Here is a 57,671-nt window from a genome sequence, read left to right as displayed (position 1 = left end):
TAGGGATAATATTTTATCTTCATGATTTTTCCATACTTTTATGGCACTCCACAAGTCGCTATCGTCTAAATTTAGATAATGTGCTAAGCATTCTGGTCGTGAATAAAAGTAGTTTGCATCAACATCATTTTCGAGAAAATAAGCCAATGGTTCTGAAGCAAATAGCTTTTGTCCCTGCTTTATGAGTGCTTTTGCTCGTTTTAGCAGATTAATCAGTAGCTTTTCGTATCCAACGGTTGCTTTGTGCAAATATACTTGCCAATACATTAAACGGCGAGAAGTTAGAAAATTCTCTATGGAATAAATTCCTTTAGCATCAACGACTAATTCATCATCAACGACATTCAGCATTTTTATGATGCGTGCAGACCCTATATTTCCTTCCGTTACTCCTGTAAAGAAGCTATCTCGTCGCAGATAATCCAACCTATCCATATCTAACTGACTACTAATAAGTTGGTGAAGAAATTGCTTGGAATATTCGCCTTTAAAGATTTTAATGGCAAGATTAAGTTCGCCATTCATTTCTTTATTCATGGCATTCATCACCATTAAGGAGATTTCTTCATGGGAAATGCCTTTAAATAAAGTGTTTTCTAAAACATGCGAGAAAGGACCATGCCCAATATCGTGCATCAAAATGGCAGCTTGTACAGCCTCAGCTTCACTATCAAAGATAAAGACTCCTTTCTGTTGTAGGGACAATGTTGCCTCACTCATTAAGTGGAATGCACCTAATGAGTGTTGAAACCTTGTATGTTGTGCGCCTGGATAAACAACTGTTGTTAGCCCTAACTGCTTGATTCGGGTAAGACGTTGCATATAGGGATGGCGAATAATGTTCATTAGAAGTCCTGATGGGATTCTAATAAATCCAAAAACTGGGTCGCTAATAATCTTGCTTTCGCTCATTATCCGTTCCTATAATTTTAGTTTTAAAGTTTTGCTAATTCAATAGCCATTTCTTCTTGCAAGGCTTTGGCTTTTTGAGCGGCAACTTCTGTATAATTTTCTTCACTACTTGCATAAAGAATACCGCGTGAAGAATTGACTAATAAACCGCAATCCTTAGTAATACCGTATTTACATACTTCTTGTAAGCTACCACCTTGTGCACCAACACCTGGTACTAATAGGAAACTCTCTGGCGCTAATTTGCGAATATCAGCAAATAAACTTCCTTGGGTTGCACCTACAACATACATCAAGTTGTTTGGATTGCCCCATTCTTGTGATTTTGTAAGTACACGTTCAAAAAGTCTTAATCCATTTTTATCTTCAAATAATTGGAAATCTTGACTTCCTTTATTGCTGGTCAATGCCAATAAAATAGTCCATTTGCCTTTATATTCTAAAAATGGTTTTACTGAATCTTCGCCCATGTAGGGTGCAATCGTCAATGAATCAACATTGTATTCTTCAAAGAAAGTCTGCGCATACATTTTTGAAGTATTGCCAATATCGCCTCGTTTTGCATCTGCAACAATGAAATGGTTTGGATAGTTCTTCTTTAAATAATCAATAGTTTTCACAAATGCTTGCATACCTTTTAAGCCATAGCACTCATAGAAAGCCAAATTAGGTTTGTAAGCTACGCAGTAAGGAGCAGTTGCATCAATTATAGCTTTATTGAAAGCGTAAATAGGGTCTTCTTCCTTCAATAAAAAATGTGGAACTTTATTTAAGTCGGTATCAAGACCAACGCAAAGAAAAGTTTTCTTTGTAAAGATTTGTTCTACTAATTGTTTTCTATCCATTTCAGTATCAGTATTATTTTGTTTTGCAAGTTTCTAAGTTATATCCTAAATTTTACTTCTCAAGCTTAAACTTAAAGGGATTTTTAAGCTAATTATACCTTCTTGAAAGTCAATGTATTATAAGTAAACCTCTTAAAGCATCTGTTTTAAGCTTCAAAAGTACCTGTTTTGAAGTCCAAAACAGGCTCTTTTAAAAATTTCTACTTAACCTTAATTGATTATTTTCAAGTAGCAATCGTTTTTTTCTTAGTCTATAAACTTTTGAAATTTGAATTATTTTATATTTTTAGACTTACAATTCGTTTTCTTTCAACTTTTCTGCATTTTCTGCAACAGTAAGTGCATCTATCATATCTTGAATATCACCATTCATAAATCCTGGTAAATCGTGTGTGGTAAAACCTATTCTATGGTCTGTTACACGTCCTTGTGGATAATTGTAGGTACGAATTTTTGCCGAACGGTCGCCTGTTGAAACAAGACTTTTACGTCTGCTTGCAATGTCGTTTACATATTTTTGATGTTCACGGTCATATATAAATGTGCGCAAACGTGACAAGGCACGCTCCTTATTCTTAGGTTGGTCGCGAGTTTCTGTACATTCAATGAGAATCTCTTCAACCTCTCCAGTGTTTGGGTTTTTCCACGGATAACGCAAGCGAACGCCTGATTCTACTTTATTTACGTTCTGACCACCAGCACCACTTGAACGGAATGTATCCCATTTGATGTCGCCTTCATTGATATTTACTTCAAACTTATCGGCTTCAGGGAGTACAGCTACGGTGGCTGCTGAGGTTTGCATACGTCCTTGCGTGTCGGTTGAAGGTACACGTTGCACACGGTGAACGCCTGATTCATATTTTAAAATTCCATAAACACCAGTACCAGCAACTGCAAAATCGATTTCTTTGAAACCGCCAACAGTACCTTCTGAAACTGATGTAATAGAAAGGTTCCAACCTTTTTTATCACAATAGCGCTTATACATATTAAAGATGTCGCCTGCAAATAAGGCAGCTTCATCGCCACCTGCACCTGCACGAATTTCCATTTGCACATTCTTATCATCTTCAGGGTCTTTCGGAACAAGCAAAAGTTTTATTTCTTCTTCAAGATTTGGCAACAATTCTTCGTTTTCACTCAACTCCAATCGAGCCATTTCCTTCATTTCTTGGTCGGTTTCATTGGTGAGAATATCTTTTGCTTCGCTGATTGTTGTCAAACACTTAATGTATCGCTTACGCGCATCCATAATGTCGCCAAGGTCTTTATACTCCTTGGTTAGTTTGACGTATCGTTGTTGGTCGCTGATAACATCAGGGTCTGTTATTAATGTCGAAACTTCTAAAAAGCGTGCTTCTAATCCGTCAAGCTTTTCTAATATACTATTTTTTTCGGGCATATATTTTTATTTGATTATAGATGCTGTATTTTTCAACGGACTTATGCCGTTATTTTTGTTTGATTAATAATTAAATACTCCAAATTCGCTCTTGATAGTCAGGCTCTTTTCACCTTCTTCTATATGTCCAATCACTTGAGCATCAATATTAAATTCTTTGCTGATAGCAATAATTGAGTCGGCAACCTCTGGACGAACGTAAATTTCAATTCTGTGTCCCATGTTGAACACTTGATACATTTCTTTCCAATCTGTACCACTACAATCTTTGATAGCCTTAAAGAGTGGTGGAATAGGGAACATATTGTCTTTCACGACTTTACAGTTGTCATTTATAAAGTGCAAAACTTTAGTTTGAGCTCCCCCCGTGCAATGTACCATTCCATGAATTTCAGAGCGTTTTTCGTCCAAAATACGCTTTATGACAGGGGCATAGGTGCGAGTAGGGGAGAGAACCAATTCGCCAGCCTTGATAGGACTATCTTCAATGGCATCGGTCAGTTTATATTTACCGCTATAAATTAATTCTTCAGGCACAGCATGGTCGAAACTTTCAGGATATTTCTTTGCCAAATACTTTTCAAAAACATCATGACGAGCACTGGTTAATCCGTTGCTACCCATTCCGCCATTGTATTTCTTTTCGTAGGTTGCTTGTCCTGTAGAACTTAATCCCACGATAGCATCGCCTGGACGAATGTTTGCATTGTCAATAATATCAGAACGTTTCATACGACAAGTGACAGTCGAGTCAACAATAATCGTGCGAACCAAATCGCCAACATCAGCTGTTTCGCCACCTGTCGGATAAATACCGATACCCATTTCGCGCATTTCAGCCAGCAATTCGTCAGTTCCATTGATGATTGCTGAAATAACTTCACCTGGAATAAGCATCTTGTTGCGACCAATAGTTGATGAAACTAAGATATTATCAACCGCTCCAACACAAAGCAAATCATCGGTATTCATAACGATAGCATCTTGTGCAATGCCTTTCCAAACGCCCAAATCGCCTGTTTCTTTCCAGTACATATAGGCAAGCGAAGACTTTGTGCCAGCACCATCAGCGTGCATAATGTTACAATACTCGCCATCTCCACCTAAAATATCAGGAATAATTTTACAAAAAGCCTGTGGAAAAATTCCTTTATCTATATTTTTAATAGCGTTATGAACGTCTTCTTTTGCTGCGCTAACGCCACGCATTGCATATCTGTTATTCATTTATAGTATCTTTAATTATTTTTTCCCGTTCCAAATATCCCAACTTTCAAATGCTTGAAGCAATAACATTTCCAATCCATTCTTGACTACAGCACCATTTTCGGCACCTTTCGCCATGAATTGTGTAACATCAGGATTATAAAGTAAATCGTAAAGTAGGGTATGACTATCCATTGCCTCGTATGGTAATGGTAAATATTCTTCAACATTTGGATACATTCCTACTGGAGTACAATTGACAATTACATTAAATTCGTTGATAATCTTAGGCGAAATATCATTGTAAGTTAATCCAGCAATGTTCTTACGTCTTGAAACATATTTTGTTTCAATTCCCAAAGAAGCTAAACCATAACTAATAGCTTTTGCTGCGCCACCCGTTCCCAAGATAAGCGCCTTCTTATGATAACGTTCTAAAAGCGGTTCTATGCTCTTTGTAAATCCAATAACATCGCTGTTATAACCTTTTAAATAGACTTTGTTTCCATGATGCTCTACTTTTACAACATTAACAGCGCCAATAGCTTTGGCTTCTGGACTAAGCGCATCAAGATATTTTATGATTTGCTCTTTGTATGGAATGGTTACATTGAACCCTTTTAAGTTTGGAGTCGTATTAATTATCTCCATAAGATCGGCAATATTCGAAATTTCATAATTCAAATATTGTGCATCAATACCTTCATTCTGAAATTTTTCATTAAAGTATTCTTTAGAAAAGGAATGTTCTAAAGGGTATCCAATAAGTCCATATTTATCCATAAGCCATAAATTTTATTTTTCAGCAATATACATGGTACATATACCAAAAGTCAATCGCTTAAAAGAAGTTTTGGCAAAGCCTGCTTCTTTTAATATTTTCATCATCACTTCTCCTTGTGGAAAAGCTGCAATCGTTTTATTCAAGTAATCGTATGCACCGCTGTCTTTCGAAATTAAGCGTCCATAAGTAGGCAAAACTATCTTTGAATAGAGTTTAAACAATTGCTTCATTGGGAATTTCACAGGTGTGGTAAGTTCTATAATGCAGAGGTGTCCGCCTTTTTTAAGCACTCGACACATCTCGGAAAGTCCTTTATCTAAGTCTTGAAAGTTTCTAATTCCAAAAGCCGCAGTAACAGCATCAAAGGTTTCGGAAGGGAAAGTAAGGTTCAAACAATCTTCTTTTTGAAAAGAAATGGTTTGATTAAGTCCTATCTTTGCTACCTTTTGTCGGCCTATTTCCATCATACCTTCGGAAATATCAGCACCTATAAGTGTCTTTGGTTGGAGCATTTGAGAAGCTAAAATGGCAAAATCTCCAGTTCCTGTTGCAATATCAAGCATTTGTTTAGGAGAAAAAGGAGCAAGTTGCATGATAGCTTTGCGTCGCCAACCTTTATCAATATTCCATGACAATCTATGATTTAAAGTATCGTAAGTAGGGGCAATGTTATCAAACATCGCCTCTACTACTTTTCCTTTTTCCTCAGTACTATTATAGGGCTTAATTTTTTCTTGATTATACACGTTCTGTGTTATTTAAGAATTTATTTCCTTCAGTATTTTGAGCATCATTTACTTTCTTGATGCAAGATATTCACTTACATTTTTCTCAATGCGCTTTGCTAAGTCTGTTGTATCTGTTGCTTTTACAAACTTTTCACCTGTAATATGCTCGTAAAGTTCAATGTATCTGTCGCCTACGCTTGTTGCATATTCATCGGTAATCTCTGGCATAATCTGCCCTGGTTCGTTCATAAAGTTATGTTCAATCAGCCATTGACGAACAAATTCTTTTGAAAGTTGCTTCTGTGGTTCACCCTTTTCAAACTTTTCTTCGTAACCATCAGCATAGAAGTATCGACTTGAATCTGGAGTGTGAATTTCGTCAATAAGGTAGCATTTTCCATTACGCTTGCCAAATTCGTATTTTGTATCAACAAGTATCAAGCCTTTTTCAGCTGCCATTTCTTGACCACGTGCAAAAAGTTTGCGTGTCCAATCTTCGATTGTATTGTAGTCTTCTTCAGAAACAATGCCTTGTTTGATAATTTCTTCGCGAGAAATATTAAGGTCATGACCTTCGTCTGCCTTTGTTGTAGGAGTGATAATTGGTTCAGGGAAACGTTCGTTTTCACGCATTCCGTCAGGAAGTTTTACACCACAAATTTCTCTGCAACCTGCTTTATATTCTCTCCATGCTGAACCTGTCAAAATAGAACGAATTATCATTTCTACTTTGAAACCTTCACATTTCAAGCCAACTGTTACCATTGGGTCTGGTGTAGCTAATTTCCAATTTGGGCAAATATCAGAAGTTGAGTCTAAGAATTTAGATGCAATCTGGTTTAAAACCTGACCTTTGAAAGGGATACCTTTAGGTAAAACAACATCGAAAGCAGAGATGCGGTCAGTTGCAACCATGACGATTAAATCATCGTTGATATTATAAACATCACGAACTTTGCCATGATATACTTCATTTTGTCCTTCGAATTTGAATTCGGTCTTAGTTAGTGCATTCATTTTTATATTTTTTTGAATCCGATTTATTTAATCTTGACTTATCGTATGCGTCGTAAGCGTTTACAATTCTTGTAACAAGTTTATGGCGTACGATATCTTTTTGGTCAAGATTTATGATTGATATTCCATTTGTTTCTGTTAAAATGTCAATGGCTTCTTTCAAGCCACTCTTTTGATTATAGGGAAGATCTATCTGTGTTAAATCCCCCGTGATAACCATTTTTGAGTTCATTCCTAAGCGTGTTAAGAACATTCTTATTTGTGCTGTAGTAGTATTCTGCGCTTCATCGAGTATGACAATTGCATCATTAAGCGTGCGTCCACGCATAAAAGCGAGAGGGGCTATCTGAATGATATGCTTATCCATCATTTCTTGTAGTTTTGCAGCTGGAAACATGTCCTCAAGTGCATCGTATAATGGTTGCAAATAAGGGTCTATTTTATCTTTCATATCGCCTGGAAGAAAGCCTAGTTTCTCGCCAGCTTCTACTGCGGGACGTGATAAAATTATTTTCTTTACCTCTTTTCCTTTTAAAGCTTTAACAGCAAGTGCAATGCTTAAATAAGTTTTACCAGTTCCAGCTGGTCCTACGGCAAAAACCATATCGTTTTTATTAAAAGCATCAACTAAATCTTGCTGATTTTTAGAACGACTTTTAATAGGTTTGCCCGAAACAGAATAGACGATAACACCTTTTACAGCGTTTATTTTTGCTTGTTTTCCATTGACAATGTCAAGTATATCTTCTTCGGTAATGACGTTATATTTTACAATATGTTTGCAAATACGTTCAATATCCTCTTCGAATTTTGCCATTTGCTCTTCATCTCCAAGCACTTTTAGTACATTGTCGCGTGCAACAATTCTCACTTTTGGGAAGAGAGACTTTATTATTTGCAAATGTCCATTACCAACTCCGTAAAATAATACAGGGTCAATATCTTCAAGAATAATATGCTTTTCTATCAATTTTTCGTCTATATTAATAATAGGTGCAAAGTTAATATAAATTCGTGAACCTCGCAAATAAATATCAATTCTTATAAAACGAATTATGAAAAAAATTAGTACCTTTGCGGCAATGAAAAATAAACGAAAGATAACAAAGAATAATTTTCTTATAGGTTTTATGATTGCAACAGCTATCCTTGCTCTTATAAGGCTTATTTTCCCTTCAATAGCAGGTAAAACTTATTCTCTTAAAGAAGAAATTCCAACAAAATATATAAACAAAACATTATCAAGTAGTTCTATATTTCAAGAGGAATCTAATTCGATTAAAATTAATAGACAAGCTTATCTACCTCCATTAAGCTACACAAACTTTTATAATCGCGATGGAAAAGAACGCATTTCGCGTATTAATAGTGTGGCTGACTATGATGTAAGTTTCCCAGATTCTCAACATGTACAAGTTGCAGCTGCTTTAAAATATGCTGTTCCTGCTGTTGAAAATAGGATAGATGCTGAAAAAAGAATAAAAGAACTTGTTTATATAGGTAGCAATCCTTTTTATGAAGTGAAGAAATTATCGAATAGTGTGCCATATTTAGTTCCACGAGCTTCTATTTTGCTTCAAGATATTGGACGGAATTTCTTCGATAGCCTACAAGTCAAGAATATTCCTTTAAATAAATTGTTAGTAACAAGTGTTTTACGAACAAAAGAAGATATAAAAAATTTGCAAAAACACAATGGTAATGCAACTGAAAAAAGTTGTCATTTGTACGGAACAACCTTTGATATTGCTTATAACAAATATAGAGCAATTACTCGACCTGTTAGAGATGATACTTTAAAATGGGTTTTGAGCGAAGTACTAAACGATATGCGGAAACAAGGAAGATGCTATATAAAATATGAAAAGCGACAAGGTTGTTTCCATATTACAATTCGATAAAAAATACGCATACCGAAAGAGGAGGTGGGGGTATGCGTATTTTTTATGTTTTTTCTTATTCTATTATGATATGATTATCTTTGATAGGAATTGATACTCCAGCATTAAATAGTCGATTGAAAACTTCTGCATTTCCAGCACGTCGGTAAACAACATAAGCATATTGTTTTTTGTCTTTATCGGAGAATCCCATTTGTATGATAGCACCTAATGTATCGTCATTATAATCTACAATATTTAATTGTACCCCATTGCTAATAGTCAGCGTATTTTGCTTTACATCATATCGGAAATCATTCTCATAAGTTACAGTTTTACCTTTTGCAGATGAAAAGAAGAAGGAGTTGCATTTTCCATCTTTAAAATAGTAACTAATTGGGCTAGAACCTATGCGCATAGCATGATAGTCTTTATCAAACAATGTTCCATCTTCATTAATTATTCGAGTAGACAAACAAAACAAACCACCCGAAGACGTAAGTTCTTTGAATTCTTTTTCAGTAAGTTTTCTTACCTTTTTAGCATAACATTCTCCCTTTTTATTAAAAGCAAAACCAACAATAGGAGCTACACCTGCTAATTGTTCTCCTTGATTTTGTTTTGTAGTTTTACAAGCAGTTGCGGCTATTGTAAGCCCAATGCAACTTAACGCAAATACGAGCTTATGCTTTATCACTTTATTCATATATTTTATGATTTAAATTTTAATCCATATTTTGTTTTCAGACGGCAGGGTAGGAAATACTTTCAAGTAATTACACTACTACATTTTGCAAATATACAGTAAAAAAATGATTCTACAAACAATCTGATAAGATTATCAAAGGATTTATCTTTTTAGGTACAGCGGAAAGTTAAGTTGTATTAAAATAAGCGGCTATTATTGATAATTCCGATATTAGTTGGGTAGAAATCCTTATTTTTGTAGCAAAATAGACAAAAATAAATATGAAAAAACTATCTTCTATAGGAATAAAAAATGGTATAGTAGTATGCCTTATGGGGGCTATAACCGCTTGTAAATCAAATATAACAACTGTTGGTGATGTTGATGCAAATAAGTTTGAAAAAACGATTCAAAGTAATCAAATTCAACTTTTAGATGTGCGTACTGACAAGGAATATTCGGAAGGGCATATTGCAAGTGCAAAGAATATAGATGTACTGCAAGATAATTTTGCGGAGAAGGCGATAGCAACTTTAAATAAGAAAAAAACAATTGCCGTTTATTGCCGTTCTGGTAAACGTTCAGCAAAGGCTTGCGAAATTCTCAAAGCAAAAGGTTTTAAAACGATTAACTTATTAGGTGGTTTCTTGGATTGGCAAGCTAAAGGAAAAGCAGTAGAAAAATAACGCAATCTTTTGGGATTACAATTTGAATGACTTAAATTAGCGTCAGCGATGACCTTATTTAAGTCATCTTTGTAAGAAATAGGGTTTATAATGATAAATTAAAATATTTATTTATCATAATCTATATTAGTTTAAAATGGTATGTTTGTATTAACTATAAAAAATAGAACGTTTTTCAATATAGGCTATTTTGAAACTAAAAAGTGCCTATTTAAGCCTCCTAAATAGGCACTTTTTAGTTTCAAAGAACATTCTTCGTTTTTAAAAGGGAATTTTTGGGGAAACTTAATCTATTTGATTTCCCGAAGATTTCATGAAGAATTTCAATTTATTTTTTGTCCAATGCAGAATAGATGCTATTATTGCTGACATATTCGGGGACTATTTCTTTCATTTTCTTCACAATTTCCATATTGTTATATGTATGGCTAATGCGAATTAATTCTTCTATATCAGCGTTTACAGAATTGTAATCGTATTCACGCACTTGTGCTATGCGAATTTTTTCGTGGAAACTTGGCAATGTATTTTCTGTGGTACTCAACACCTCTTCATAGAGTTTTTCGCCTGCGCGTAATCCTGTATATTCTATATGAACATCGTCTGCGCCAGAAAGTTTTATCATTCTCTGTGCCAAATCAGCAATTTTTACAGGTTTACCCATATCGAATACTAAAATTTCACCACCTTTTCCATGTGTTCCAGCTTCTAAAACTAATTTGCATGCTTCAGGAATAAGCATGAAGAAACGTATAATTTTTGGGTCGGTAACAGTTACTGGACCGCCTGCTTTTATTTGTTTTTTGAATAGAGGAATAACTGAACCATTGGAACCAAGAACGTTTCCAAATCGTGTTGTAACAAATTGAGTTCCAGAAACTATTCCATTTTTATTTAAGCTCATATTTAAGCTTTGACAATAGATTTCACATATACGTTTAGAACACCCCATAACATTGGTAGGATTGACAGCCTTGTCTGTAGAAATCATCACAAATTTTTTCACACCATGCTTAACGCTAAGGTCGGCAATAACTTTTGTTCCCCAAATATTATTTTGAACGCTCTCAGAAGGATTATTCTCCATCATCGGCACATGCTTATAAGCTGCAGCGTGGAACACATATTCTGGTTTATATTTCTTAAAAATGGACTCCATTCGGTCGAAATTAGCAATGTTTGCAACAATGGTTTCAACCTTAATGTTCGCAAAATCAGAGTGCATCATTAAGCGAATATCGTGTTGAGGCGTTTCGGCTTGGTCAATTAAAATAAGTTGTGCTGGTTGATAGATTGCTACTTGACGTACCATTTCCGAACCTATAGAACCAGCCGAACCTGTTATCATGATACGTTTATCTTTCAGCAATCCTCCAATAGCGTCCATATCGACAGTTATTTCATCACGAGGCAATAGGTCTTCAATGCTTATTTCTTTCAATTGAACATGCTCAAAATCTTCTTTCCCACTCCATTCTTTCGACATTTCAGTAATGTAAATTTGCACTTTCGCATTGATTAATAAATCCTGCAAATGTGTGTCATCACGAAAACGTTTAACCTGAAGCGGAGAAACCAAAACCGCTTGAATGTTCATTTCATGAAGATGCTCCTCAAAGAATTTATCTATGATAAAGATTTTTTCGCCCATTAGGGTTTTACCAAAATACTTTTCATCATGTGAAATAAATCCTTTTAATAAGAATTTTGTTTTTTTATCGTTGTGAATATTGGTAGCTAACCCTATTCCGCCTTCATGAACACCATAGATAAGAGTACGCAATTTTTGATTGGGATTCATGGTAACATCGTAAATTGTCTTTACCAAAATACGAAAAGTTATCATTCCGATGGTTGCAACAAGATACATTGCTGCTATTTGCCGACCTTGTAATGGTACAAAATTCATTTTCCACGCAAAAATCATATAATGCATAACTTCTGCTAATGAAAGAGATAATAACATTGCTAAACTTACACGCTGCAAATCAACGAAAGAAGAATAACGTATGATACCCGAATAAGTACGGAAAACCCTAAAGCCTACAAGGTTAAAAACCATGTAAACAAAAATAGTTTTAGTCAATAAATAAATATGTTCAACAGCAATTGCACCATGATAGTAAAGCCAGAATATCAGCAATCCTGAAAAATAGCATATCATACTATCAATCAATAAAATTGTCCAATATGGTAAAGCTTTTCTAGAGAAATACCATCTAAAAAAATTCATATAAATATTCATATTAAAAAAATGCAACTATACGTTAATATCAGTTTGATTTTTTTTTTTGTCATTATTGTGCAAAAGTACAAAAAAATATCAAAACACCAAATGATACATTATAGTATTTCAAAATAAAAGAAATGTACAAATCAGAATTTAAAGCCAATTAACAAACGTTTTTTTCAATATCTCAATAAAAATATCTAACTTTGCATTACAATAAACTATATAAATGACAAATGGAATATAAGAAAACCAATATTGAGGGGGTTTGGATAATGGAACCTAAAGTTTTCAACGATAACCGTGGATACTTCTATGAAGTATGGAAACAATCTGATTTTGACAAAAATATAGGAAAGCATGTAGAATTTGTTCAAGATAACGAATCAAAATCTACCTTTGGAGTGTTGCGAGGTCTTCACTATCAAAAAGGAGAATATTCACAAGCAAAGTTGGTACGAGTACTAAAAGGAAAAGTATTAGATGTTGCTGTTGATTTAAGAAAAGACTCCCCTACCCTTGGGAAATACGTTATGGTAGAATTGTCCGACGAAAATAAACGACAATTTTTTATTCCTCGTGGCTTTGCCCATGGTTTTTTGGTTTTGTCAGACGAAGCAATATTCACCTACAAAGTAGATAATGTGTATGCTCCACAAAGCGAAGCTGGCATTAGATGGAACGATGAAACCATTGGGATTGAATGGCCTATTGACATGAATAAAGTCATCACATCTGAAAAAGACAACCATGCTGCAGCTTGGAAAGATGCTGAATTATTCTAATATAAAAGCATAATAGAATGAAAAAAAATCGAGTCTTAATACTATTTTTTTCAATCTTGCTTTTCGTAAGTTGTACCGATAAAGCAAAGGAAGATAATCCCGAAGAAGATTTGAAAGCAAAAGAAATGTTTCAAGGGCTTTGGGTAACTGAAGAAGACGATGTTCCTGCCCTTATGGCAAAGGGGGATAGTATTTTTTATCCAGACTCTGCAAGTATGTCTGTAAAGTTTTGGATTTATCAAGATTCGTTATTTTTGAAAGGACAAAATAAAAATAGCTATAAGATAACAAAGCAATCAGACAATATTTTTGTCTTTCTAAACAATAATGGAGAAGAAGTAAAATTAGTAAAAAGCAAAAATAAAGACCTGAAAGCCTCATTTGGTTATCAAGTTTATGCGATGAATACATTTTTACATGATGAAGCTGACACAACAGTAAGAACGAGTTTTGGCTATTTTGATAGCAATATCAAGGTCAAAACCACATCTGATAGGGTTATAAAATCAACATTTAATGAAAACGGAATGGAAGTAGATAACACTTATCTTGATAATGTTGCTTCCGTAAATATCACAAATCATGGAACAAAAATCTTTGCACATGATTTCAAAAAGCAAGAATTTGCATCACTAATAGATAGGAAATTCTTGGAAAAAAGTATTTTACGCAGATTTGAATTTAATAGAGCAGACGAAATGGCACTCTATTACGATGCTATTATTGGTATTCCAGATGCATCAACAAGCTATGTGATAGAAATTCGAATAACAAATGATGGAAAAACATCAATGAAAATGAGTTAGGTTTTACTATCAACTAAAAGAAAATAGCCATACCAAAGATATAATTAAAACGATTTTATGAAAGAAAATAAGAAAATTCAGGAAGAACAAATTTTAGTTAGAGTTACAGGACAAGATAGACCAGGTCTCACTGCATCGATAATGAGCATTTTGGCAAAGTATGATGCAAGGGTATTAGATATTGGACAAGCTGATATTCATGCTACACTTTCGCTTGGTATCTTAATCCGTACAAATGAAGATAATTCAGGAAAAGTAATGAAAGACTTACTTTTTAAAGCAACAGAATTAGGAGTCAATATCGGATTCTCTCCCATTTCTGATGAAGAATATGAAGAATGGGTTGACCAACAAGGCAAAAATCGATATATTTTAACTATCATTGGACGCTCACTTTCAGCAGAAAATATTGAAGCAGCTACTAAAGCTATTGCTAATCAAGATATGAATATCGACTCTATTGTACGCCTTACAGGTCGCCAAAGTATTGTACGCAAGAATACGAATGTACGTGCTTGTATCGAGTTATCGCTTAGAGGAACACCAAATGATTATGTTCAAATGCAAGCAGACTTAATGAAAATGAGTCAAGAACAAGAAATTGACTTCTCGTTACAAAAAGATAATATGTATCGTAGAATGCGCCGTTTGATTTGTTTTGATATGGACTCAACATTAATTCAAACTGAATGCATCGATGAATTAGCTAAAAAAGCTGGCGTAGGCGAGCAAGTTCAAAAAATAACAGAACGTGCCATGCGTGGCGAAATAGACTTTAAAGAAAGTTTTAAAGAGCGTGTTGCACTTCTAAAGGGACTTGATGCAAATGTGATGCAAGAGATTGCCGATAATTTTCCTATCACTGAAGGCGTTGATAGATTAATGAGTGTGCTAAAAAATTGTGGATATAAGATTGCTATTCTTAGTGGAGGATTCACTTTCTTTGGCGAATATTTACAACGAAAGTATAATATTGACTACGTTTACGCTAATGAATTGGAAATAGACGAAAACAATAAATTGACTGGAAACTTCGTTGGCGAGATAGTAGATGGTCGTAGAAAAGCTGAACTTTTGAAACTTATTGCGCAAGTAGAGAAAGTAAATTTAGCACAAACCATTGCTGTTGGTGATGGCGCAAACGACCTTCCTATGCTTGCAGAAGCTGGTTTGGGAATTGCTTTCCATGCAAAACCAAGAGTAAGAGAGACCGCAGAACAAAATATTAATGTCATCGGACTTGATGGAGTGCTTTATTTCTTAGGATTCAAAGATAGTTATCTTGGCGAAGCTGGAAGAATGTAAATTACCAACGACCGATATGAAAACCGAAGAAAAAATGTCTTTATACGAAATATTAAACCATCGTAGAGCCATTAGGCATTATGATTCTACCAAAACTCTTGACACAGAAAAGGTAAAAGAGTGCATAAAAATGGCAACATTGGCTCCAACGAGTTCAAATATGCAGCTTTGGGAGGCTTACCATATAACAAATAAAAATATTTTAGAGAAACTTTCTGTTGCTTGTTTAGACCAATTAACGGCAACATCAGCGCAACAAATGGTTGTATTTGTTACACGACAAAGTTATTTTAAACGCCACGCCAATGCTGTAAAGGAGTTTGAACGTGAAAATATCAAGTGTCATAGCCCATTAGAAAAGCAAGCTAAAAGAATAAAGAAATGGGATATTTATTACGGAAAACTGATGCCTTTTTTGTACGCCCGTTGCTTTGGTATATTTGGATTAGGCAGAAAAATCCTTGCGCAATGTATTGGATTGTTCCGCCCTATTGTTCGTCAAGTATCTGAAAATGATGTCCGCGTAGTTGTAAACAAAAGTTGTGCGCTTGCTGTTCAAACCTTTATGCTCGCTATGAGCGAAGCAAATTATGATACATGTCCATTGGAAGGGTTTGATAGTAAGTTAGTTAAAAAGGCTTTGGGTTTACCTTATGATTGCGAAATAAATATGTTGATAACTTGCGGCGTCCGTTTACCTGATGGAGTTTGGGGCGAACGCTTCCGCATTCCGTTCGAAGAAACTTATCATCAAATATAAATTGAAAGGTAATAGATATTTGATTTTCCAATAAAAAGGCAGCATTTTCAATAATTTTGAGAATACTGCCTTTCTTATTTCATGCGATTAAGCGTGTTAGAACGATGAGATGAGGCCTGTATTTGCCAACAAATATGCAGCAATAGCAAGCAAAATAACACCAACAACTGCTTTAAACAAACAGCTTGTAATCTTTTTTATTGCTAAAAATCCTATTATAATAAGGATAATAGTGCCCAAATAATTTCCTATATGTTCCATATTATTTACTTTCAAATAGTCGTTTAAAACCTGCTGGAATATATGTACTAAATTCCATTGGCTGACGAGTTATGGGGTGATAGAAGCACAACATGTAAGCATGCAAACACAATCGTCGCAAAGGATTATCGCCATTTCCATATTTATTATCGCCGCATACAGGGTGATTCATATCAGCTGCGTGAACACGGATTTGATTTTTTCTACCAGTATCTAATTTAAATTCCACCAATGAATGCGAATTGCTGCGCTTTAAAACACTGAAATGAGTAACGGCATATTTTCCTCCATTGTCGAAAGGAGAACTATAAGTTACATAAGCCTTATTATCTTTCAGCCAATTAGAAATCGTTCCACTATCATCTTCCATAATTCCGCTTAACACGGCAACGTATCTTCTATCGTAAACTATGTTATGCCACTCATGTTCAAGGATTTGTTCGGCTTGCATATCCTTGGCATAAATCATTAAACCCGATGTATCACGGTCAAGACGATGCACTACATGAGCAGTACACTTTTGTTTTGATTTCTTAAAATAATCGTCAAGAACTTTTTTCACATTCAAAGACGCATGTCCTGCCTCCATTGAAAGAATGCCTTGTGCTTTTTCTATGACGACAATGTACCTATCTTCGTATAAAAGCTTGACATAGCGACTTTGGAATTGGTCATTTTTCTTACTTGTACTAACAGAAATTTTATCACCAGCATGTAATTCGTAGTTAAATTGGGTAACGATTTTTTTATTAACCATGATACCACGATTTTGCAAAGTAGCCTTAATTTTTGATTTACTTTGCTTTACATTCGCCAATAACCATTCTAAAAGCAGCGCATTCTCTTGTACATTCAGTTGAACATACTTTTCCTTTTTCTGATATGGTTTTTGATTTCTCATTTATGGAAATATAAAAGGAAAGTCATAGGACTATTTCCCACAGCTTCCCTTTATTTATTATAAACCTAACTTTGAGATAAGTTCTTCGGAAGAAACAAGTGTTTGTTCACCCGATTCCATATCTTTCAAAGTTACTTTTCCTTGTTCTATTTCACTATCACCAGCTAATACAACAAAAGGAATATTCTTTGCATTGGCGTATGCCATTTGCTTTTTCATTTTTACCGAGTCTGGGAAAATTTCAGTTCGTATGTTTGCTTTGCGTGCTTGTGCAACAAATGGTAACACATAGTTCATTTCTTTTTCACCAAAGTTGATAAACAAGAGTTGAGTACCCGTTACGCTTGACTTTGGATATAAGTCCAAAGTGTTTAAAACGTCATAAATACGGTCAGCACCGAAACTAATTCCAACACCAGAGAGTCCTGGCATACCGAAAATTCCTGTAAGATTGTCGTAGCGTCCACCACCTGTGATAGAACCAATTTGAACATCTAATGCCTTAACTTCAAAGATTGCACCTGTATAGTAGTTCAATCCACGTGCCAAAGTAAGGTCCAGTTCAATCTCATTCTTTAGGTTTGTTTTCTTTAAAGCATCAAGAATATAGCGGGATTCTTCCACACCTTTCATTCCGATTTCGCTATTTGACAACACCTTAGCAATGGTATCGAGCTTTTCATCATTCGTTCCGCTCAACTGAATAATTGGTTGCAACTTCTCAATAGCATCGGTTGGTATGCCCTCTTTGGCGAGTTCAGCATTCACACTTTCCAATCCTATCTTATCCAACTTATCAATTGCGGTGGTAATTTGCACAATTTTATCAGCTTCACCAATAACTTCTGCAATACCAGATAGTATTTTTCTGTTGTTGATTTTGATTTGCACACGAATGCCAAACTTTGCAAAAACCATATCAATGATTTGCATTAGCTCGACTTCATTGAGCAATGAGACTGACCCAACAATATCGGCATCGCATTGATAGAACTCGCGATAACGTCCTTTTTGTGGGCGGTCAGCACGCCAAACAGGTTGAATTTGATAGCGTTTGAATGGCATTTGCAATTCCTCACGGTGCATTACGACATAGCGAGCAAATGGGACTGTTAAGTCATAGCGCAATCCTTTTTCTGCAACTTTGGTCTGTAATTTAAGCGGATTACGTTCTAATAACTCCTCATCTTTTGCATTTTTAAGGAAATCACCAGAATTTAATATTTTGAAAAGCAACTTGTCGCCTTCGTCCCCATATTTTCCCATGAGTGTTTGAAGGGTTTCCATTGCTGGAGTTTCGATTTGTTGAAATCCATAAAGTGCATATACGCTCTTTATTGTATCAAATATATAATTTCGTTTTGCCATCTCATCGGGTCCGAAATCTCGTGTACCCTTTGGGATAGAAGGTTTATTTGCCATATATTTATTATCGTATAATGGTTTGTTCTCGGTCTGGTCCAATAGAAATTACACCGATTTTTGTTTCAAGGAATTGCTCAAGGAATGCTACATAGTCGTTAAATTCCTTTGGGAATTGTGCTTCACTTGTAAATTTTGTCATATCTGTTTTCCAACCTTTTAATTCCTTATAGATTGGTTTAACATCTGAAATGTCGTAAGGCAATTCGTCAGTTGTTTCGCCATTTGGCAATTCATAACCCACGCAAGCCTTGATGGTTTCGAATGTATCAAGTACATCGCTCTTCATCATGATAAGTTCTGTAACTCCATTCACCATTATAGAATAGCGAAGTTGTACCAAATCTATCCAACCACAACGACGTTCTCTGCCCGTAACAGCACCATATTCGTGCCCTAAATCACGCATTTTCCCACCTGTTTCATCAAACAATTCTGTTGGGAAAGGACCTGAACCAACACGCGTACAATAGGCTTTCATAATGCCAAACACGTTGCCAATTTTATTAGGACCAATGCCTAATCCTGTACAAGCACCTGCGGAAATGGTATTTGATGAGGTTACGAAAGGATAAGAACCAAAGTCTACATCAAGCATTGTGCCTTGTGCGCCTTCGCAAAGAATACTCTTTCCATTGCGTAAAGTATGGTTGATTTCATGTTCAGAATCCACAAAACGGAAGTTCTTCATGTATTCTATACCTTCCAACCATTGTTTTTCAATTTCCTCAAAGCCCTCAAAGTCAGTCCAATTCATAGCAGCAAGCATCTTCAAATGACGCTCTTTATGCTTCTCATATTTACTTTCAAAGTCTTCAAGAATATCTCCAACACGCAAACCATTGCGACTTGTTTTGTCGGTATAGGTAGGGCCGATGCCTTTCCCCGTAGTACCTACCATTTCTTTTCCCTTTGCAACTTCGTTAGCTTTATCGAGAATTCTGTGAGTAGGCATGATTAAATGTGCCTTTTTAGAAATGTAAAGTCTTTCAAAAAGAGGGTGTCCTGAGGCTGCCAAATCTTTTGCTTCATTCATAAACAAATCTGGTGCTAACACTACCCCATTGCCAATGATATTGATTTTTCCTCCTTGGAAAATACCAGATGGTATAGAACGTAGTACATATTTCTGACCTTCAAATTCCAAAGTATGACCTGCGTTTGGACCACCTTGAAAACGAGCCACAACATCATAGCGCGGTGTAAGCACATCAACTATTTTTCCTTTACCTTCATCGCCCCATTGTAAACCCAATAGGACATCAACTTTACCTGTTTCCATTAATTCTTATCTTGTTTCTTATTTTTTGCTTTATTTTGTTCACGCAATAGCTTGGTATGGCACTTAGAACAGACACCATATATATATAGCGAAAATCCATCTTTGCGGAACCTTGATAATTTTGTGTCTGCAATAGCCGCCGTAATAGGTTCGGAATCTATTTCAGTAACAGTCCCACAGACTGTGCATATCTGGTGAATATGGTCATCATTATTGTAACAGACTTCATATTTTGTCTGCCCAATAAATCGATGACGCACTACTAAACGTAACTCTATGAAGAGCCGCATTGTGTTATACAATGTAGCGCGTGATACTCTGAAACTGTCTTTTAGCATTTTAGCACTTAACTCTTCGAGTGAAAAATGCCCTTGCATATCATAAACAGCATCAAGAATGGCAAAACGCTCGGTAGTTTTTCTATGATTATTCATCTCAAGATAACTATCGAGAATGCCTCTAACTTTTTGTTTGACTATATCTTTAGTCACGACTAACTGATTAAATTTCCTACAAAGTTAGGAAATTTTAATCACAAAGTCTAAATAAGGCAAATAAAAAAAAGTTAAACCATAGCTTTCATGATACCGAAAAATGAAGTGCAAAGAAGAAATGCGATAATCTAACTAATATCCTCATCTTCTAAAGTGATTGTTTTGCGGTTCAATAGAGCCTATTTTGCAACTCAAAAGAGCCTGTTTTGCACCTCAAAAGCTACTGTTTTACTTCAAAAACAATTTCCAAGTGCGACACCCCCTCTGTTCAATATGGTAATTTATGCAAACTTTCTAATTCTGTGTAAAAGTCCGAATTGTCTAAATAGTCGTCCCTCAAGAACTCGACTTACAACCCGCAAAAGGTATTGGATAACACCTTTGTTTCATTAAAGTTGGAATCCACTCCTTGGATACTCCATTTTATCATGGTTCGAATAAGGCACAAAAGAAACCGCATGGCTCTTTTGAAGTTGAATGCAGCCGCAGCGAGCATCACGTTGATGGCATCACCCAAGAGACCCTTATAGAAGTTTCTCCCCAATCGATGATCTGCTTTGCAGTGCCCTATGACAGGCTCTATTCCTGCTCTCTTGCGGAAGAACCTTTGTTTTTTCTTTTTCGTGTGTGGCGAGTCGCTTGCCTTGGGAACGCCGGGTATCATGATGTTCGTCTCTCCGCACGTTTCCTGCCCGCGATACCCTCTATCCCCCGCGAGTCTTTTGATTTTCCTGCCATAGACCCTGCCGACCTGCTCCATTGCCTTGTCTATCGTATGACCGTCGTATTCATTGCGGAAAGATAATGCACCGACAATGAGACCATTCCACAGTCTGACAAGGGAGACTTTATTGCCGAACTCGTATTTCTTGTGGTCCTTCCCCTTGCTGATGCACAACACGTCCGGCTCATGAAGGGAGTAGATCTTATGACCGTCCCTTCTCTCGCCGTTAACGAACTTCATGCAGACCTCAATACGTTCTTGGTAAGAGTTCTCAGGGGGCAAATTCCGAACCAGCTCGCGCAACAGCCTTCCGGCGATGGTGCGCATCCGACGATCGGCCTTCCTTACCTTGGCTGAACTGTTCTTCCTGCCACGGAAACGCTGCACAAGCTTAAGTCTCTTGATTTCCCTGGCATAGCTTTGGCGCACCTTGAGGTGCTCTGCATGAGCCACGTCGCGGCAGAAACCGATGATTTTATTGAGGAGTTTCGAATCCGTGGGGAACGTGACGTTCTTCTCCTGCACGGTAGAGTCGATAAAGGCTGTCTGCTCGGTGTCGGACTTGCGTCCACGACCGTCCTTGCCGTCATTTCTGTTTTCATTCTCTTTCCGCTTGTCGTCAAGCAGCAGATTTACCCGGATGCTCTCCTTGAGAATCAACTCCATACCCGCTTCGCCAATGCGATGGCGGAACTCCACGAGTTCCGTCGGTACGCAAGGTTTGGCGATGGTGAAGGATTCCATTCCGCAAAAATACTGGTAGTAGGCGTTCTCCGAGAACTGTTCCACGACGCTCTCGTCCGAGACGTTGCGAATATGCTTCAGCACTATAAGACCGACCATCAGGCGGATAGGCTTGGCCATGCGTCCGTTGTCCTTACAGTACAAGGGGGCAAAGGAACGCTCAAAGGTTTCCCAATTTATCAGATTGGCAAGTTTGTACATTGGATGGGTGGGATTGAGCATGGATGCCAAGTCCCAAAACATTGATACCTGATGGGTGTTGGATGGAGATTTATACATTGTTGATTTGCAAGATTTTACCATGCAAAGATACAAAAACTTGTAGATATATACAAATAATAGAAAGGCTATTTTATTGATAATCAATAGGTTATTTACTTTTCAAGGGACGACTAAATAGAAGTACGCTATCAATCTTTATCCTCCCAAAAATTGATTTTATTAATACAAAAAGCCGATAAGAATTTGTAAGTTTCGTTTTTTTTCTCTACTTTTGCACATTGTAATAACATTGTGCAATTATAAAAAAGGATTTACTTTTTAAGCACAAACAATCATAGGGAGGGACAAAAATGTCTATTTCGAAGACAAGGCAAATGTTTGTAGATGTGGCACGACAAATTTTTGCAAAAAAAGGAATTGCCAACACCACAATGAACGATATTGCGGAAGCCTCAGGAAAAGGTCGCCGCACGCTTTACACCTACTTCAAAAGTAAGGACGATGTTTACTATGCGGTCATCGAAGCCGAATTAGAAAGGTTATCTGAGAAGCTTGACGAAGTAGCAGCAAAGCATATTTCACCACACGATAAAATCATTGAACTCATTTATACCCACCTTAGTATGATAAAAGAAACCGTTATGAGAAACGGAAACCTCAGAGCGGAATTCTTTAGAAATATATGGATGGTGGAAAGAGTACGCAAAAATTTTGACGAAGACGAAATAGAACTTTTCCGAAAGGTATATACCGAAGCAAAAGCTGACGGCGATTTTGATATAGACAATGTGGAACTCGTTGCTGACATTACCCACTATTGTATAAAAGGATTGGAAGTACCATTTATTTACGGCCGATTGGGACACGGATTGACCGAAGAATCAAGCCGACCATTAGTAGCAAAAGTAGTCTACGGTGCGCTCGGAAATAAAGGTTTGAAGCCAAAACTAAACGACTAAAGCAACAACAAATAAATAAAAATAGAAACTAAAAATAAAAATTATGGGATTATTAAATGGCAAAACAGCACTTATCACAGGTGCTGCTCGCGGTATTGGAAAGGCAATTGCATTGAAATTTGCATCAGAAGGCGCAAACATTGCATTCACAGACCTACAAATTGACGAAAACGGAAAAGCTACAGAAACTGAAATCACTGCTTTAGGCGTAAAATGTAAAGGATATGCAAGCAACGCTGCCGACTTTGAACAGTCAGCAGAAGTTGTAAAACAAGTAAAAGAAGAATTTGGAAGCATTGATATTCTTGTAAACAATGCAGGTATCACCAAAGACGGTCTTATGCTCCGTATGACAGAAGCACAATGGGACGCAGTAATTGGCGTAAACCTTAAGAGTGCTTTCAACTTCATACACGCCTGTGTACCAGTAATGATGCGCCAACGTGGCGGTAGCATCATCAATATGGCAAGTGTTGTAGGTGTACACGGAAACGCAGGACAAGCTAACTATGCTGCATCTAAGGCTGGTATGATAGCTCTTGCAAAGAGTGTTGCACAAGAAATGGGACCAAAGGGAATCCGTGCAAACGCTATTGCTCCTGGTTTTATCGACACTGCAATGACACAAGAATTATCAGAAGAAATCCGCAAAGAATGGGTTTCTAAAATTCCATTGCGCCGTGGCGGACAAACAGAAGATATCGCAAACACTGCACTCTTCCTCGCTTCAGACCTCTCAAGCTACATCTCTGGACAAGTACTCCAAGTTGATGGCGGTATGAACATGTAAAAATAATTTTGGAGTTTGTTAGACAAGTCGAACTGGTTAGACCAGTCAGACTTGTCAGACTTGTCAGACTTGTCAGACTCGTCTAACAAATCCCCAAAAACAACAGAAAAGTCCTCTTTTCTCAATAAAAAAATCCCCATGCAAGTACTTTACGAAGACAACCATATCATCATCGTTTACAAAGAAAGCGGAGAAATTGTCCAAGGCGATAAAACTGGCGATAAACCACTTTCAGAAACTGTAAAAGCATGGCTCAAAGAAAAATACGCCAAACCTGGCAATGTTTTCGTGGGTGTGGTACACCGATTAGATCGCCCCGTGTCAGGAATCGTAGTATTTGCAAAAACATCAAAAGCACTCTCACGACTAAACGAAATGTTTAGAAAAGGAGAAGTAAAGAAAACCTATTGGGCAATGGTTCAAAATCCACCTCAAAAGCTCGAAGGAACAATAGAAAACTATCTTTTACGCAACGAAAAACAAAACAAAAGTTACGCTTACGAATACGAAAAGAAGGGTGCAAAAAAAGCGATACTAAAATATAAAACCATCGGACAAACAGAACGTTACACCCTACTCGAAGTAAATCTAATGACAGGGCGCCACCACCAAATACGTTGCCAATTGGCAAACATGGGTTGTGTCATCAAAGGCGACTTGAAATACGGAGCAAAACGCTCCAATCCTGATGGGAGTATTTCACTACTTAGCCACAGCGTAGAGTTTATCCACCCCGTTAGCAAACAACCTATCTCAGTGGTTTCCCCACTCCCAAAAGAAGCCGTATGGGATTCTTTTAGATAAACAGGCTTTCTTTTCTGGCTGATTAGTCGGACTTGCCAGACTTGTCAGCCCAGTCTGATTTATCTAACCACTTCGAATTATCTGAATAGTCTGAATAGTCCGACCAGTCAGACTAGTCCAACAACCCCTGATAAGCCCCCTCAACCCTGCTCCCCACCCTTTAACTTACTTTTTTCGTAAATATCCACTATATTTAAAAATAATTCCGTAAATTTGCATTTCAAACGAAAATAGGAAAAATACATATTATTATGTCAAAAAAATTCGCCGAACATAACGGATTGAACTTGGTTAATACCAACAAAGAAGTGTTAGACAAATGGAAGCAACAAGATATCTTCCACAAAAGTATAGACGAACGAGAGGGTACACCTCAGTTCATCTTCTTTGAAGGACCTCCATCTGCCAATGGACACCCTGGCATACACCACGTTCTCGCACGCGCTATCAAAGATACATTCAACAGATACAAAACCATGCAAGGATTCCAAGTACACCGCAAAGCTGGCTGGGATACACACGGACTCCCTGTAGAATTGGGCGTGGAAAAGGAATTGGGCATAACAAAAAAGGACATTGATAACAAACAATCGGACAGGTACATTTCAACAGAAGAGTACAACCACAAATGCCGAGAGAACGTTATGAAGTTCACAGAAGAGTGGCGACAGCTCACAGAACAAATGGGCTATTTTGTCGATTTAGACCACCCTTATATTACATACGACAACAAATACATTGAAACCCTATGGTGGTTGCTCAAGCAATTGTACAACAAGGGGTTACTTTATAAAGGATATACCATTCAGCCTTACTCTCCTGCTGCAGGTACGGGACTTTCAAGCCACGAGCTTAACCAACCTGGTTGCTACCGAGATGTAAAGGACACGACGGCAACGGTACACTTTGCTATCAACGAAACCGATTGGACTACATTCTGCAACAAACACAATGTAAAGACCAACAATTGGGGAAAACCATCATTCCTCGCATGGACAACAACACCATGGACATTGCCTTCAAACACAGCACTTTGTGTTGGACCAAAGATTGAATACCTTATCGTAGAAACTTACAACCCATATACAGCCGAAAAAGTAACAGTGGTGATTGCTGAAAGCCGTCTTGCTGCTTACTTCAAAGCAGAAGGAGAAGTAAAAGAAGGCGAAATGCCAGAATTTAAAAGCGGCGACAAAGTAATGCCTTACCGTGTTTTGGGAAAGGTAAAAGGTACTGACCTTGAGGGCATTCACTACGTTCAACTCATGAAATGGGTAAAACCAGTAGAACGCATCGGCGAGTTTGCACCTGCATTCGTAAACGATTACGCTCAACAACACAGCGAAAAAGTATTCGAAAGCGAAGACGGTCGCGACAAATTTGTAGAAATGGAAAGCGAAGCCTTCCGCATTATCCTTGGCGACTACGTTACAACAGAAGATGGTACAGGTATCGTTCACATCGCTCCAACCTTTGGTGCCGACGACGCTAAGGTGGCTAAGGACGCAAAAATCCCTGCCCTATACTTGATTTCTCACAAGGGTGAAACACGCCCAATGGTAGATTTGCAAGGAAAATATTACCTCATTGACGAGCTTGATACCAACTTCGTAAAACATTGCGTAGACCAAACAGCCTACGGAAAGCATGCTGGCGACTATGTTAAGAACGCATACGACCCACGCTTCAACCCTAATGGCGTATGGGATAAGGTAGCTACCGAAAAGTCAGAAGACTTGAATATTGTCATGTGTCTTGAGATGAAACAAGCTGGCGAAGCATTCAATATTCAGAAACATACCCACAATTATCCTCACTGCTGGCGTACCGATAAGCCTATTCTTTACTATCCGCTCGATAGTTGGTTTATTAAAGACACCGCAAAGAAGGAACGAATGGTTGAACTGAATAAGACAATCAACTGGCAACCAGAGTCTACGGGAACTGGACGCTTTGGCAATTGGCTTGAAAATTTGAACGATTGGAACCTCAGCCGTTCACGTTTCTGGGGAACACCACTACCAATTTGGCGCGACGGAAAGCGCAACGAAAAGTGCATTGGGTCAGTAGAAGAACTTTATAACGAAATAGAAAAAGCTGTAAAAGCAGGCGTTATGAAGAGCAACCCATTGAAGGAACGTGGCTTCATCATAGGCGATTACAGCCAAGAAAACTATGACCGCATTGATTTGCACCGCCCTTACGTTGATGAAATCGTACTCGTTAACGACGAAGGCGAACCTATGAAACGTGAGGACGACTTGATTGATGTATGGTTTGACAGTGGTTCAATGCCTTACGCACAACTTCACTACCCATTTGAAGGCGAAATTTCGAAAGAAGGATTGGCTAAATTGGGAGTTAAAGAAGAGGAATACCGCCAACAATTAGTAGCATCTAACTACGAAGGAATGGCTGTTCCACCAACTTTCTACCCTGCCGATTTCATCAATGAAGGTGTAGACCAAACCCGTGGTTGGTTCTTTACACTTCACGCAATCGCTACAATGGTGTTCGACTCTGTGGCTTTCAAAAACGTCATCTCTACTGGTTTGGTCTTAGACGCTAAGGGAAACAAGATGAGTAAACACGTGGGCAACGTTACCAACCCATTCGAAATGATAGAAAAATATGGTGCCGACCCTGTTCGTTTTTACATGATGACCAACAGCGAGCCATGGGATAACCTAAAATTCGACCCAGAAGGAGTAGACGAATGCCGCCGTAAATTCTTCGGTACATTATATAATACATACAGTTTCTTTGCCCTTTATGCGAACGTAGATAAGTACGAAGCAAAAGAATTGGGCGAAAACACGCTTACAGACGATGCAACCGAAATTGACAGATGGATTATTTCAAAACTTAATTCATTGATAAAGAAGGTTACAGCCGAGCTCGAAAACTACGATCCAACACGTGCTGGACGCTTAATCGACAACTTTGTAAACGATGATTTAAGCAACTGGTATGTACGTTTGAATCGTAAACGTTTCTGGGGCAAGGAAATGAGTGGCGACAAACGCAGTGCTTACGATGCGCTTTACACTTGTTTGATGACCGTAGCAAAACTCATGGCACCATTAACTCCATTCTATGCTGACGAACTTTACCACGATTTGGGCGGTAAACTCGAAAGCGTTCACTTGGAAAAATGGGTAGTAGCCGATGAAAATGCGATTGATACCGACTTAGAAGCACGCATGGATATGGCTCAACGCATCACATCTATGGTCTTGGCTTTGCGTCGTAAAGTAAACATTAAGGTGCGCCAACCATTATCACAAATCATGGTACCACCAACCGACGACAAGCAACGACAACACATTGCAGCCATGGCTGACCTCATCAAGAGCGAGGTTAATGTAAAAGAACTTAATTTCGTTGAAGGTCAAGGCATTCTCGTGAAGAAAGTAAAGTGTAACTTTAGAGTCATGGGAAAGAAGTATGGCAAACTTATGAAAGACATTGCTGCAAAAATGAACAACCTCAATCAAGACGAAATTGCACAGTTTGAGCAAAGCGGAAACTATGCTTTCGAATTGCAAGGCGAAACCATTTCGGTTGATGTAGCCGATGTTGAAATCATCTCAGAAGACATGCCAGGCTGGTTAGTGAGCAACGAAGGCAATCTCACAGTGGCACTCGAAGTGGAACTTACCGAAGAATTGAAGAAGGAAGGTATGGCACGTGAACTTATCAACCGTATTCAAAACCTCCGCAAAGAAACTGGTTTCGAAATTACAGACCGCATCATCGTTACAATAGCACCTAACGAAGAGACCACTGCAGCTATCAATGCTTTCGGTGAACTCATCAAAACACAGGTCTTAGCAAACGATATTATCATTGCAGAGAACAAAGGAACAGAAACAGAATTTGACGAATTTAAACTCAACATTCTCGTTGAGAAAGCATAAAAGTGAGGCGATAGGGCAGCAAATAACGCACACTGCCCCATCGCTAACCTCATAAACATAGAAATTATCAACCATTCATACCATTTAACTTACCATTTATGGAAGAAAAAAAGCGTTACAGCGATGAAGAACTCGAGGAGTTCCGCGCTATAGTATTAAATAAAATTGAAGTTGCCAAATCTGATTACGAGGAGACAATGAAGGTGTTGATGAACAAAAACACTAACGATGTAAACGATACCTCGCCTACCTACAAGGCTCTGGAAGAAGGCAGCACAAACCAAACAAAAGAAGAATTAGTGCAAATGGCACAACGCCAACAAAAATTTATACAAGGATTACAAGCTGCACTTGTTCGTATTGACAACAAAACTTACGGAATAGACCGCATAACAGGCGAACTCATTCCAAAAGAACGCCTCAGAATTGTACCACACGCAACATTGAGCGTAGCGTCAAAAGAGGCAAATAAAAACCATTAAGGTTTAAATGAATAACAAAAAGAAGCACATCATAGCAGCGGCAATTATCATTTTGCTGCTGCTAATTGACCAAGCAATAAAGATTGCGGTTAAACTTAATATGAACATTGGCGAAGAAATTGTCGTGTTCGATTGGTTTCGCATAGCCTTTATTGAGAATCGTGGCATGGCGTTTGGCATGGAATTGGGTAGCAAACTCTTCTTGAGTGTGTTCAGATTGATAGCCGTAGCCGCCTTGACATGGTATATATGGAAGAAAATTAAGGAAGGTGCCCGTATGGGATATATCGTAGTTTTAAGTATGATATATGCTGGAGCAGCTGGAAATATCATTGATTCACTCATCTATGGCGAGATTTTCACCGCTTCAAATCCTTATTATCTAAATCTTCCCCCAGCTCATCTTGTTCCGTGGGGCGAGGGTTATGCCTCTATTTTAATGGGAAATGTTGTAGATATGTTCTCGTTCCCACTCTTTCATGGAACATTCCCCGATTGGTTTCCAATATGGGGTGGACAAGATTTCACGTTTTTTTCAGCTATTTTCAATTTTGCTGATGCGTGTATTTCTGTAGGTGTTACCATTCTTTTCCTTTTCTATCGCAACGATTTCAACAATATTCCTAATCAAAAAGACAAAGATTCGGACAGCAATATCAACACCAAGAAGGAAAAGAGTGGCACTATTGCTGAAACAGCTCATGATGCTGATACTATTGACCCAATATTTTAAGAAAAATAATGAATAGGTTGAACCTTTATACATACTGTTTGCAAAGAGCATGGCTACTTCTTATAGGCATGCTTTTATTGGTTTCATGTAAGCCAACTGTGCCTTCGGAGTATATTCAACCTGGAGAAATGGAAGATTTGCTCTACGATTACCATGTAGCAATGTCCATGGCGGAGCAACAAAACGTTTCATTCACCCAACAAGAGGCTTATAAATTGAAAGTTTTCGAGAAATATGATGTTACCGAAGCCGAATTTGACGATGCACTAAAATATTACATCAGACACACAGAGCAACTGAAAAAAATCTACGAAAATATTTCCAAACGCTTAGAAAACGAGGCACGCACACAAGGTTTGTCGGCTACCGACTTCTCACAATATGGTGAAGCATCACTCAATGGCGACACTACCAACGTATGGAACAAGACCAAAGCCCTCGTGTTACAACCACAAATTACACGCAATTACGAAAACTTTGAAATTAAAGTTGATACTGCTTTTCACCGTGGCGACCAACTTTCCTTAGAGTTCGACCCACAATTCATCGTCCAAGATGGTACACGTGAGGGAGTAGCAGTGTTCACTGTTACATTCAAAAATGATAGTATTGCTACACAAGCCGTACGTTTCTTTGATGCAGGACACCAAATTTTGACCATTTACGACGATAAAAAACTCGGTATCAAGCGTGTTCGTGGTTATTTCTATATGCCACAGCCAACAGAAACATCAACAACTTTCCGCTTACTTTTGCTTACAAATATTAAACTTATTCGTATGCACGAGCAGAAAGAAAAGCACGAACAGATAGAAAATTCTGCTTTTGAGTCCGATTCAACCGAAACGACTGACCCTGTACGCATGGTGGGTGGCGAAAGAGTAAACAAAGAACAGAATGGTCCACCAGTAACTTTACAAAGCCACCGCACAGTAGACCAAGCTATGCGAGAACGAAACATACCAAGACCCACATCGCAATGAAACGTTTAGCTTTCAACCACATCAAATACGATACGTTCGACTATTCTCCAGGCATCATCGAAATTGAAGGCAACATGGTCGTGCGCACTTATCCGCTCATCGAAGAAATAGAGCAAACAGAATGGATTGGCGGAACAGCCTATTTGAAGAAGCAAAACAATAGGTTTCAGGCTTTCAAACAGGCTATTTTGATAAAAGAATAAAAACTTGAGGAAAACAGCTTTTTGACTTTTCATTCGCAAATAGCCAAAATATTGCCAATAAAAGTCAGATTAGATACTGTAGGACACATTAATAAACGAAGAAATAATAAGCAAAAATGCACTATATAATAGGTTTTTTACTAACGGCACTATCTTTTGGCTCACCTGTCCATATTCCCGTACAATTAGCGGGTAACTTTGGTGAGCCACGCCCCAACCATTTTCATGGCGGTATAGACGTAAAAACCGAACGAGGTGTAAATTTTGGCATCTACACCATTGCCGACGGCTACGTTTCACGAGCTATTGTGGGCGAATATGGCTTCGGTAAAGCACTGGTTATCGCCCACCCTAACGGCTATTCAAGTACTTATGTGCATCTCAATCGCTTCGCTCCACAAGTGCAAACAGCCGTAGAAAAATGGCAATACCAACACCATACATTCAAAGGCGACATACATTTTAAACCAGGCGAAATACCTGTGCGCAAAGGACAATTCATAGCTTTAAGTGGCAATACAGGCGCATCGAAAGGACCACACCTCCATTTAGAAATCCATAACACGGCAAATGATAACCTTATGGATCCTTTGAATTGGCTTTCACAAATAGCTCCCGACAGACAAGCACCAACCGCCTACTCGTTTAAAAGCTATCCACAGCGTGGAAAAGGTGTATTCCAAAATTCAACCGACTCTAAAATTTATACTTTTGGAACAAATCGCTACCGTGCTTGGGGGTTAGTTGGCTTTGGTACATGGGCTTACGACCACATGGACTCCGTTTACAATAACTACGGAGTGCGCTACACTGCACTTTATTGCGACGGCAAAAAAGTCTACGAAAGCGATGTAAACAACATACCAACCCAATGCAACCGCATGATAAATGTATGGGGCGACTTTGAGCATTATGCCAGCAGACGCATTTGGTATCTAAAGTCTTTCCGTGAAGCAGGCAATCGGCTACCATTCATAAAGACCGCAAAAAATGGAGGAATCATCAACTTTAACGAGCAACGTGAATACCATTTGCAGTACGTCTTCAAAGATTATTATGGCAATAAAACCGTTAAAGACATCTATGTGGTAGGCACACCGCAAACCATTCCTCCTGCCAATCCGATACAAGGAAGCTATGCTTTGCTTACCAATCGAGATAACCGCATTATGTTTGGCGCAGCCTTGCTCCATGTACCAGGAGATTTACTTGCACGTAACACTCTCTTGCAACCCTCGCAAAGCCATTTTGCCGATGCCCTTTCGGCAGCTTTCCGCTTTGCGCCTCTACAAGTTCCGCTCTTAGACTATACCGATTTAAGCATCAAGGTGGAACGCCCTGCTGCCAATCCACAAAAATATTATATCGCAGCACGCACCGCTCACACCGCAGCAGCCGAACCAGCACGCTATTGTGGCGGCAGTTTTGCAAATGGTTGGGTGAAAGGACGAGTGCGAGAATTAGGCTTAACCTACTTCATAGCCTACGACGACAAAGCCCCCAACATACACCAAACATCGGCAAACCCTACATTTCTTGCCTTCAAACTATCCGACAACCAAAGCGGACTAAACGGATACGAAGCCTACATTGACGATAAATTCGTGTTGTTTGAACAAGGAAAAGACCCGTCATTCGTTTTCTGCGATTTACGAAAAACGCCGATAACACCTACAAAACAACCACGTACGCTCAAAATTATGGCAACCGATAATCGTGGAAATGTAGCAAAATACGAGACAAAAATTACATATTAAACATTTAATTTTAAACTATATCATTATGAAGAAACTCCTTTTAGCAGTGATGCTTGTTTGTTCGTTCGGAACAGCAAAGGCATGTACCAACTTCATCGCAACAAAAGGTGCGACAACAGACGGCTCGGTCTATGTAACTTATAGTGCCGACGACTACGGATTGTTCACAAATCTCTGCCACTATGCTGCTGGAAAGCACGCAAAAGGCACAAAACGTGAAATCATTGACTACGACTCAGGCGAAAGCCACGGATTCATTGACGAAGCAGCCGAAACCTACAACGTCATCGGAAACATCAACGAATACCAAGTAAGCATTGGCGAAACCACCTACGGAGGTCGTGACGAAATGGTAGACCCTAATGGTCAAATCGACTACGGTTCATTGATGTACCTCGGTTTGCAACGCTCTAAGACCGCTCGTGAAGCCATTAAAGTAATGACAGAATTGGTAGACAAATACGGATACCAATCAAGTGGCGAAAGCTTTACCATTGCCGACCCTAACGAAGTATGGATTCTCGAAATGATGGGTTGCGGTGGCGACAAGAAACAAAAGGTGGTTTGGGTAGCAGTTCGCATACCTGACGGCATGATTTCAGGACACGCTAACCAAGCACGCATCGGACAATTCTCAACTTACAACACAGAAGTAATCACCTCAAAGAATTGCATTAAGTTTGCAAGAGAAAAAGGTTGGTTCACTGGTAAGGACAAAGATTTCAACTGGAAGATGGTTTATGCAGCACCTGACTTTGGCGGTCGCCGCTACTGCGATGCCCGTGTGTGGAGTTTCTTCAATCACTTCTGCGATATGTCTGAATACCTCCCATGGGCAATGGGTAAAGACAAAAACGCAAAGGATATGCCACTTTGGGTTAAGCCTAACAAGCAAATCACTTTGGAAGATATGAAAATGTCAATGCGCGACCACTATGAAGGAACAGCCCTCAGCACATTGAACGACTGCGGTCAAGGCTCATGGAACATGCCATACCGCCCTACTCCATTGGAATTTGAATACAACGGTAAGAAGTATTTCACAGAACGTCCAGCATCAACCCAACAAAGTGCATTCTCATACGTTTGCCAATTGCGTGGTTGGTTGCCTCGTGAAATCGGTGGTATCATCTGGTTTGCCAACGACGAAGGTAACACAACTGTTTATGTGCCAATCTATTGCAGCAACACAGAACGTGCTGAATGCTTCAATACCCCTGGTGCTGACGCAGTAACTTTCTCTGACAAAAACGCTTTCTGGGTTTGCAACTGGGTAGCAAACATGGTTTATCCACGCTATTCTCAAATGTTCCCATCGCTCAAAGCTGTTCGCGACCGCTTGGAGAATGAGTACAAGACCAATCAACCACAGATTGAGGCAAAAGCACAAGAACTTTATGCTACCGACAAGGCAGCTGCCATTAAGTTCTTGAACGACTATTCTGTACAAAAGAGTAACGAAATGCTCGCTGAATGGAAACAACTCGCAACTTATCTCATCGTTAAATTCAACGATATGGCTATCAAGCCAGACAAAGACGGCAAGTTCCTCCGCACCGAATCAGGCTTCGCTGTACGTCCAGAACGTCCAGGCATGAGTCAAGAAGCTCGCAAAGTGTTAGTAGAAACCACTGGCGACAAGTTTGAAGTGCCTACACAAAAATAATTTTTCTCATTCATTATTGAATTTAAATTAATTTGTTTTGATTAGTATTAGCGTGGTGTCTTATGAAAGGCTCCACGCTTTTTTATGCCTCCTCACCGCTTAGAAGGTGGAATAATCCTCTCCTATCCGTCATACAAGCACTTTCTTCCACAAAATAGTAGCTTTCCAATACTCATACACCTTATTCAAGACCTGTTTCCCTGTGGGGATACAGGAGTTTCCCTGTAAGGACACAACTATAAAAGACGAATCGCCGTAACCATTCTATTGTATAAGTTTCTCAGCAAGCACTATTGGAAGCTCAAAAATATGAGCGTATGGGGGCAAAATAAAAACCCCAAAAGTTCAATCGAACTTTTGGGGTACACTTATTACCTAACTTTGTAGAGAGAAAATCCCTCTATTGAATCTTCAAATTGGATTACATCATTCCACCCATACCTGGATTTGGAGTCATAACTGGGTTCTCTTCTGGTTTATCAACAACGATACATTCTGTTGTCAAGAACATTCCTGCGATTGATGCTGCATTTTCCAAAGCTACACGAGCCACCTTAGCTGGGTCAATTACACCTGCTGCACGCAAGTCTTCGTATTGGTCGCGACGAGCATTGTAACCAAAATCGCCATTACCTTCGCGCACTTTATTCACAACAACAGCACCTTCGCCACCAGCATTGGCAATGATTTGACGCAAAGGTTCTTCGATAGCACGGCAAACAATATTGATACCAGTTTGTTCGTCAGCATTCTCACCTTGAATACCCTTCAAAGCCTCTTGAGCGCGAATGTATGTTGTACCACCACCAACAACAACTCCTTCTTCTGTAGCTGCACGAGTTGCACAAAGTGCATCGTCTACACGGTCTTTCTTCTCCTTCATTTCTACTTCAGAGTTAGCACCAACATAGAGAACAGCAACACCGCCAGCAAGTTTAGCCAAGCGTTCTTGAAGTTTTTCCTTGTCGTATTGGCTCTTTGTATTAGCAATTTCGCTCTTGATAACGTTTACACGTTCAGCAATGCTATCCTTAGAACCAGCACCATCAACAATTGTTGTAAAGTCCTTAGATACGGTTACTTTCTTAGCAGAACCCAACATTTCAAGCGTTGCCTTGTCAAGTGTCAAACCCTTATCCTCGCTGATAACAACACCGCCAGTCAATACTGCGATGTCTTCGAGCATAGCTTTACGACGGTCGCCAAAACCAGGAGCTTTCACAGCGCAAATCTTCAAACCACCACGCAAACGGTTTACGACCAATGTTGTCAATGCTTCTGAATCAACATCTTCAGCAATAACCAACAAAGGACGACCACTTTCGGCAGCTGGTTGGAGGATAGGCAAGAAGTCTTTAACATTAGAAATTTTCTTATCGTAGATGAGAATGTATGGGTTTTCCATCAGAGCTTCCATCTTTTCAGTATCTGTAACAAAGTAACTTGAAAGGTAGCCACGGTCGAATTGCATACCTTCTACAACGTCAATTGTGGTGTCGCGTGTTTTGCTTTCCTCAATTGTAATAACACCGTCCTTAGAAACTTTGCGCATAGCGTCAGCAAGAAGTTTACCAATCTCAGGGTCATTATTAGCACTTACGGTTGCAACTTGCTCAATTTTATCATAGTTGTCGCCAACAATTTCGGCACTATCCTTAATAAAATCAACCACTTTATTGACCGCCTTATCAATACCACGCTTCAAATCCATAGGATTAGCACCAGCAGCAACATTCTTCAATCCTTCTGTAACAATAGATTGAGTAAGAATTGTTGCGGTTGTTGTACCGTCACCAGCGTCATCGCCTGTCTTACTTGCCACACTCTTTACCAATTGTGCGCCTGCATTCTCGAAAGCATCTTCTAATTCGATTTCCTTAGCAACAGAAACACCATCTTTAGTGATTTGTGGAGCACCAAATTTCTTGCCAATAACAACGTTACGACCTTTAGGACCTAATGTAACTTTTACAGCATTTGCAAGTTGGTCTACACCGCTTTTAAGTAATTCGCGGGCATCTTTGTTGAATTTAATATCTTTTGCCATTTTCTTTTTAATTTAATTGTTTGTTTTCCTAAGTAACTATTTACGATTGCTTCCAACTTTTCAAATAGAAATATTAAACATTTCTTTGCTGAAAGCTATCTTAGTTTGATTATTCTACAACAGCGAGAACGTCACTTTGGCGCATCATGAGATACTTTTCGCCATCGTTTTCGATTTCAGTACCAGCATATTTGCCATAGAATACTTGGTCGCCTACTTTCAAAATCATATCTTCATCTTTTGTTCCATTACCTACGGCAACTACTTTACCACGCTGTGGTTTTTCTTTTGCTGTATCAGGAATGATGATTCCACCTACTTTTTGCTCTGCCTCAATTGGGAGAATAAGCACTCTGTCTGCTAAAGGTTTAATTGTCATAATCGTTATATGTTTTTAATTGTTTATTTTAAGTTCATCTCGAGGAAGAAATTAACTTCCAACCATGTTATTACGAAAACCGTGCCAAAACATCTTTTCCACACTTCTAACTTACTTATGACAGAATAGTATGACAGTTTGTCGGTTTTCATCATTCTAAAACAGAAATCCCTACCAGCAGTTTCATGCTGATAGGGATTTCAATAAATTTGTTTTTCTTAAATTACAATGGAGTTGTAAAGATAAAGGTGCGAATCACATAATAGCAAGCAATACCTGCAAGGTAGCCAATAAATGCTATCCATGTGATTTTCTTCATATACCAACCAAAAGTAATCTTCTCTAAGCCCATTACGACAACACCTGCAGCACTACCAATGATAAGCATTGAACCTCCAACACCAGCACAATAAGCAAGCAATTGCCAGAAAATACCATCTCTTGCCATATCGCCAACTTCGGTAATAGGATACATACCCATACTACCAGCTACCAAAGGAACGTTATCCACAATAGAAGAAAGTACACCGATGATTCCTGTTACAATATAATGATTGCCTTCAAAGACTATATTCAATGATTTTCCAAGATTCATCAAGACACCAATCTCTTGTAGACAAGCTACTGCCATCAAAATGCCAAGGAAGAAGAGAATGGTAGAAATATCAATGCGTGACAACAAGTTTGTAACACGTTTTGAAAAGCTCTCGCTACCACCTGTGCGGTGCAAATTACGATAAAAGATTTCGGTAATAGTCCACAATAAACCTAAGACCAACATGATACCAACAAATGGAGGTAAGTGAGTAATTGATTTAAATACAGGAACAAAACAGAGGCCTCCTACACCAACAGCAAAAATAATCTTGCGTTGTGTACTACCAAACTCACCTTCACTGCTATTTGTTTCACTAACTTCACTATTGTTTTCCATTTCCCCTTTTAACATAGTTTGTAAAATAAAGGCTGGGACAAGCATAGAAACAAGAGAAGGTATAAATATTTCGCTGATAACTCCAGCTGCCGTAATCATTCCAGCATTCCACAACATTATGGTTGTAACATCACCAATTGGAGAGAAAGCTCCACCTGAGTTTGCAGCAATAATAACAAGTGCCGCATAAATCATACGGTCAGACTTATTCGAAACTAATTTGCGCAAAATCATAATCATTACAATACTTGTTGTCAAATTATCAAGAATTGCCGAAAGAATAAATGTCATAAACGCAATGCGCCATAACAAACCGCGCTTCGATTTGGTCTTCATTACATTCTTTACCCAATTGAAACCGCCATTTTGGTCTACAATTTCAACAATGGTCATAGCACCCATTAAGAAGAACAACGTGGTAGAAGTATCGCCAAGATGTTCTACAATTACAGAATTGGCAAACTCTGCAATGCGTCCAGTCCATTCTTTTGCATCTCCTGCGTGCATGAGTTGTAAAAATGGAGTTGGGTCAAACATGTAGAGTGTCCAGCAGAATACGAACATCAACAAAGCAATAGCAGCCTTGTCGATTTTTACTAAGCTTTCAGTGGCTATCAATGCATAGCCAAGAACAAAGACGATGATAATCGCGATTGTTAGTGTTGACATTTTGTTAGTTAATTTTAAATTGGTAAATGTTATATTACATATTTTGTAAACGCCCACAAAGGTAAAGAAAAGTAATGATGTGTAAAACCTTTTTAAAGGATATTTTTACAAAAAAAACGTGCGAATAGGTTTATTTATAGTATATTTGTAGAAAATTCTTGATTTATGGAAAAGAAACTATTAAATATAGTATGCGCTGTCGTTCGCAAAGACGATAAATATCTGTGCATGCAACGCTTACGGAAAGGACCTGACTATATTTCTGAGAAATGGGAATTTCCAGGTGGAAAAGTAGAAGAAAATGAAACAGATTTCGATGCTTTGCGCCGAGAAATAAAGGAAGAAATGGATTGGGATATTTATGTGGGCAGCAAGTTGGGCAACATAAAATACGATTATCCCGACTTCAGTATTGTTCTTTCTGCCTACGATTGCATGGCTCGTAACGAAGATTTCAAGCTCCTTGAACACATCGATTCACGTTGGCTCACCAAAGAAGATTTCGATTCTATTGAATGGACTGCTGCTGATAAAGAACTCATAAAGGAAATATGGAAATAATTGTTAGTAAAGAAATTGATTCAGTTTGCCCTAATTTTGTGGGTGCATGTGTGGAAGCAAAAGTAAAGAACACTAAATATTGTCAGCCTCTTTGGGACGAAATCAACAAATTAGGCGAGAAATATAAAGCAGAACTGACCACCGAAACATTAAAAGATAGGTCGGGTATTGCTGCTACACGCCGTGTTTATCGTGCTTGTGGTAAAGACCCTTCTCGCTATCGACCAGCATCTGAGGCGCTTATTCGTCGTATGTTGCAAGGCAAAGACTTGTATCAAATTGACACTTTGGTAGACCTTATCAATTTAGCTTCTATGGCTTTTGGTTACAGTATTGGCGGATTCGATGCTGATAAATTTGTGGGTAACACTTTAACTTTGGGTATTGGTAAAGAAGGTGAGCCCTATGAAGGCATTGGACGAGGCATGATTAACATTCATGGGCTACCCGTTTATCGCGATGCAATAGGCGGTGTAGGTACTCCAACTTCCGACCATGAGCGCACAAAAATAACGATTGAAACAACCCACCTATTGGTGTTAATCAACGGATATGATGGCGATGAAGAGTCTGTAAGACAAAATGCAGAGTTTATACAAACACTTTTAGAGAAATATTGCGAAACAACTGAAAGTTCTTATAAAATCTATAGATAAAGGAAAATCATGCAAAACGATAAGATGACACACATGCGAGAACTCGTTGATAAATTGAACGAGGCCTCTAACACTTATTATAATGGTCAGAACGAAATAATGTCTGACCACGAATGGGACGCTGCTTTCGATGAATTGAAACACTTGGAAGAAGAAATGGGTACGATTTTACCTGATTCTCCTACGGCAAACGTAAGTGCTGACAGCATTGCTGGTGAAAAGGAAGAACATGAATTTGCTGCATTGTCGTTGGCTAAAACAAAGAAAACTACCGACCTTTTGAAATGGTCAGAAGGAAAACCTATTTGGATTTCTTGGAAATTAGATGGTTTGACACTTGTTGTTACATACGATAAAGGCAAACTTTCTAAGGTTGTAACGCGAGGAAATGGACATATTGGCACTAATATCACCCACCTTGCACCAGCCATTGCAGGTATCTTGCCAACTATTACAGACAAAGGGCATGTTGTTATTCGTGGTGAAGCCATTATAAGCTATTCGGATTTTAATGTTTTCAATATGGAAACGGGGGAAGAATACGCCAACCCACGCAACCTTGCTTCGGGTTCATTGACGTTGAAAAACATTGAAACCTTGAAAGAACGCCATTTACATTGGATACCTTTCACACTTGTTTATAGCGATGAGCCGTTTAATTCGTGGGGCGCTCAAATGGATTATCTTACTAAATTAGGTTTCAAAACGGTTGAACACGAAGCTATCAATGTGCCAAATATTGAAAACATAGATGCGACCATTGAGAATTGGACACACAAGTTAAATTCTTTCGACTATCCCGTTGACGGCTTAGTCATTTGCTTTGACGATATTGCTTATGCTACAACTGGTTCTGTAACAGGTCATCATGCTACTCGTGGAGGCTATGCTTTTAAGTGGCAAGACGAAAGTGCTAAAACAGAATTAGAATATATCGAATGGTCATGTGCTGCCTCTACCATTTCGCCTGTTGCGGTTTTTAAACCAGTTGAACTAGAAGGTACAACCGTAAAGCGTGCAAGTCTATGTAATATTTCAGAATGTGAACGACTTGGCATAGGCGGTAAAGGTACTAAAATTTCCGTTATCAAAGCTAATAAAATTATTCCAAAGGTGATAGAAGTTTTACAAACAGAGGGGAAACTATCTATTCCAACAGAATGTCCAGTATGTAAATCTCCTACTGAAGTGGTAGTTAGCTCAAGTAGTGAAACTAAAACTTTACATTGTACCAACCCTAATTGTGCAGCAAAAGAACTGAAAAAATTTGTTCGTTTCGTATCAAAAGAAGGTGTAAACATTGACGGACTTTCCGAGCAAACCCTACAAAAGTTTATCAATCTTGGTTGGATAAATCAATATGCCGATATTTTTCACCTCCATGAACATGCCAACGATTTAAAAATAATGGAAGGATTTGGTGATAAGAGTGTACTGAATTTACTTCGTGCGATTGACAAAGCTAAAATTGTAGAGGCTAAAAATCTACTTTTTTCCCTATCTATTCCGTTAGTGGGACAAGATGTTTGTAGCCGTTTATTGTCAGCTTATCCATTTAATGAACTCATTATGAAGGCACGTTTAGCTACCGATTCTGCCGAATTTTCTAACATTGCAGGTATCGGACCAGAGAAGAGTGCCAGCTTTATTGCATGGATTCAGGCGGAAGAAAACATAAAACGCTTAGACAATTTATTAGTAGAATTGAAAATAACCCAACCCGTTGTAAAAGAAATTGGTACTCGGTGCAATGGACTAACCTTTGTTGTAACAGGCGATGTTCACCATTACAAGAATAGAAACGAACTGAAAGCCTACATCGAAAGCCAAGGTGGAAAAGTTACAGGGAGCGTATCCAAATCAACAAACTACCTTATCAATAATGATGTAAATAGCACTTCTGAGAAAAATAAGAAGGCACGACAATTCGAAATTCCTATTATATCAGAAAATGAATTTGTGGAAAAGTTTACATAATTACAGCATTAAATATTCAAAAGAATATACTATCGTAATAATTTGAAATCCGATATATTATAAATACATACCGATTCACAATAGCAAAGAGCCTATTTAACCTTCCAAAATAGGCTCTTTACTTGTTCAAAACCCCTTGTTTGAGAAATTTACATTGTTGCTATTTTTCATGAAAGATTATGACTATTCCTTTGGAAAGGTTATTTTTCTTTATTACTTTTGTATTATCAATCTTTATTGAGAACGAAAATACTAATATTCAAGACCAAATTGAAAATGAAAATTACACATTATTTATATATCCTATTGACCTTTTTCATGCTGACAAGTTGCACGAAAATCATTTATGAAGACTTCGACCCCAATAACGAGCAGCATGAAAATACGGAACAAACAAATAATGGAGAAGATGAAAACCAAGACGAGAAAAACGAAAATGTGGTTGTATCGGTAGCTGAATTTATCCAAAACGACTATTCGCAAAAGTCTGTTTGGGTGAAAGGATATATCGTTGGCTGCTGCTATCAAAACATAAAGAATGCTATTTGGACTCCACCCTTCCCTTACGATACTTCGATTCTATTAGCCGATGAGCCTGGAGAAACCGACTCCAAGAAGGTGATTGCCATACAATTAAAAACAAAAGAAGACAAAGAAACATTAGGATTACACTCCAATCCACAACTTTATAATGAAGAAATAAAGTTCTTTGGAAAGAAACAAAAATATCTCGGTATTTGGGGAATAAAGGAATAATATGAAAAAAATATACCTTTTTGTTACTCTTTTTCTGCTATTCTAACAGAATTATCAAGAAAAAATTTGTTAGAAACATTAAAAGTAGTTATATTTGCAAATGAAATCAATAGCTCATAATTAAAATTAAAAGCCTATAGGAACATCATTACTTCATAAAAAATCATTGAAATAATGAAAGATATTAATGAAATGACAGACGAGGAGTTGGCCTTGTCTTATGTAAATGGTGACAATAGAGCTTTTGATTTGCTGTTGTCGCACAATCAAACTAAACTTTTTTCCTACATACTTTTTGTGGTTAGGAATCGCGACGTAGCTGATGATATTTTCCAAGAAACGTTCGTAAAAATTATAACAAAACTTCAACAAGGCAAATATACGCCAAGTGGAAAGTTTTCGGCATGGATTATGCGTATAGCCCATAATGTTATTATGGACTGGTATCGTGCGCAAAAAGCTGACAAAGTAGTAGACTCAACCAAAGAAAATGACCTTTCGAATATATCAGGGTCTGAAGTTGTTATTGGAAATATTGAAAATCAATTTATTAGTAGTCAAACTTTGGAGGATATAAAAAAGATGATGGAGCATCTACCTACCACACAACGTGAAGTCGTTTTTATGCGCTATTATCAAGAAATGTCATTCAAAGAAATTGCCGAGACTACAGGTGTTAGTATCAACACGAGCCTCGGCAGAATGCGTTATGCTATTTTGAACCTACGAAAGATGGTTCACGAAAATGATATGCTATTGCAATTAGCCTAATACCTTCAAACCTCGTATAGTTTCAATAGGATTAGCCGATTTGAACACATAGCTTCCGCTCACCAAAATATCAGTTCCCGCCTCAACAAGGCGTGGAGCTGTTTCGTTTTGAACACCACCATCAACCTCAATAAGAGCATGGCTGTTCGATTCATCAATGAGTTTGCGTAAGCGTTTCACCTTACTAATGGCATTTTCGATGAACGATTGACCACCAAAACCTGGATTTACACTCATTATCAGCACAAGGTCAACATCTTCAACAATGTCTTCCAGCACCGAAACAGGAGTTGCAGGGTTAATAGCTACACCCGCTTTCATTCCTGCTTGTTTTATTTGCTGAATGGTACGGTGTAGATGTGGACAAGTTTCGTAGTGAACTGTCATAATTTCAGCACCTGCATCAGCAGTTTGCTGAATATAATTCTCAGGGTGCATAATCATATAATGCACGTCCATAGGCTTTTTACAAGCCTTTCCAACAGCCTTCAAGACAGGAAACCCGAACGAAATATTGGGAACAAACATTCCGTCCATTATGTCCATATGAATATAGTCGGAATCACTATTGTTAATCATTTCTATATCCTTGTCTAAATGCAGAAAATCTGCCGATAAGAGCGAAGGCGATACTAATGTTTTCATATTTTAATTTAAGCTATAAAATTCTTGCTTACCATTGACTTTCAAAGTTCTGTAAGTGTAAGCGATTTGTCGAATAATCTCCAATGTCTTTTCAGAAGGAGAGAGTTCATCTGGTGTAAATAATTCTATCATAGGCTCAATATTTTTATATGCTTCAAATAAGAAACGCATTCTTTGGCGGAATATTATGTTTTTCTATTATCTTTTTATAACTTTGTATCATGAAAGATATTTTAGAAGATATTTTTGCCAACAAACAAAAGGAATTAGAACAATGGAAACAATACGTTCCATTAAAGCAATTGTATGGCATTATTGAATATGAAGGAGCGTTGAAAAAGGAAGTTCCTTCAATGAAAGCTGCCTTACAAACTGATAATGCGAATGTTGTAGCCGAGTTTTTACGCAAGACTCCTGCAAAAGGTTGGGTTAATAAAGATGCAAAAGTAAGAAACCTTGTGCCTAATTTTGAGAAAAATGGTGCGAAAGCAATCAGCATTCCAACTGATTTCACTTTTTTTGGTGGCTATGATGAGTTTCTGCAAGAAGCCAAAGCTGTAGGTGTTTCGTTGCCTTTATTGTATAAAAATTATATCATAGATGAATATCAGCTCTTTCAAGCCAAACATGCGGGAGCCTCAGCTGTTATGCTTACAGCAGTATTTTTGGAAAGGGAACACTTAAAACATCTAATTTCACTTTCTCACCAACTAAACATGGAGGTAGCATTAGAATTGCATACGGAGGACGAAATCGACTTCCTTGCGTGCGAACCAGATATGGTTGTTGTGAATAATAGGTTGGCTGGAAGTTTCGAAAACGACATCAATCGGTCTTTAGAGTTTGCAACAAAACTCCCCAAAAATATACTAAAATTGAGCCAAGGAGGCATTGATACACCAGAAAAAGCAAAGGAAATCTTTTCAGCGGAATACAATTCTATTATAATAGGTGAAGAAATTATGCAAAAAGAAAATCCAAGTGAAGCCTTAAAACGCTTTATTACAGATATTAATCACTAATCAGGTTGATTGCAATAGGAATTTGAAAAAAATGAAAATAAAAGTTTGTGGCAATCGTGATGCCGAAAATATTCACGAATTAGCAAAATTACCCATTGATTGGTTGGGTTATGATTTTCGAGTAAATAGTCCTAAATTTGTAAGACAAGTGTCTTCACAAGCAGGTATTATGCCCGATTATGGCAGTAAAGAGGCTGCAATGGGTAAAGAAATGCAAAAGCCTATGAAGCAAAAGTTTAGCTTTGGTATTTTTGCAGACGATATGCCGCAAAGCATTGTTACTCGTATTGTAAATTTTAATCTTGACATTGTGCAGTTAGATGGTGAAGAAAGTGCGGTAATGATTGATAATTTACGTTGTACTGTCATTCCTGATATTCGTAAAGAAATTCAAATCATTAAAACTATTCCCATTACTTCAGAAGAAGATTTCAAGAAATGTGAAGCATACGAGGGACATTCTGACTATATTTTATTCAAATTTGAAAATCAAAATATTGAATTTATAGAACAATACAAAGGCAATATTCCGTTTTTTGTAAGCATCAATGATAAACAAATAGACAAGGTGAAGTTATTGAACCATGCACTTTTTGTTGGAATAGATTTAGAAGAATGCAACAAAGTTGAAGAAATTGTCAAAAATTTGAAGCCTTAAAGAAACCTTGAACAATCCTATGAAAAATGTAAGGTGCATACTAATAGACAATTATGACTCGTTTACATTCAATTTAGTTCACTTGTTAAGAGAATTGGGAGCGCAGGTTACTATCAAGAAAAACGATGAAATTAAATTTTCGGAGATAGAACAATATGATAAGATTATATTGAGTCCTGGTCCTGGAGTCCCCTCTGAAGCTGGTAAATTATTGGATATTATCAAACAATTTGCTCCAAAGAAACCCATTTTAGGAGTTTGTTTAGGACATCAAGCTATTGCCGAAGCCTTTGGTGGAAAACTTGAAAATTTGTCTTATGTATTCCATGGAGTGGAAACAAAAATCAATATCAACCCTGAAACACAATTGTTTAAAGGTTTGAAAAGCAATATTATTGTAGGACGTTACCATAGTTGGGTGGTGTCAAAAGATAATTTTCCATCCGATTTAGAAATAACAGCACAAACAAAAAGTGGACTGATAATGGCTTTACAGCATAAGAATTACGAGGTACATAGCATTCAATTTCACCCCGAAAGCGTACTAACACCTGATGGAAAAACAATCGTTAAAAATTGGTTGGAAATATAATTCTTTTTTATTACTTTTGTAATTACAATGGATAATTCGCAAAACAAATATTCCGATAATATTGTAGACGATGGCAAACCATGGTATGCCATACGCCTTTATAGCTTGAAGTTAGACGAAATAGAAACCTTTTTCCACGAAAAAGGAATGGAAACTTTTTCCCCAAAGCAAATAGTTACAGAAGAAGATAAGAATGGACGAATCAGAAAAAGTCTAAAACCCGTTGTAAGAAATCTTATCTTTGTGAAAAAGGATATGGAAGATAAAGCAATTAAAAAAGTCATCTATGAATCAAATTTTAAAATGTCTGTTTTCACAAAGGCAGAAGATAAGAGTCAATATAGCTTAATTCCTTCTGAAGAAATGTATGAGTTTAGGCTCATGTGCAACCCAGAAATAAGTTTGCGTAAATTCATTTCGTCTGAAGAAGCGCAACTAAAAGAAGGCGAAGAGGTGTATGTGAAGTTTGGTTTACTCAAAGGACTGAAAGGAAAATTAGTTCGTTCGAGCAAAAAATATTATCTATTGAAAGAAATTCCTGGTATTGGCGTGATGATGAAGGTAACAAAATGGTGTTGCGTGCCTCTATCAGAAATGAAAAAATCATAGATTTTTCCACATTTATAATAAGCAAAAATAAGAAAAATGAAATATCTTCAAATTACTTTTACATTAAATCCTGATACAGAATTAGCACGAGAGCTTTTAATAGCAATGGCAGGAGAAGCTGGTTGCGACTCATTTTCAGAAAAAGGAAATGTTGTCTTAGGCTATTGCTTGGAAGATAAATTTGACGAAACGCTATTAAAAAATAGCGTGAAAAACTTTATTTTGCCCGATACAACTATTGAATATAAGGTGGAAAAAGCTGAAGATAAGAATTGGAATGAGAAATGGGAAAATACTGGATTTTCACCTATTATTATTGATAACAAATGCGTTATATGCAGTTCAAAACTAGAAAATCCTCAACTTTTATTAGACACTGCTGATGAAAAGAATGCACTCATCATTCGCATAGACCCCAAACAGGCCTTTGGCTCAGGCACTCATGAAACCACACAAATGATTGTTGATGAACTATTAAATATGGATTTGGCGAACAAAACAATATTGGATTGTGGGTGTGGCACAGGAATTTTATCAATTGTAGCAGCAAAACGAAATGCAAAAGAGGTTTGCGCTTACGATATTGACGAATGGAGTGTAAAAAATACCGAATATAATGCTAATTTAAACAATGTTGAACTATCCGTAAAGGAAGGAAATTGCAATATTATTAAAGAGTTTAATAAAAAATTTGATATTGTTATTGCTAATATTAATCGCAATATTTTATTAGAGGATATGGACACTTTTGTTGATTCAATGAATCCTAATGCAATTTTAATATTAAGCGGTTTTTACAACGAAGACATACCCTTTTTAGAAGAAAAAGCTACTACTCTTGGACTGAAAATGAGTCGATGTAAAGAGAATCAGTCGTGGTGCTGTCTGGTATTTCAATAGGTTTAGGCTCTGGAATGAGCATTTGCATAAGGTCATAATAACTCCCATTGAAAATATTTAAGTCCACAAAACCTTTTATACCAGGTAATTTTCCAGCATCAGTATGTTGCCAAAAATGCCACTTCCCAGCATATTCCATTTTATCAACATAATAGTGGGCTATCCAATAAGGGTAGTCATCAAAGCGAGAATCAGAAAGGTATTGGTCTTTAAATTTGTAATAAGTATAAATAATAGGTTTTACATGGTATTCGTTTTCAACGATATGCAACCACGTTAGAATATTTTGCTGAAATTCCTCTGTACTAATATCCTTTGGTTTTGTTTCAACATCAAGCACTGGGGGCAAATCACCAGGTTCTAATTTTGTCATTGCTAAAAAGAAATAAGCCTGACGGCGGGGCGAAGAAGTATTGCTCCAAAAGTGATAAGCACCACGAACAAGTCCAAATTCTTTCGCATTATAAAAATTTACTCGAAAGTTTCTGTCTACATGGCTATCTCCTTCTGTCGATTTCATAAATACAAAACGAATAGGAACTTGCTCTATCAAAGCATTTCGAAGGCGCGCCCAATTGATATTTCCTTGATAATGACTTATGTCGATACCATGAATTTCAAACCCACTCGGATAATCTGGGTCGCCATAAATAGCTCTCCAGCGAAATCCAGATGGTGCTACTAAAAAATAATAGAATAATAAGCAATAAATAAAGGCAATAGATAATCCCCCACTCCATCTCCCCCATTTGGACATTTCGCGCAATTTTGTGCGAATTTTATTGATGTTTAAGCGATTATCCATTGCCGTTTTATTCTATTTTTCAATTTAATAGGCAGGAATTTGTTTACCTTGTTCGAGTGCTAACGTCCTTGTTGTTTGGTCGCATACGTCAGAAGGTCCCCAATATTGAACAGGACCAGGGTAAATGTAGCTGGTTTCTTTTGCCCATTTGTTACGTACTTTTGCGAAAGCCTTAAATGGTGCACCGTCCAATTCAACGAGTGCTTTGCGAATTACAGGCTTCATTTCTCCATTACGACGCTCAATGTTCATCATCATTGTGATAGGAACACCACCTGCAATCCAGTTTTCAGCCTTATCTGTTGTATTTTTTACGATAGCCATATAACCCGTTTTTCCATTGGCAATAAGTTGAACTGCTGATGTTCCCAGCGAATAACAGTAGTCGGAATCGAAGTTAGAAGGTGCTGCACAACGACCTTCATAGCCTAAGAAGTGGTGCAAAGTTGCAAAGCTACCTTTATATTGACCCTCTTTAGTCCATTTTTGGAGCTTCATAGCTACCATTTCTGAAATAAGTTTTTCAGTTTCAATGAGCGACACTTGTACGTTTCCATGTGGATCACGGTCTAAGGAAAGCTGACGAGCAACACCAATAGGAAGCGTTTCAAAAGTAGCTTTGTTGGCGTCAGATAGATGTTCGATGATGTAAGCGCGTTGAGCGTCAGCATCTAAATCCTTATAATCACTGCCATGTTCTGCAAGTAAATCATTCAACTCTTGAATTAAACGACCAATGGCAGGCACAAACTCAATAAGTCCTTCTGGGATTAAAACTACGCCATAGTTACGTCCATCTTTTGCACGACTTGCTACAACTGTTGCAATTTCTTCAACTATATCATTTAAAGTCAAATCCTTTGACTGAATTTCTTCTGAAATCAAACAGATGTTAGGCTGTGTTTGCAAAGCACATTCAAGAGCAATGTGTGATGCAGAACGTCCCATTAACTTTATGAAATGCCAATATTTACGGGCAGAATTGCAATCACGAGCAATATTTCCAATAAGCTCTGAATAAGTCTTAGTGGCAGTATCAAAACCAAAAGAAGTTTCTATTTGGTCGTTTTTCAAGTCGCCATCAATTGTTTTCGGGCAACCTATGACTTGAATTCCATATTTCTTGGCTGCATAATATTCTGCAAGAACACACGCATTTGTATTTGAATCATCACCACCAATTATCACAAGTGCTTTAATATCAAGTTCGCGAATAATTTCTAAACCCTTCTCAAACTGTTCTTCTTCCTCAAGTTTAGTACGACCAGAACCTATTAAATCAAAACCGCCAGTGTTTCTATATTTATCGATAAGCACTTCTGTTATCTCAATATAATTGTGGTCTACCAAACCTCCAGGCCCCATAAGAAAACCAAAGAGACGATTTTCTGGGTTTAATTTCTTTAATTCATCAAACAATCCTGATATAACATTGTGTCCACCAGGAGCTTGTCCGCCCGATAAAATAACTCCTACATTAATCTTTAAAGCAGCTTGTTCCTCGGCAGGTACAAACTCTACGAGAGGCATTCCGTATGTATTAGGAAATAAACTCTTAATTTCATCATGGTTATCTACACTCTGTGTTGGTTCACCTTCCTTAATTTTTACAGCACCCTGTAATGCCTTAGGCAATTTTGGCTGATAGCTTGCTCTTTCCTTTTGCAAAGCACTCGTTTCCATACTCTATTCTTTTTAAACGTTATTTTTGAAACAATCTGTTATCTTTGTTGCAAAAGTACATTTTTTATATGACAAATAGAAAGAAAAAATGTAAAAAACCAAATTTAACTCTATTTTTCTTTGGAGTTTCTTGGTTTTCTTATTTTTTTTATTATCTTTGAAACATCAAAGTGAATTTAGACAACTTATATAATATGGGAAATAAAAGAAATTTAAAACGCTCTATCAATAATATTTGCAGCGAACTTTTTACCGAAACAATAGCAGCTTCTTTGTATGGAAGCAATGTAAATAAAGACAACGTAGAAGCTATTTTGGCTGCTATCGTTCTTTTGCGTAACAACTATATTGGCAGAGTTTCGCATGTAGAGCCAGGCATGAATGCGAAAGACTATTTCAAAGATTTACGAGAAAAGTTTGATGCCGATACTAATGAAATTATAGACCAAATCTGCAGTTTAGGATAAAAAGTATGTTGAAGAAGCTTTCTTCATGGCTTTTATTCAGAGTCATGGGGTGGAAAAAGGAAGTCGAAATAGATTTTCCAAATAAATTTATCATTTGCCTTGCGCCACACACAAGTAATTGGGATTTCTTAATCGGACAATTATATGGTTTATCTCAAGGGATAAAAATTAATTTCTTAATGAAGAAAGAATGGTTCTTTTGGCCTATGGGGGTAATCTTTAAGAAGATGGGAGGAATTCCCGTATATCGTAGTAAGCACACGAGCATGACCGATAGGATAGCCGAACATGCTATAAAAGCCGAAAAATTTGGTTTATGTATTACGCCTGAAGGGACACGTTCATTGAATCCTGAGTGGAAAAAAGGATTCTATTATATCGCATTGAAAGCTCAAATCCCAATTCTACTATATGGGGCAGACTATGAAACGAAAACGATTGTATGTAAAAAGTCTTTGGTTCCAAGTGGAAATATAAACGAAGAGTTTAAGATGATTAAATCCTATTACAAAGATTTCAAGGGTAAACACCCAGAGTTGTTTACCATAGGAGAAATATAAACAATGACAAATAAAATATTTACTTTCTTGATTTGTATGACTATTTCGCTAAATGCAGTGGCGCAATCGAAAAAAACAAATTGGGGAAAGGCTGAATATAAAGGAAAACAATGGGTTGAAAACGTATCACGCCCAAACGAAATTACGAATGGATTGAGTGGTAGACACTTCTCCATTTGGGCATCACATGGTCATTACTATGATGAAAATAAGGGGAAATGGAAATGGCAAAGACCGAATCTTTTCGGTACAACAGAAGATTTATTCACACAAACAATCGTTATTCCGTTCCTCTTTCCAATGTTGGAAAATGCAGGAGCAGTAGTGGTTTCACCACGAGAACGTGATTGGCAGAAGAACGAAATTATTGTTGATAACGATAACCGAACATCTTATTATAAGGAAACAAACGATAAGAAGAAATGGGAAAATGCTAATGGTTCGGGATTTGCGTTTCATCAAGGCACATACGCTGATGGTGAAAATCCATTTATTGCTGGTACGGCAAGGCAAATTAAATCACGTAAAAAGAATAGCAAACTTAGTTTTATTTCTTACCAACCGAATATTCCTGAAGAAGGAAAATATGCAGTTTATGTAAGTTACAAAACTGTAAAAAAGAGCGTTAAAGACGCAGAATATATCGTCTTTCATAAAGGAGAAGAAACCCATTTCAAGGTGAACCAACAAATGGGCGGTGGAACATGGGTCTATCTTGGAACTTTTGATTTTGATAAAGGTTGCAATATTTTTAATCGTGTCATTCTCACCAACCACGGAAAGAAAAGAGGAATTGTTACAGCTGATGCTGTAAGATTTGGTGGTGGTATGGGAAATATCGTTCGAGGAGGAACAACAAGTGGTATGCCCCGAACCTTAGAAGGTGCTCGTTACTACACACAATGGGCGGGTGCGCCACGTGATGTTGTAAGCAAAAGCAACGGAACAAGCGATTATAAAGACGACATCAATACACGTTCACTTTATACAAATTGGCTTGCAGGAGGTTCATCGTATGCCCCAAATATTGCTGGATTGAAAGTTCCTATTGAATTAACCTTAGGTGTCCATAGTGATGCTGGGTATGATATGAGCGGAAATACAATAGGAACATTGTCCATTTGCACCACTCAAAAAGGCAACCCAACCTTGGGAACAGGATTATCTCGTTCCGTTTCACAAGATTTTGCAAATCTATTATTAACCAATGCAAAGCGCGATATTGAGAACACATTCAAAAGAGCTTGGAATATTCGTGGTGTTAAAGATGATAATTATAGTGAAACACGTTTGCCAGAAGTACCTTCAGCAATCATAGAAACAATGTCTCACCAAAATTTTGGTGATATGCGATTAGGTCAAGACCCTAATTTCAAATTTACTCTCGCTCGTTCCATTTATAAAAGTATACTCCGTTATTCTGCGCAAATGCACGAAACAGAATATGTTGTACAACCTTTAGCCCCCAATAACTTCCGCATTGAATTTATTACTAAGAATAAAATCCGGTTAAAATGGAACGCTGTTGGCGACCCTTTAGAACCTTCTGCCAAGCCAACTTCATACAATGTTTATACGGCAACAGGTACAAGCGGTTTTGACAATGGTACAAATATAAATGGAACAACCTTCGAATTAAAATTAGAACCTGGTGTTATCTATAATTTTAGAGTAACGGCTTGTAATCAAGGAGGAGAAAGTTTTCCAACCGAAGTACTTTCTGCATTGAACCAAAGCGATTCAAAAGAAACCATTTTAATCGTAAATGGTTTCAATAGACTATCCTCCCCTGCTATCATTGACAATGAAACTGAACAAGGTTTCAATCTCGAAGCTGACCCAGGTGTAAGCTATGGCATTACAGCAGGGTGGAATGGACGACAAAGTAACTTTGACAAATCGCAAGCAGGCAATGAAGGTCCAACGGCTTTAGGTTTCGGTGGTGATGAATTAGTAGGGCAATTTATTGTAGGAAATACCTTTGATTATGTTCGTACACATGCTGAAGCTATTTTTACAAGTGGCAAATATAATATTGTAAGTTGCTCAAGCGAAGCCTTAGAAAATGGCTATCTCAAATTGAGCGACTATGTTCTCGTTGATTTAGCCTTAGGCTTGGAGAAAAACGACGGACATAGTTTATTCCAATATAAGGCTATCCGCCCACGCATGCAAGACCAAATTGCAAATTATTTAATGCATGGTGGACGAGTTTTTGCAAGTGGAGCATACATTGGTTCTGACATGGGTACGAGTAGCGAGCAACAATGGTTGTCTACTTTCTTTAAACTTTCGGCAGCAGGCAACAATCAAAACAATTATAATGAGACTGTTACAGGCTTCGGCTCTCAAAAGTTTGATATTTACAGAACAATGAACGAAAAGCATTATGGAGCTTATTCCCCCGATATTTTAATGCCTTTAGGTTCTGCTTTCAGCCCATTAAGATATGCCGATAATACAAGTGCAGGTGTCGCTTATAAAGGAAAAGATTTTCGAACATTCGTTATGGCATTCCCATTTGAATGTATAAAAGATAAAGATACACGCAACAGAATTATGCGAGGCATTGTTTCTTTCTTATTGCAGTAAAGAAACACACCTACAAAAATATTTAAAAACATTTAACAAGAATATTATGCATCAAATACAAGCAAATGTTTCAGGTACAAGACATATTGACATCGAAGATAAACATCTCAAGACTATCACAAAATACAATTTATTAGCAAACATGATAGATTCAACGGGGGTTATAGATGAAGAAATTTTAGATAAATTGAAACTTACTGTACGTAGTCTTTTAGAATCAGAAGCTGGCAAGGATAAAGACCTTCTCGACCTTTGCTTAGACGTTATATACAATCAAAACATGAAAGCGTTGGGATTGAAGAATCTTATCGACCTTTATCGTCAATATTACGAAGAGAGCAAAGAGGACGTTAAACTCGAAGAAAAGCAAGTAGAAAATTAATTGAGGTATAAATTTGAGTAACAATAAAGCTACAAGAAGGCAACAAAACGAGCAAAAGGATTCTCAAAACAAGCCTTCTAACAGAAAAGGTTCGAGGACAGGAGAGCAAAAGAAAAAAGAAAAAAGTGTTCACACGACCTCACGATATAGACTTACAGACTTTCTACCGACAACGAAGAAAGAGGTAGAGTTGCGAAAATGGGACGAACTTGATGTTATCCTATTTTCTGGTGATGCTTATATAGACCACCCTGCTTTTGGTGCTGCTGTTATTGGTCGCACTTTGGAGGCTGCGGGCTATAAAGTAGCTATTGTTCCACAGCCCGATTGGCATGGAGATTTCCGAGATTTCAAGAAATTAGGTCGTCCACGACTTTATTTTGGCATTAGCCCTGGAGCAATGGACTCTATGGTTAATAAATATACTGCCAACAAACGCTTACGTTCGGAAGATGCTTATTCGCCTGATGGACGCCACGACTTGCGTCCAGAATATCCTTCAATAGTTTACGCTAATATTTTACGTAAACTTTTTCCTGATGTCCCAATCGTTTTAGGAGGTATCGAAGCATCACTTCGCCGCCTTAGTCATTATGATTATTGGAAAGATTGTCTTCGCAAAAGCATACTTTGTGATTCGAGTGCTGACATCGTAATCTATGGCATGGGAGAAAAGCAAGTAGTTACGATTGCACAAGAATTAGAAAAAGGAAGAAATATTCGCGACTTAAAGGAAATTCCACAAACGGCTTATCTTTGTAAAAAGGAGGAAATTCTTGAAGGAATAAAAGACAATGATATTATATTACATTCGCATGAAGAATGTTTACACAATAAAAAATATCAATCAGAAAACTTCAAACACATTGAAGAAGAGTCGAATAAAAAGCATGCACAGCGCATTTTACAAGAAGTTGATGGGCAATACACGGTTGTAAATCCTCCCTACCCCACCATGAGTACTGCCGAAGTTGATGCAACATACGATTTACCCTATACGCGTGAACCTCACCCCAAATATAATGGAAAGACGATTCCTGCTTACGAAATGATTAAATTCAGCGTGAACATTCATCGTGGTTGTTTCGGTGGTTGTGCTTTCTGTACGATTTCAGCTCACCAAGGTAAATTTATAGCAAGTCGTTCGAAGGAAAGTATCATTAAGGAAGTGAAACAAGTTGTACAAATGCCTGATTTTAAAGGGTATCTTTCCGACTTAGGCGGTCCGTCTGCCAATATGTATGGTATGGCTGGGAAAAATCAAAAAGCATGCGAACATTGTAAACGACCAAGTTGTATCAATCCAGAAATATGCCCAAATCTTGACACCGACCATTCAAAACTGCTTGAAATTTATCGAGAAGTTGATGCACTTCCAGGGATTAAAAAGAGTTTTATAGGTTCGGGTGTTCGTTACGACTTGCTCTTACACAAGAGTAAAGACGAGAAAAGTAATGAAGCTGCAAGAGAATACACGCGTGAATTAATTAAAAATCACGTTAGTGGACGATTGAAAATTGCCCCAGAACATACTTCTGACCGTGTCTTAAAACTCATGCGCAAGCCTTCGTTTGAACAATTCTACCAGTTTAAACGCATCTTTGACAGAATCAATCGAGAAGAAAACTTGCGCCAACAAATTATTCCTTACTTTATTTCGTCACACCCAGGCTGCAAGGAAGAAGATATGGCTGAACTCGCTGTCATCACTAAAGACCTTGATTTCCATTTGGAACAAGTGCAAGACTTCACGCCCACGCCGATGACAGTAGCTACCGAAACATGGTATTCGGGCTTTGACCCATACACGTTAGAAAGTATTTTCTCTGCTAAAACACCACGAGAGAAGTTGGCACAACGTCAATTCTTCTTTTGGTACAAGCCAGATGAACGGAAGAATATAGAGCGAGAACTGAACAGGATAGGACGTAGCGACCTCATTTCAAAACTCTATAATAATAAACCATTTAAGGGAAAAGTGACCTACGACCCTAAAGCTATAGGGAGTAGTCCTGCTGACTATCATAAAGGAAATCGATCGCACAGACAAGAAAATGGACGAAAGCAGCAAGAAGGGTCTTGGAAAAAAAATAAAAGCAAGCGAAGATAACATTAAAAACTTAATATACAGACATTTTATAGAATGGTAATATAAATAAAAGAAGAGATGAAAGAATTTGATACTTATGTATTCGACTTGGACGGCACACTCCTCGAAACATTAAATGATTTAGCAGCAAGTACCAATTATGCTTTACGAACCAATAATTTCCCAGAACATACTGTTGAGGAAGTTAGAATGTTTGTAGGCAACGGAGTGAAAAAACTCATCGAACGGGCTATTCCCAATGGATTAGAGAATCCTAAATTTAACACAGTATTAGATAGTTTCCGCCAACATTATTTGGAACACAACCTCGATACAACTAATCCTTACAAAGGTATTCCCGAATTACTCAAAGAACTAAAAGCACGCGGAAAGAAACTTGCCATTGTTAGCAACAAGTTTTATGCTGCCACACAAGACCTTGCACACCATTTCTTCCCTGATACTATTGAGATTGCAATTGGCGAACGTGACGATATAAAAAAGAAACCAGCACCTGATACAGTTTTGGAAGCATTGCGTCAATTGGGCGTTTCTAAGGACGGAGCTGTTTATATCGGCGATAGCGATGTAGATATTATGACGGCAAAAAATTGTGGAATACCTTGTGTCAGTGTTCTTTGGGGATTCCGTGACAAGGATTTCCTCATCAAGCATGGTGGAAACATATTCATTGAACACCCAAACGAATTGTTACCTGACTAAAAAGAAGGAGTATCATACTAAAGGGGGATTATTTTAACCCCTTATATTATTGAAAAAGGCAACAATCACTTTGAATATTAGTAATTCAAAATGATTGTTGCCTTTTATATTGCAATAAAAAATACGTTCATTTAGAGCGTAATTTTTATTCAACTTACTTTATAATGCCTTGACTTTTAAATATTTGTTTCAATATTTCTACACCACGTTCCACTTGTTCTTGTGTATGAGTAGCCATTAAAGCAAATCGAACCAATGTGTCTTGTGGTGCGCACGCTGGTGGAATTACAGGGTTAATGAATACACCTGCATCATAAGCTAATTTGGTTACGATGAATGTTTTTTCAATATCACGAACATAAAGTGGAATAATAGGACTTTCGGTATCACCTATTTCAAATCCTTCTTCACGGAAACGTTTGAGCGCATAGTTTGTAACGTCCCAAAGATGTTGTTGGCGTTCAGGTTCTTCCTGAATAATATGCAATGCTTCTAAGGCTGCTGCCGTTGCTGCAGGTGTATTACTTGCCGAGAAAATATAAGTTCTGCATGTATGACGCAAGTAATTGATAGTTTCCTTATCACCTGCTATAAAACCACCAATTGAAGCTAAACTCTTAGAGAAAGTACCCATAATAAGGTCTACTTCATCGGTAATTCCAAAGTGGTCGCAAACTCCCCTACCTTGTTTTCCGAACACTCCTAAACCATGAGCTTCATCAACCATGATAGAACAATTGTACTTATGTTTCAGTTCTACAATTGCTGGAAGGTTTGCGAGGTCGCCTTCCATTGAAAAGACACCATCTA

General features: G+C 37.7%; 56 protein-coding genes (2 of these 56 cut by a window edge). 32 read left to right on the top strand and 24 right to left on the bottom strand.

Annotation, left to right across the window (positions count from 1 at the left end; all coding sequences use genetic code 11):
- The 8 genes from DYI03_RS05620 to DYI03_RS05585 all read right to left on the bottom strand — a co-directional run.
- Positions 1-912, bottom strand: the 5' portion of a protein-coding gene (locus DYI03_RS05620) for an HD domain-containing protein (protein ID WP_021670064.1). 309 nt of this gene lie to the left of the window's left edge; the window shows 912 of its 1,221 coding nt (coding positions 1-912); it begins with the start codon at positions 910-912; its stop codon lies beyond the left edge, outside the window.
- A 23-nt stretch (positions 913-935) separates the two neighbouring features.
- Positions 936-1,757: an orotidine-5'-phosphate decarboxylase gene (gene pyrF, locus DYI03_RS05615; protein ID WP_004357286.1), complete on the bottom strand. Its 822-nt coding sequence runs from the start codon at positions 1,755-1,757 to the stop codon at positions 936-938.
- A 292-nt stretch (positions 1,758-2,049) separates the two neighbouring features.
- Positions 2,050-3,162 carry a peptide chain release factor 1 gene (prfA, locus tag DYI03_RS05610; RefSeq protein ID WP_004357239.1) on the bottom strand — a complete coding sequence of 371 codons (1,113 nt, stop codon included), beginning with the start codon at positions 3,160-3,162 and terminating at the stop codon, positions 2,050-2,052.
- Positions 3,163-3,225: 63 nt separating this feature from the next.
- The gene (locus tag DYI03_RS05605; RefSeq protein ID WP_021670065.1) at positions 3,226-4,389 is read right to left on the bottom strand and encodes an AIR synthase-related protein; all 1,164 of its coding nucleotides are present in this window, start codon (positions 4,387-4,389) and stop codon (positions 3,226-3,228) included.
- Positions 4,390-4,404: 15 nt separating this feature from the next.
- Positions 4,405-5,151: a shikimate dehydrogenase family protein gene (locus DYI03_RS05600; RefSeq protein WP_004357497.1), complete on the bottom strand. Its 747-nt coding sequence runs from the start codon at positions 5,149-5,151 to the stop codon at positions 4,405-4,407.
- A gap of 12 nt (positions 5,152-5,163) precedes the next feature.
- The gene (gene ubiE / locus DYI03_RS05595) at positions 5,164-5,898 is read right to left on the bottom strand and encodes a bifunctional demethylmenaquinone methyltransferase/2-methoxy-6-polyprenyl-1,4-benzoquinol methylase UbiE (protein WP_021670066.1); all 735 of its coding nucleotides are present in this window, start codon (positions 5,896-5,898) and stop codon (positions 5,164-5,166) included.
- Between the two features lie 48 nt (positions 5,899-5,946).
- A complete protein-coding gene (locus DYI03_RS05590; RefSeq protein ID WP_004357230.1) occupies positions 5,947-6,897 on the bottom strand; it encodes a phosphoribosylaminoimidazolesuccinocarboxamide synthase in 951 nt (316 codons plus the stop codon).
- Positions 6,881-7,867, bottom strand: a complete 987-nt coding sequence (locus tag DYI03_RS05585) for a PhoH family protein (protein ID WP_025064435.1) — start codon at positions 7,865-7,867, stop codon at positions 6,881-6,883. The genes DYI03_RS05590 and DYI03_RS05585 overlap by 17 nt, the downstream gene beginning before the upstream one ends.
- A 112-nt stretch (positions 7,868-7,979) precedes the next feature.
- Between DYI03_RS05585 and DYI03_RS05580 the strand changes: the two genes are divergently transcribed.
- Entirely contained in the window at positions 7,980-8,798 is an 819-nt protein-coding gene (locus tag DYI03_RS05580) for a DUF5715 family protein (RefSeq protein WP_025064434.1), read from the top strand.
- Between the two features lie 55 nt (positions 8,799-8,853).
- Here the strand turns inward: DYI03_RS05580 and DYI03_RS05575 are convergent, their stop codons facing one another.
- The gene (locus DYI03_RS05575) at positions 8,854-9,483 is read right to left on the bottom strand and encodes a hypothetical protein (protein WP_004357555.1); all 630 of its coding nucleotides are present in this window, start codon (positions 9,481-9,483) and stop codon (positions 8,854-8,856) included.
- A 263-nt stretch (positions 9,484-9,746) separates the two neighbouring features.
- On the opposite strand from DYI03_RS05575, the gene DYI03_RS05570 reads away from it, so the two are divergent.
- The gene (locus tag DYI03_RS05570; RefSeq protein WP_021670069.1) at positions 9,747-10,151 is read left to right on the top strand and encodes a rhodanese-like domain-containing protein; all 405 of its coding nucleotides are present in this window, start codon (positions 9,747-9,749) and stop codon (positions 10,149-10,151) included.
- 328 nt (positions 10,152-10,479) lie between these two features.
- On the opposite strand, the gene DYI03_RS05565 is transcribed toward DYI03_RS05570, so the two are convergent.
- Positions 10,480-12,396 (bottom strand): polysaccharide biosynthesis protein, encoded by a 1,917-nt coding sequence (locus DYI03_RS05565; protein ID WP_021670070.1) that lies wholly within the window; start codon positions 12,394-12,396, stop codon positions 10,480-10,482.
- Between the two features lie 221 nt (positions 12,397-12,617).
- On the opposite strand from DYI03_RS05565, the gene rfbC reads away from it, so the two are divergent.
- From rfbC to DYI03_RS05545, 4 genes are read left to right on the top strand one after another with little or no spacing between them, the layout of a single operon-like run.
- Positions 12,618-13,166, top strand: a complete 549-nt coding sequence (gene rfbC, locus DYI03_RS05560) for a dTDP-4-dehydrorhamnose 3,5-epimerase (RefSeq protein ID WP_021670071.1) — start codon at positions 12,618-12,620, stop codon at positions 13,164-13,166.
- 17 nt (positions 13,167-13,183) lie between these two features.
- Complete coding sequence (locus tag DYI03_RS05555) at positions 13,184-13,972, top strand: DUF4738 domain-containing protein (RefSeq protein ID WP_021670072.1); 789 nt, start codon at positions 13,184-13,186, stop codon at positions 13,970-13,972.
- Between the two features lie 57 nt (positions 13,973-14,029).
- A complete protein-coding gene (serB, locus tag DYI03_RS05550; RefSeq protein ID WP_021670073.1) occupies positions 14,030-15,277 on the top strand; it encodes a phosphoserine phosphatase SerB in 1,248 nt (415 codons plus the stop codon).
- A 34-nt stretch (positions 15,278-15,311) separates the two neighbouring features.
- On the top strand, positions 15,312-16,037 hold the full coding sequence (locus tag DYI03_RS05545; protein WP_025064433.1) for a nitroreductase family protein: 726 nt from the start codon (positions 15,312-15,314) through the stop codon (positions 16,035-16,037).
- Between the two features lie 96 nt (positions 16,038-16,133).
- Here the strand turns inward: DYI03_RS05545 and DYI03_RS13425 are convergent, their stop codons facing one another.
- From DYI03_RS13425 to DYI03_RS05520, 6 genes are all read right to left on the bottom strand, one after another.
- Complete coding sequence (locus DYI03_RS13425) at positions 16,134-16,298, bottom strand: hypothetical protein (RefSeq protein WP_169720549.1); 165 nt, start codon at positions 16,296-16,298, stop codon at positions 16,134-16,136.
- 1 nt (position 16,299) lies between these two features.
- The gene (locus tag DYI03_RS05540; RefSeq protein ID WP_021670076.1) at positions 16,300-17,199 is read right to left on the bottom strand and encodes an RluA family pseudouridine synthase; all 900 of its coding nucleotides are present in this window, start codon (positions 17,197-17,199) and stop codon (positions 16,300-16,302) included.
- A 57-nt stretch (positions 17,200-17,256) separates the two neighbouring features.
- Entirely contained in the window at positions 17,257-18,621 is a 1,365-nt protein-coding gene (gene hisS, locus DYI03_RS05535; protein ID WP_021670077.1) for a histidine--tRNA ligase, read from the bottom strand.
- 7 nt (positions 18,622-18,628) lie between these two features.
- Positions 18,629-19,903 carry an adenylosuccinate synthase gene (locus DYI03_RS05530; protein WP_021670078.1) on the bottom strand — a complete coding sequence of 425 codons (1,275 nt, stop codon included), beginning with the start codon at positions 19,901-19,903 and terminating at the stop codon, positions 18,629-18,631.
- Positions 19,903-20,394 (bottom strand): Fur family transcriptional regulator, encoded by a 492-nt coding sequence (locus DYI03_RS05525; protein WP_021670079.1) that lies wholly within the window; start codon positions 20,392-20,394, stop codon positions 19,903-19,905. The genes DYI03_RS05530 and DYI03_RS05525 overlap by 1 nt, the downstream gene beginning before the upstream one ends.
- Positions 20,395-20,746: 352 nt before the next feature.
- Positions 20,747-22,144, bottom strand: coding sequence for an IS5 family transposase (locus tag DYI03_RS05520; protein WP_025064898.1), 1,398 nt, complete (start codon positions 22,142-22,144; stop codon positions 20,747-20,749).
- A gap of 293 nt (positions 22,145-22,437) precedes the next feature.
- Here DYI03_RS05520 and DYI03_RS05515 point away from each other — a divergent pair, with 293 nt between their 5' ends.
- The 10 genes from DYI03_RS05515 to DYI03_RS05470 all read left to right on the top strand — a co-directional run bounded on the left by DYI03_RS05515 (position 22,438) and on the right by DYI03_RS05470 (position 34,384).
- Positions 22,438-23,046 carry a TetR/AcrR family transcriptional regulator gene (locus DYI03_RS05515; RefSeq protein WP_004357422.1) on the top strand — a complete coding sequence of 203 codons (609 nt, stop codon included), beginning with the start codon at positions 22,438-22,440 and terminating at the stop codon, positions 23,044-23,046.
- A gap of 43 nt (positions 23,047-23,089) precedes the next feature.
- The gene (gene fabG / locus DYI03_RS05510) at positions 23,090-23,836 is read left to right on the top strand and encodes a 3-oxoacyl-[acyl-carrier-protein] reductase (protein ID WP_021670083.1); all 747 of its coding nucleotides are present in this window, start codon (positions 23,090-23,092) and stop codon (positions 23,834-23,836) included.
- Positions 23,837-23,974: 138 nt separating this feature from the next.
- A complete protein-coding gene (locus tag DYI03_RS05505; RefSeq protein WP_021670084.1) occupies positions 23,975-24,640 on the top strand; it encodes an RluA family pseudouridine synthase in 666 nt (221 codons plus the stop codon).
- A gap of 251 nt (positions 24,641-24,891) precedes the next feature.
- Positions 24,892-28,560, top strand: a complete 3,669-nt coding sequence (gene ileS, locus DYI03_RS05500) for an isoleucine--tRNA ligase (RefSeq protein WP_021670085.1) — start codon at positions 24,892-24,894, stop codon at positions 28,558-28,560.
- Positions 28,561-28,658: 98 nt separating this feature from the next.
- Positions 28,659-29,042 carry a TraR/DksA family transcriptional regulator gene (locus DYI03_RS05495; protein WP_004357155.1) on the top strand — a complete coding sequence of 128 codons (384 nt, stop codon included), beginning with the start codon at positions 28,659-28,661 and terminating at the stop codon, positions 29,040-29,042.
- 7 nt (positions 29,043-29,049) lie between these two features.
- Positions 29,050-29,775, top strand: coding sequence for a lipoprotein signal peptidase (locus DYI03_RS05490; RefSeq protein WP_021670086.1), 726 nt, complete (start codon positions 29,050-29,052; stop codon positions 29,773-29,775).
- An 8-nt stretch (positions 29,776-29,783) separates the two neighbouring features.
- Positions 29,784-30,758 carry a DUF4296 domain-containing protein gene (locus DYI03_RS05485; protein WP_004357461.1) on the top strand — a complete coding sequence of 325 codons (975 nt, stop codon included), beginning with the start codon at positions 29,784-29,786 and terminating at the stop codon, positions 30,756-30,758.
- On the top strand, positions 30,755-30,961 hold the full coding sequence (locus DYI03_RS05480; protein WP_021670087.1) for a hypothetical protein: 207 nt from the start codon (positions 30,755-30,757) through the stop codon (positions 30,959-30,961). The genes DYI03_RS05485 and DYI03_RS05480 overlap by 4 nt, the downstream gene beginning before the upstream one ends.
- A 116-nt stretch (positions 30,962-31,077) precedes the next feature.
- Entirely contained in the window at positions 31,078-32,718 is a 1,641-nt protein-coding gene (locus DYI03_RS05475) for a M23 family metallopeptidase (protein ID WP_021670088.1), read from the top strand.
- Between the two features lie 25 nt (positions 32,719-32,743).
- Positions 32,744-34,384: a dipeptidase gene (locus DYI03_RS05470; RefSeq protein ID WP_021670089.1), complete on the top strand. Its 1,641-nt coding sequence runs from the start codon at positions 32,744-32,746 to the stop codon at positions 34,382-34,384.
- A 421-nt stretch (positions 34,385-34,805) separates the two neighbouring features.
- On the opposite strand, the gene groL is transcribed toward DYI03_RS05470, so the two are convergent.
- The 3 genes from groL to nhaD all read right to left on the bottom strand — a co-directional run bounded on the left by groL (position 34,806) and on the right by nhaD (position 38,413).
- The gene (groL, locus tag DYI03_RS05465; RefSeq protein WP_021670091.1) at positions 34,806-36,431 is read right to left on the bottom strand and encodes a chaperonin GroEL; all 1,626 of its coding nucleotides are present in this window, start codon (positions 36,429-36,431) and stop codon (positions 34,806-34,808) included.
- 109 nt (positions 36,432-36,540) lie between these two features.
- Positions 36,541-36,810 carry a co-chaperone GroES gene (locus DYI03_RS05460; protein WP_004357468.1) on the bottom strand — a complete coding sequence of 90 codons (270 nt, stop codon included), beginning with the start codon at positions 36,808-36,810 and terminating at the stop codon, positions 36,541-36,543.
- Positions 36,811-37,033: 223 nt separating this feature from the next.
- On the bottom strand, positions 37,034-38,413 hold the full coding sequence (gene nhaD / locus DYI03_RS05455) for a sodium:proton antiporter NhaD (RefSeq protein ID WP_021670092.1): 1,380 nt from the start codon (positions 38,411-38,413) through the stop codon (positions 37,034-37,036).
- Between the two features lie 165 nt (positions 38,414-38,578).
- On the opposite strand from nhaD, the gene DYI03_RS05450 reads away from it, so the two are divergent.
- The 5 genes from DYI03_RS05450 to DYI03_RS05430 all read left to right on the top strand — a co-directional run bounded on the left by DYI03_RS05450 (position 38,579) and on the right by DYI03_RS05430 (position 43,134).
- Entirely contained in the window at positions 38,579-38,974 is a 396-nt protein-coding gene (locus DYI03_RS05450; protein ID WP_021670093.1) for a (deoxy)nucleoside triphosphate pyrophosphohydrolase, read from the top strand.
- Positions 38,965-39,630: a B3/B4 domain-containing protein gene (locus DYI03_RS05445; RefSeq protein ID WP_021670094.1), complete on the top strand. Its 666-nt coding sequence runs from the start codon at positions 38,965-38,967 to the stop codon at positions 39,628-39,630. The genes DYI03_RS05450 and DYI03_RS05445 overlap by 10 nt, the downstream gene beginning before the upstream one ends.
- Before the next feature lie 9 nt (positions 39,631-39,639).
- Positions 39,640-41,607 (top strand): NAD-dependent DNA ligase LigA, encoded by a 1,968-nt coding sequence (gene ligA / locus DYI03_RS05440; RefSeq protein WP_021670095.1) that lies wholly within the window; start codon positions 39,640-39,642, stop codon positions 41,605-41,607.
- A gap of 276 nt (positions 41,608-41,883) precedes the next feature.
- The gene (locus tag DYI03_RS05435; protein WP_021670096.1) at positions 41,884-42,363 is read left to right on the top strand and encodes a DUF6359 domain-containing protein; all 480 of its coding nucleotides are present in this window, start codon (positions 41,884-41,886) and stop codon (positions 42,361-42,363) included.
- Positions 42,364-42,537: 174 nt separating this feature from the next.
- On the top strand, positions 42,538-43,134 hold the full coding sequence (locus DYI03_RS05430) for a sigma-70 family RNA polymerase sigma factor (protein WP_004357263.1): 597 nt from the start codon (positions 42,538-42,540) through the stop codon (positions 43,132-43,134).
- On the opposite strand, the gene rpe is transcribed toward DYI03_RS05430, so the two are convergent.
- Both rpe and DYI03_RS13420 read right to left on the bottom strand, forming a co-directional pair.
- Complete coding sequence (gene rpe / locus DYI03_RS05425; RefSeq protein WP_021670097.1) at positions 43,126-43,779, bottom strand: ribulose-phosphate 3-epimerase; 654 nt, start codon at positions 43,777-43,779, stop codon at positions 43,126-43,128. The two genes, DYI03_RS05430 and rpe, sit on opposite strands and share 9 nt — an antisense overlap.
- 3 nt (positions 43,780-43,782) lie before the next feature.
- Positions 43,783-43,950: a hypothetical protein gene (locus DYI03_RS13420; protein ID WP_021670098.1), complete on the bottom strand. Its 168-nt coding sequence runs from the start codon at positions 43,948-43,950 to the stop codon at positions 43,783-43,785.
- 50 nt (positions 43,951-44,000) lie between these two features.
- Between DYI03_RS13420 and DYI03_RS05420 the strand changes: the two genes are divergently transcribed.
- From DYI03_RS05420 to prmA, 5 genes are read left to right on the top strand one after another with little or no spacing between them, the layout of a single operon-like run.
- On the top strand, positions 44,001-44,801 hold the full coding sequence (locus DYI03_RS05420) for an indole-3-glycerol phosphate synthase TrpC (protein WP_021670099.1): 801 nt from the start codon (positions 44,001-44,003) through the stop codon (positions 44,799-44,801).
- Positions 44,802-44,832: 31 nt separating this feature from the next.
- Positions 44,833-45,459, top strand: coding sequence for a hypothetical protein (locus DYI03_RS05415; RefSeq protein ID WP_021670100.1), 627 nt, complete (start codon positions 44,833-44,835; stop codon positions 45,457-45,459).
- A 19-nt stretch (positions 45,460-45,478) separates the two neighbouring features.
- Positions 45,479-46,051: an anthranilate synthase component II gene (locus DYI03_RS05410; RefSeq protein ID WP_021670101.1), complete on the top strand. Its 573-nt coding sequence runs from the start codon at positions 45,479-45,481 to the stop codon at positions 46,049-46,051.
- Between the two features lie 27 nt (positions 46,052-46,078).
- A complete protein-coding gene (locus tag DYI03_RS05405) occupies positions 46,079-46,660 on the top strand; it encodes a UpxY family transcription antiterminator (protein WP_004357581.1) in 582 nt (193 codons plus the stop codon).
- Positions 46,661-46,696: 36 nt separating this feature from the next.
- On the top strand, positions 46,697-47,560 hold the full coding sequence (gene prmA, locus DYI03_RS05400) for a 50S ribosomal protein L11 methyltransferase (RefSeq protein WP_021670102.1): 864 nt from the start codon (positions 46,697-46,699) through the stop codon (positions 47,558-47,560).
- Here prmA and DYI03_RS05395 read toward each other — a convergent pair.
- Together DYI03_RS05395 and DYI03_RS05390 are read right to left on the bottom strand one after the other, a co-directional pair.
- On the bottom strand, positions 47,493-48,365 hold the full coding sequence (locus DYI03_RS05395) for a glycoside hydrolase family 25 protein (RefSeq protein ID WP_021670103.1): 873 nt from the start codon (positions 48,363-48,365) through the stop codon (positions 47,493-47,495). The two genes, prmA and DYI03_RS05395, sit on opposite strands and share 68 nt — an antisense overlap.
- A gap of 24 nt (positions 48,366-48,389) precedes the next feature.
- Positions 48,390-50,048 carry a diphosphate--fructose-6-phosphate 1-phosphotransferase gene (locus DYI03_RS05390; protein WP_021670104.1) on the bottom strand — a complete coding sequence of 553 codons (1,659 nt, stop codon included), beginning with the start codon at positions 50,046-50,048 and terminating at the stop codon, positions 48,390-48,392.
- Positions 50,049-50,242: 194 nt separating this feature from the next.
- Here DYI03_RS05390 and DYI03_RS05385 point away from each other — a divergent pair, with 194 nt between their 5' ends.
- The 6 genes from DYI03_RS05385 to DYI03_RS05360 are packed head-to-tail and all read left to right on the top strand — an operon-like array spanning position 50,243 to position 56,861.
- On the top strand, positions 50,243-50,515 hold the full coding sequence (locus tag DYI03_RS05385; RefSeq protein ID WP_004357489.1) for a hypothetical protein: 273 nt from the start codon (positions 50,243-50,245) through the stop codon (positions 50,513-50,515).
- 5 nt (positions 50,516-50,520) lie between these two features.
- On the top strand, positions 50,521-51,075 hold the full coding sequence (locus tag DYI03_RS05380; RefSeq protein WP_004357505.1) for a 1-acyl-sn-glycerol-3-phosphate acyltransferase: 555 nt from the start codon (positions 50,521-50,523) through the stop codon (positions 51,073-51,075).
- A gap of 3 nt (positions 51,076-51,078) precedes the next feature.
- Positions 51,079-53,667, top strand: a complete 2,589-nt coding sequence (locus tag DYI03_RS05375; protein WP_021670105.1) for a golvesin C-terminal-like domain-containing protein — start codon at positions 51,079-51,081, stop codon at positions 53,665-53,667.
- 46 nt (positions 53,668-53,713) lie between these two features.
- The gene (locus DYI03_RS05370) at positions 53,714-54,049 is read left to right on the top strand and encodes a hypothetical protein (protein ID WP_004357244.1); all 336 of its coding nucleotides are present in this window, start codon (positions 53,714-53,716) and stop codon (positions 54,047-54,049) included.
- A 13-nt stretch (positions 54,050-54,062) separates the two neighbouring features.
- Positions 54,063-56,159 (top strand): YgiQ family radical SAM protein, encoded by a 2,097-nt coding sequence (locus DYI03_RS05365; RefSeq protein ID WP_021670106.1) that lies wholly within the window; start codon positions 54,063-54,065, stop codon positions 56,157-56,159.
- Between the two features lie 57 nt (positions 56,160-56,216).
- Positions 56,217-56,861, top strand: coding sequence for an HAD family hydrolase (locus tag DYI03_RS05360; protein ID WP_004357485.1), 645 nt, complete (start codon positions 56,217-56,219; stop codon positions 56,859-56,861).
- 154 nt (positions 56,862-57,015) lie between these two features.
- On the opposite strand, the gene spt is transcribed toward DYI03_RS05360, so the two are convergent.
- Positions 57,016-57,671, bottom strand: the 3' portion of a protein-coding gene (gene spt / locus DYI03_RS05355; protein ID WP_004357491.1) for a serine palmitoyltransferase. It continues 535 nt past the right edge of the window; the window shows 656 of its 1,191 coding nt (coding positions 536-1,191); its start codon lies off the right edge, out of view — the gene reads right to left on this strand; it ends in the stop codon at positions 57,016-57,018.

The organism is Prevotella disiens, assembly GCF_900454955.1.
Lineage (GTDB): Bacteria > Bacteroidota > Bacteroidia > Bacteroidales > Bacteroidaceae > Prevotella > Prevotella disiens.
This window is presented reverse-complemented; position numbering and strand designations above follow the sequence as displayed.

What these genes read in the sequence shown, in the direction of transcription:
- pyrF (WP_004357286.1), bottom strand. Translation starts at nt 1,757, where the DNA reads ATGGATAGAAAACAATTAGTAGAACAAATCTTTACAAAGAAAACTTTT.
- prfA (WP_004357239.1), bottom strand. Translation starts at nt 3,162, where the DNA reads ATGCCCGAAAAAAATAGTATATTAGAAAAGCTTGACGGATTAGAAGCA.
- DYI03_RS05605 (WP_021670065.1), bottom strand. Translation starts at nt 4,389, where the DNA reads ATGAATAACAGATATGCAATGCGTGGCGTTAGCGCAGCAAAAGAAGAC.
- DYI03_RS05600 (WP_004357497.1), bottom strand. Translation starts at nt 5,151, where the DNA reads ATGGATAAATATGGACTTATTGGATACCCTTTAGAACATTCCTTTTCT.
- DYI03_RS05590 (WP_004357230.1), bottom strand. Translation starts at nt 6,897, where the DNA reads ATGAATGCACTAACTAAGACCGAATTCAAATTCGAAGGACAAAATGAA.
- DYI03_RS05580 (WP_025064434.1), top strand. Translation starts at nt 7,980, where the DNA reads ATGAAAAATAAACGAAAGATAACAAAGAATAATTTTCTTATAGGTTTT.
- DYI03_RS05575 (WP_004357555.1), bottom strand. Translation starts at nt 9,483, where the DNA reads ATGAATAAAGTGATAAAGCATAAGCTCGTATTTGCGTTAAGTTGCATT.
- DYI03_RS05570 (WP_021670069.1), top strand. Translation starts at nt 9,747, where the DNA reads ATGAAAAAACTATCTTCTATAGGAATAAAAAATGGTATAGTAGTATGC.
- DYI03_RS05565 (WP_021670070.1), bottom strand. Translation starts at nt 12,396, where the DNA reads ATGAATATTTATATGAATTTTTTTAGATGGTATTTCTCTAGAAAAGCT.
- rfbC (WP_021670071.1), top strand. Translation starts at nt 12,618, where the DNA reads ATGGAATATAAGAAAACCAATATTGAGGGGGTTTGGATAATGGAACCT.
- DYI03_RS05555 (WP_021670072.1), top strand. Translation starts at nt 13,184, where the DNA reads ATGAAAAAAAATCGAGTCTTAATACTATTTTTTTCAATCTTGCTTTTC.
- serB (WP_021670073.1), top strand. Translation starts at nt 14,030, where the DNA reads ATGAAAGAAAATAAGAAAATTCAGGAAGAACAAATTTTAGTTAGAGTT.
- DYI03_RS05545 (WP_025064433.1), top strand. Translation starts at nt 15,312, where the DNA reads ATGTCTTTATACGAAATATTAAACCATCGTAGAGCCATTAGGCATTAT.
- DYI03_RS13425 (WP_169720549.1), bottom strand. Translation starts at nt 16,298, where the DNA reads ATGGAACATATAGGAAATTATTTGGGCACTATTATCCTTATTATAATA.
- DYI03_RS05540 (WP_021670076.1), bottom strand. Translation starts at nt 17,199, where the DNA reads ATGAGAAATCAAAAACCATATCAGAAAAAGGAAAAGTATGTTCAACTG.
- hisS (WP_021670077.1), bottom strand. Translation starts at nt 18,621, where the DNA reads ATGGCAAATAAACCTTCTATCCCAAAGGGTACACGAGATTTCGGACCC.
- DYI03_RS05530 (WP_021670078.1), bottom strand. Translation starts at nt 19,903, where the DNA reads ATGGAAACAGGTAAAGTTGATGTCCTATTGGGTTTACAATGGGGCGAT.
- DYI03_RS05520 (WP_025064898.1), bottom strand. Translation starts at nt 22,144, where the DNA reads ATGTATAAATCTCCATCCAACACCCATCAGGTATCAATGTTTTGGGAC.
- DYI03_RS05515 (WP_004357422.1), top strand. Translation starts at nt 22,438, where the DNA reads ATGTCTATTTCGAAGACAAGGCAAATGTTTGTAGATGTGGCACGACAA.
- fabG (WP_021670083.1), top strand. Translation starts at nt 23,090, where the DNA reads ATGGGATTATTAAATGGCAAAACAGCACTTATCACAGGTGCTGCTCGC.
- DYI03_RS05505 (WP_021670084.1), top strand. Translation starts at nt 23,975, where the DNA reads ATGCAAGTACTTTACGAAGACAACCATATCATCATCGTTTACAAAGAA.
- ileS (WP_021670085.1), top strand. Translation starts at nt 24,892, where the DNA reads ATGTCAAAAAAATTCGCCGAACATAACGGATTGAACTTGGTTAATACC.
- DYI03_RS05495 (WP_004357155.1), top strand. Translation starts at nt 28,659, where the DNA reads ATGGAAGAAAAAAAGCGTTACAGCGATGAAGAACTCGAGGAGTTCCGC.
- DYI03_RS05490 (WP_021670086.1), top strand. Translation starts at nt 29,050, where the DNA reads ATGAATAACAAAAAGAAGCACATCATAGCAGCGGCAATTATCATTTTG.
- DYI03_RS05485 (WP_004357461.1), top strand. Translation starts at nt 29,784, where the DNA reads ATGAATAGGTTGAACCTTTATACATACTGTTTGCAAAGAGCATGGCTA.
- DYI03_RS05480 (WP_021670087.1), top strand. Translation starts at nt 30,755, where the DNA reads ATGAAACGTTTAGCTTTCAACCACATCAAATACGATACGTTCGACTAT.
- DYI03_RS05475 (WP_021670088.1), top strand. Translation starts at nt 31,078, where the DNA reads ATGCACTATATAATAGGTTTTTTACTAACGGCACTATCTTTTGGCTCA.
- DYI03_RS05470 (WP_021670089.1), top strand. Translation starts at nt 32,744, where the DNA reads ATGAAGAAACTCCTTTTAGCAGTGATGCTTGTTTGTTCGTTCGGAACA.
- groL (WP_021670091.1), bottom strand. Translation starts at nt 36,431, where the DNA reads ATGGCAAAAGATATTAAATTCAACAAAGATGCCCGCGAATTACTTAAA.
- DYI03_RS05460 (WP_004357468.1), bottom strand. Translation starts at nt 36,810, where the DNA reads ATGACAATTAAACCTTTAGCAGACAGAGTGCTTATTCTCCCAATTGAG.
- nhaD (WP_021670092.1), bottom strand. Translation starts at nt 38,413, where the DNA reads ATGTCAACACTAACAATCGCGATTATCATCGTCTTTGTTCTTGGCTAT.
- DYI03_RS05450 (WP_021670093.1), top strand. Translation starts at nt 38,579, where the DNA reads ATGGAAAAGAAACTATTAAATATAGTATGCGCTGTCGTTCGCAAAGAC.
- DYI03_RS05445 (WP_021670094.1), top strand. Translation starts at nt 38,965, where the DNA reads ATGGAAATAATTGTTAGTAAAGAAATTGATTCAGTTTGCCCTAATTTT.
- ligA (WP_021670095.1), top strand. Translation starts at nt 39,640, where the DNA reads ATGCAAAACGATAAGATGACACACATGCGAGAACTCGTTGATAAATTG.
- DYI03_RS05435 (WP_021670096.1), top strand. Translation starts at nt 41,884, where the DNA reads ATGAAAATTACACATTATTTATATATCCTATTGACCTTTTTCATGCTG.
- DYI03_RS05430 (WP_004357263.1), top strand. Translation starts at nt 42,538, where the DNA reads ATGAAAGATATTAATGAAATGACAGACGAGGAGTTGGCCTTGTCTTAT.
- rpe (WP_021670097.1), bottom strand. Translation starts at nt 43,779, where the DNA reads ATGAAAACATTAGTATCGCCTTCGCTCTTATCGGCAGATTTTCTGCAT.
- DYI03_RS13420 (WP_021670098.1), bottom strand. Translation starts at nt 43,950, where the DNA reads ATGCGTTTCTTATTTGAAGCATATAAAAATATTGAGCCTATGATAGAA.
- DYI03_RS05420 (WP_021670099.1), top strand. Translation starts at nt 44,001, where the DNA reads ATGAAAGATATTTTAGAAGATATTTTTGCCAACAAACAAAAGGAATTA.
- DYI03_RS05415 (WP_021670100.1), top strand. Translation starts at nt 44,833, where the DNA reads ATGAAAATAAAAGTTTGTGGCAATCGTGATGCCGAAAATATTCACGAA.
- DYI03_RS05410 (WP_021670101.1), top strand. Translation starts at nt 45,479, where the DNA reads ATGAAAAATGTAAGGTGCATACTAATAGACAATTATGACTCGTTTACA.
- DYI03_RS05405 (WP_004357581.1), top strand. Translation starts at nt 46,079, where the DNA reads ATGGATAATTCGCAAAACAAATATTCCGATAATATTGTAGACGATGGC.
- prmA (WP_021670102.1), top strand. Translation starts at nt 46,697, where the DNA reads ATGAAATATCTTCAAATTACTTTTACATTAAATCCTGATACAGAATTA.
- DYI03_RS05395 (WP_021670103.1), bottom strand. Translation starts at nt 48,365, where the DNA reads ATGGATAATCGCTTAAACATCAATAAAATTCGCACAAAATTGCGCGAA.
- DYI03_RS05390 (WP_021670104.1), bottom strand. Translation starts at nt 50,048, where the DNA reads ATGGAAACGAGTGCTTTGCAAAAGGAAAGAGCAAGCTATCAGCCAAAA.
- DYI03_RS05385 (WP_004357489.1), top strand. Translation starts at nt 50,243, where the DNA reads ATGGGAAATAAAAGAAATTTAAAACGCTCTATCAATAATATTTGCAGC.
- DYI03_RS05380 (WP_004357505.1), top strand. Translation starts at nt 50,521, where the DNA reads ATGTTGAAGAAGCTTTCTTCATGGCTTTTATTCAGAGTCATGGGGTGG.
- DYI03_RS05375 (WP_021670105.1), top strand. Translation starts at nt 51,079, where the DNA reads ATGACAAATAAAATATTTACTTTCTTGATTTGTATGACTATTTCGCTA.
- DYI03_RS05370 (WP_004357244.1), top strand. Translation starts at nt 53,714, where the DNA reads ATGCATCAAATACAAGCAAATGTTTCAGGTACAAGACATATTGACATC.
- DYI03_RS05360 (WP_004357485.1), top strand. Translation starts at nt 56,217, where the DNA reads ATGAAAGAATTTGATACTTATGTATTCGACTTGGACGGCACACTCCTC.